General features: G+C 50.8%; 58 protein-coding genes and 1 riboswitch (2 of these 59 only partly in view). Of the genes, 46 read left to right on the forward strand and 12 right to left on the reverse strand.

All coding sequences use genetic code 11. The features are described 5' to 3' along the window. From CPZ25_RS01410 to CPZ25_RS01420, 3 genes are all read left to right on the forward strand, one after another. Positions 1 to 664, forward strand: the 3' portion of a protein-coding gene (locus CPZ25_RS01410; protein ID WP_243129331.1) for a DUF512 domain-containing protein. 635 nt of this gene lie to the left of the window's left edge; only the last 664 of its 1299 coding nucleotides appear in the window; the start codon falls outside the window, past its left edge; it ends in the stop codon at positions 662 to 664. 11 nt (positions 665 to 675) lie between these two features. Further along, the gene (gene der / locus CPZ25_RS01415; RefSeq protein WP_058694958.1) at positions 676 to 1995 is read left to right on the forward strand and encodes a ribosome biogenesis GTPase Der; all 1320 of its coding nucleotides are present in this window, start codon (positions 676 to 678) and stop codon (positions 1993 to 1995) included. Between the two features lie 174 nt (positions 1996 to 2169). Continuing rightward, positions 2170 to 2982, forward strand: coding sequence for a hypothetical protein (locus tag CPZ25_RS01420; protein ID WP_096919441.1), 813 nt, complete (start codon positions 2170 to 2172; stop codon positions 2980 to 2982). A gap of 32 nt (positions 2983 to 3014) precedes the next feature. Here CPZ25_RS01420 and CPZ25_RS01425 read toward each other — a convergent pair whose 3' ends face one another. The 3 genes from CPZ25_RS01425 to CPZ25_RS01435 are packed head-to-tail and all read right to left on the reverse strand — an operon-like array spanning position 3015 to position 5397. Next, positions 3015 to 3224, reverse strand: a complete 210-nt coding sequence (locus CPZ25_RS01425) for a hypothetical protein (protein WP_096919442.1) — start codon at positions 3222 to 3224, stop codon at positions 3015 to 3017. A gap of 1 nt (position 3225) precedes the next feature. After that, positions 3226 to 4335: an anthranilate phosphoribosyltransferase gene (trpD, locus tag CPZ25_RS01430; RefSeq protein WP_096919443.1), complete on the reverse strand. Its 1110-nt coding sequence runs from the start codon at positions 4333 to 4335 to the stop codon at positions 3226 to 3228. 24 nt (positions 4336 to 4359) lie between these two features. After that, complete coding sequence (locus tag CPZ25_RS01435; protein ID WP_096919444.1) at positions 4360 to 5397, reverse strand: alcohol dehydrogenase catalytic domain-containing protein; 1038 nt, start codon at positions 5395 to 5397, stop codon at positions 4360 to 4362. A 97-nt stretch (positions 5398 to 5494) separates the two neighbouring features. Then, a riboswitch (cobalamin riboswitch) is annotated at positions 5495 to 5669 on the reverse strand. Between the two features lie 124 nt (positions 5670 to 5793). Here CPZ25_RS01435 and CPZ25_RS01440 point away from each other — a divergent pair. The 8 genes from CPZ25_RS01440 (at position 5794) to CPZ25_RS01475 (ending at position 17290) form a co-directional block, all read left to right on the forward strand. Beyond that, positions 5794 to 6264 (forward strand): hypothetical protein, encoded by a 471-nt coding sequence (locus CPZ25_RS01440; RefSeq protein ID WP_096919445.1) that lies wholly within the window; start codon positions 5794 to 5796, stop codon positions 6262 to 6264. A gap of 353 nt (positions 6265 to 6617) precedes the next feature. Next, positions 6618 to 7319 carry a response regulator transcription factor gene (locus CPZ25_RS01445; protein WP_058694952.1) on the forward strand — a complete coding sequence of 234 codons (702 nt, stop codon included), beginning with the start codon at positions 6618 to 6620 and terminating at the stop codon, positions 7317 to 7319. After that, positions 7316 to 9076, forward strand: coding sequence for a sensor histidine kinase (locus CPZ25_RS01450; protein WP_096919446.1), 1761 nt, complete (start codon positions 7316 to 7318; stop codon positions 9074 to 9076). The genes CPZ25_RS01445 and CPZ25_RS01450 overlap by 4 nt, the downstream gene beginning before the upstream one ends. Positions 9077 to 9598: 522 nt before the next feature. After that, complete coding sequence (locus tag CPZ25_RS01455; RefSeq protein ID WP_096919447.1) at positions 9599 to 10531, forward strand: radical SAM protein; 933 nt, start codon at positions 9599 to 9601, stop codon at positions 10529 to 10531. A gap of 45 nt (positions 10532 to 10576) precedes the next feature. Further along, a complete protein-coding gene (locus tag CPZ25_RS01460; RefSeq protein ID WP_096919448.1) occupies positions 10577 to 11422 on the forward strand; it encodes a 4Fe-4S binding protein in 846 nt (281 codons plus the stop codon). A 149-nt stretch (positions 11423 to 11571) separates the two neighbouring features. Beyond that, positions 11572 to 13383, forward strand: coding sequence for a YfjI family protein (locus tag CPZ25_RS01465; protein WP_096919449.1), 1812 nt, complete (start codon positions 11572 to 11574; stop codon positions 13381 to 13383). A 219-nt stretch (positions 13384 to 13602) separates the two neighbouring features. Next, entirely contained in the window at positions 13603 to 13914 is a 312-nt protein-coding gene (locus CPZ25_RS01470; RefSeq protein WP_074616084.1) for a hypothetical protein, read from the forward strand. 226 nt (positions 13915 to 14140) lie between these two features. Beyond that, positions 14141 to 17290 carry a response regulator gene (locus tag CPZ25_RS01475; RefSeq protein ID WP_096919450.1) on the forward strand — a complete coding sequence of 1050 codons (3150 nt, stop codon included), beginning with the start codon at positions 14141 to 14143 and terminating at the stop codon, positions 17288 to 17290. Between the two features lie 294 nt (positions 17291 to 17584). Here CPZ25_RS01475 and CPZ25_RS01480 read toward each other — a convergent pair whose 3' ends face one another. Further along, on the reverse strand, positions 17585 to 18733 hold the full coding sequence (locus CPZ25_RS01480; RefSeq protein WP_096919721.1) for a 1-deoxy-D-xylulose-5-phosphate reductoisomerase: 1149 nt from the start codon (positions 18731 to 18733) through the stop codon (positions 17585 to 17587). Between the two features lie 478 nt (positions 18734 to 19211). Here CPZ25_RS01480 and CPZ25_RS01485 point away from each other — a divergent pair, with 478 nt between their 5' ends. Further along, on the forward strand, positions 19212 to 20636 hold the full coding sequence (locus CPZ25_RS01485) for an ATP-binding protein (protein ID WP_058694944.1): 1425 nt from the start codon (positions 19212 to 19214) through the stop codon (positions 20634 to 20636). Between the two features lie 185 nt (positions 20637 to 20821). Here CPZ25_RS01485 and CPZ25_RS01490 read toward each other — a convergent pair whose 3' ends face one another. Further along, positions 20822 to 21277, reverse strand: coding sequence for a DUF3021 domain-containing protein (locus CPZ25_RS01490; protein ID WP_096919451.1), 456 nt, complete (start codon positions 21275 to 21277; stop codon positions 20822 to 20824). A gap of 10 nt (positions 21278 to 21287) precedes the next feature. Then, positions 21288 to 21728, reverse strand: a complete 441-nt coding sequence (locus CPZ25_RS01495; RefSeq protein WP_074616076.1) for a LytTR family DNA-binding domain-containing protein — start codon at positions 21726 to 21728, stop codon at positions 21288 to 21290. 263 nt (positions 21729 to 21991) lie between these two features. Between CPZ25_RS01495 and CPZ25_RS01500 the strand changes: the two genes are divergently transcribed. Further along, entirely contained in the window at positions 21992 to 22513 is a 522-nt protein-coding gene (locus CPZ25_RS01500; protein ID WP_096919452.1) for a GDSL-type esterase/lipase family protein, read from the forward strand. Here the strand turns inward: CPZ25_RS01500 and CPZ25_RS01505 are convergent. After that, on the reverse strand, positions 22497 to 23042 hold the full coding sequence (locus CPZ25_RS01505; protein WP_096919453.1) for a phosphatase PAP2 family protein: 546 nt from the start codon (positions 23040 to 23042) through the stop codon (positions 22497 to 22499). The genes CPZ25_RS01500 and CPZ25_RS01505 overlap by 17 nt on opposite strands. Positions 23043 to 23167: 125 nt before the next feature. On the opposite strand from CPZ25_RS01505, the gene CPZ25_RS01510 reads away from it, so the two are divergent. From CPZ25_RS01510 to CPZ25_RS01555, 12 genes are all read left to right on the forward strand, one after another. Continuing rightward, positions 23168 to 23674 carry an LptM family lipoprotein gene (locus tag CPZ25_RS01510; RefSeq protein ID WP_133067072.1) on the forward strand — a complete coding sequence of 169 codons (507 nt, stop codon included), beginning with the start codon at positions 23168 to 23170 and terminating at the stop codon, positions 23672 to 23674. Positions 23675 to 23704: 30 nt separating this feature from the next. After that, positions 23705 to 24214, forward strand: coding sequence for a hypothetical protein (locus CPZ25_RS01515; RefSeq protein ID WP_096919455.1), 510 nt, complete (start codon positions 23705 to 23707; stop codon positions 24212 to 24214). A 565-nt stretch (positions 24215 to 24779) separates the two neighbouring features. After that, complete coding sequence (trpE, locus tag CPZ25_RS01520) at positions 24780 to 26246, forward strand: anthranilate synthase component I (protein ID WP_096919456.1); 1467 nt, start codon at positions 24780 to 24782, stop codon at positions 26244 to 26246. Further along, positions 26246 to 26827 (forward strand): anthranilate synthase component II, encoded by a 582-nt coding sequence (locus CPZ25_RS01525; RefSeq protein WP_096919457.1) that lies wholly within the window; start codon positions 26246 to 26248, stop codon positions 26825 to 26827. Before trpE ends, CPZ25_RS01525 begins: the two co-directional genes overlap by 1 nt. Further along, positions 26824 to 27834 (forward strand): anthranilate phosphoribosyltransferase, encoded by a 1011-nt coding sequence (trpD, locus tag CPZ25_RS01530; protein WP_096919458.1) that lies wholly within the window; start codon positions 26824 to 26826, stop codon positions 27832 to 27834. Before CPZ25_RS01525 ends, trpD (CPZ25_RS01530) begins: the two co-directional genes overlap by 4 nt. Before the next feature lie 2 nt (positions 27835 to 27836). Continuing rightward, positions 27837 to 28622: an indole-3-glycerol phosphate synthase TrpC gene (gene trpC / locus CPZ25_RS01535; RefSeq protein WP_096919459.1), complete on the forward strand. Its 786-nt coding sequence runs from the start codon at positions 27837 to 27839 to the stop codon at positions 28620 to 28622. Position 28623: 1 nt separating this feature from the next. Next, positions 28624 to 29253: a phosphoribosylanthranilate isomerase gene (locus tag CPZ25_RS01540; RefSeq protein ID WP_096919460.1), complete on the forward strand. Its 630-nt coding sequence runs from the start codon at positions 28624 to 28626 to the stop codon at positions 29251 to 29253. Continuing rightward, entirely contained in the window at positions 29250 to 30434 is a 1185-nt protein-coding gene (trpB, locus tag CPZ25_RS01545) for a tryptophan synthase subunit beta (protein ID WP_096919461.1), read from the forward strand. Before CPZ25_RS01540 ends, trpB begins: the two co-directional genes overlap by 4 nt. Beyond that, positions 30427 to 31212 (forward strand): tryptophan synthase subunit alpha, encoded by a 786-nt coding sequence (trpA, locus tag CPZ25_RS01550; protein WP_096919462.1) that lies wholly within the window; start codon positions 30427 to 30429, stop codon positions 31210 to 31212. The genes trpB and trpA overlap by 8 nt, the downstream gene beginning before the upstream one ends. A gap of 102 nt (positions 31213 to 31314) precedes the next feature. Continuing rightward, positions 31315 to 31479 (forward strand): hypothetical protein, encoded by a 165-nt coding sequence (locus tag CPZ25_RS20305; RefSeq protein ID WP_013379977.1) that lies wholly within the window; start codon positions 31315 to 31317, stop codon positions 31477 to 31479. Positions 31480 to 31490: 11 nt separating this feature from the next. Then, positions 31491 to 31622 (forward strand): hypothetical protein, encoded by a 132-nt coding sequence (locus CPZ25_RS20930; RefSeq protein WP_263422115.1) that lies wholly within the window; start codon positions 31491 to 31493, stop codon positions 31620 to 31622. Positions 31623 to 31712: 90 nt separating this feature from the next. Further along, a complete protein-coding gene (locus tag CPZ25_RS01555; protein ID WP_058694930.1) occupies positions 31713 to 32456 on the forward strand; it encodes a GH25 family lysozyme in 744 nt (247 codons plus the stop codon). 95 nt (positions 32457 to 32551) lie between these two features. On the opposite strand, the gene CPZ25_RS01560 is transcribed toward CPZ25_RS01555, so the two are convergent. Further along, positions 32552 to 32977 (reverse strand): hypothetical protein, encoded by a 426-nt coding sequence (locus tag CPZ25_RS01560; RefSeq protein ID WP_096919463.1) that lies wholly within the window; start codon positions 32975 to 32977, stop codon positions 32552 to 32554. A gap of 411 nt (positions 32978 to 33388) precedes the next feature. Between CPZ25_RS01560 and CPZ25_RS01565 the strand changes: the two genes are divergently transcribed. Further along, positions 33389 to 34552 (forward strand): NAD(P)-dependent malic enzyme, encoded by a 1164-nt coding sequence (locus CPZ25_RS01565; protein WP_096919464.1) that lies wholly within the window; start codon positions 33389 to 33391, stop codon positions 34550 to 34552. Positions 34553 to 34588: 36 nt separating this feature from the next. On the opposite strand, the gene CPZ25_RS01570 is transcribed toward CPZ25_RS01565, so the two are convergent. Next, a complete protein-coding gene (locus CPZ25_RS01570; protein WP_167495134.1) occupies positions 34589 to 35590 on the reverse strand; it encodes a DUF3089 domain-containing protein in 1002 nt (333 codons plus the stop codon). 135 nt (positions 35591 to 35725) lie between these two features. Here CPZ25_RS01570 and CPZ25_RS01575 point away from each other — a divergent pair, with 135 nt between their 5' ends. From CPZ25_RS01575 to CPZ25_RS01585, 3 genes are all read left to right on the forward strand, one after another. Next, entirely contained in the window at positions 35726 to 36484 is a 759-nt protein-coding gene (locus tag CPZ25_RS01575; RefSeq protein ID WP_096919466.1) for a MerR family transcriptional regulator, read from the forward strand. Between the two features lie 176 nt (positions 36485 to 36660). Beyond that, a complete protein-coding gene (locus CPZ25_RS01580; protein WP_096919467.1) occupies positions 36661 to 37914 on the forward strand; it encodes a tyrosine-type recombinase/integrase in 1254 nt (417 codons plus the stop codon). 114 nt (positions 37915 to 38028) lie between these two features. Next, the gene (locus CPZ25_RS01585) at positions 38029 to 39462 is read left to right on the forward strand and encodes an alanine/glycine:cation symporter family protein (RefSeq protein ID WP_207670839.1); all 1434 of its coding nucleotides are present in this window, start codon (positions 38029 to 38031) and stop codon (positions 39460 to 39462) included. Positions 39463 to 39502: 40 nt separating this feature from the next. Here CPZ25_RS01585 and srtB read toward each other — a convergent pair whose 3' ends face one another. Next, positions 39503 to 40246, reverse strand: coding sequence for a class B sortase (gene srtB, locus CPZ25_RS01590; RefSeq protein ID WP_058694923.1), 744 nt, complete (start codon positions 40244 to 40246; stop codon positions 39503 to 39505). A gap of 216 nt (positions 40247 to 40462) precedes the next feature. On the opposite strand from srtB, the gene rplU reads away from it, so the two are divergent. The 10 genes from rplU (at position 40463) to CPZ25_RS01640 (ending at position 47757) form a co-directional block, all read left to right on the forward strand. Further along, positions 40463 to 40777 (forward strand): 50S ribosomal protein L21, encoded by a 315-nt coding sequence (gene rplU / locus CPZ25_RS01595; protein WP_058694922.1) that lies wholly within the window; start codon positions 40463 to 40465, stop codon positions 40775 to 40777. Further along, positions 40777 to 41103 (forward strand): ribosomal-processing cysteine protease Prp, encoded by a 327-nt coding sequence (locus CPZ25_RS01600; RefSeq protein ID WP_058694921.1) that lies wholly within the window; start codon positions 40777 to 40779, stop codon positions 41101 to 41103. Before rplU ends, CPZ25_RS01600 begins: the two co-directional genes overlap by 1 nt. A 15-nt stretch (positions 41104 to 41118) precedes the next feature. Next, positions 41119 to 41406: a 50S ribosomal protein L27 gene (gene rpmA / locus CPZ25_RS01605; RefSeq protein ID WP_013379990.1), complete on the forward strand. Its 288-nt coding sequence runs from the start codon at positions 41119 to 41121 to the stop codon at positions 41404 to 41406. A 108-nt stretch (positions 41407 to 41514) separates the two neighbouring features. Further along, complete coding sequence (gene obgE, locus CPZ25_RS01610) at positions 41515 to 42795, forward strand: GTPase ObgE (protein WP_058694920.1); 1281 nt, start codon at positions 41515 to 41517, stop codon at positions 42793 to 42795. 37 nt (positions 42796 to 42832) lie between these two features. Continuing rightward, positions 42833 to 43162: a YhbY family RNA-binding protein gene (locus CPZ25_RS01615; RefSeq protein ID WP_058694919.1), complete on the forward strand. Its 330-nt coding sequence runs from the start codon at positions 42833 to 42835 to the stop codon at positions 43160 to 43162. A 17-nt stretch (positions 43163 to 43179) separates the two neighbouring features. Further along, positions 43180 to 43809, forward strand: coding sequence for a nicotinate-nucleotide adenylyltransferase (nadD, locus tag CPZ25_RS01620; RefSeq protein WP_058694918.1), 630 nt, complete (start codon positions 43180 to 43182; stop codon positions 43807 to 43809). Continuing rightward, positions 43806 to 44396, forward strand: coding sequence for a bis(5'-nucleosyl)-tetraphosphatase (symmetrical) YqeK (gene yqeK / locus CPZ25_RS01625; protein WP_058694917.1), 591 nt, complete (start codon positions 43806 to 43808; stop codon positions 44394 to 44396). Before nadD ends, yqeK begins: the two co-directional genes overlap by 4 nt. After that, a complete protein-coding gene (gene rsfS / locus CPZ25_RS01630; protein WP_207670840.1) occupies positions 44393 to 44746 on the forward strand; it encodes a ribosome silencing factor in 354 nt (117 codons plus the stop codon). Before yqeK ends, rsfS begins: the two co-directional genes overlap by 4 nt. Before the next feature lie 128 nt (positions 44747 to 44874). After that, the gene (ychF, locus tag CPZ25_RS01635; RefSeq protein ID WP_096919468.1) at positions 44875 to 45960 is read left to right on the forward strand and encodes a redox-regulated ATPase YchF; all 1086 of its coding nucleotides are present in this window, start codon (positions 44875 to 44877) and stop codon (positions 45958 to 45960) included. Between the two features lie 60 nt (positions 45961 to 46020). Continuing rightward, positions 46021 to 47757: a B12-binding domain-containing radical SAM protein gene (locus CPZ25_RS01640; RefSeq protein WP_096919469.1), complete on the forward strand. Its 1737-nt coding sequence runs from the start codon at positions 46021 to 46023 to the stop codon at positions 47755 to 47757. A gap of 168 nt (positions 47758 to 47925) precedes the next feature. On the opposite strand, the gene CPZ25_RS01645 is transcribed toward CPZ25_RS01640, so the two are convergent. Continuing rightward, the gene (locus CPZ25_RS01645) at positions 47926 to 49398 is read right to left on the reverse strand and encodes a sensor histidine kinase (protein ID WP_096919470.1); all 1473 of its coding nucleotides are present in this window, start codon (positions 49396 to 49398) and stop codon (positions 47926 to 47928) included. Then, positions 49385 to 50059, reverse strand: coding sequence for a response regulator transcription factor (locus CPZ25_RS01650; RefSeq protein WP_074616061.1), 675 nt, complete (start codon positions 50057 to 50059; stop codon positions 49385 to 49387). The genes CPZ25_RS01645 and CPZ25_RS01650 overlap by 14 nt, the downstream gene beginning before the upstream one ends. A 160-nt stretch (positions 50060 to 50219) precedes the next feature. Between CPZ25_RS01650 and CPZ25_RS01655 the strand changes: the two genes are divergently transcribed. The 7 genes from CPZ25_RS01655 to CPZ25_RS01685 form a co-directional block, all read left to right on the forward strand. Continuing rightward, on the forward strand, positions 50220 to 50888 hold the full coding sequence (locus CPZ25_RS01655; protein WP_013380000.1) for a response regulator transcription factor: 669 nt from the start codon (positions 50220 to 50222) through the stop codon (positions 50886 to 50888). After that, positions 50888 to 52144: a sensor histidine kinase gene (locus CPZ25_RS01660; protein WP_074616060.1), complete on the forward strand. Its 1257-nt coding sequence runs from the start codon at positions 50888 to 50890 to the stop codon at positions 52142 to 52144. Before CPZ25_RS01655 ends, CPZ25_RS01660 begins: the two co-directional genes overlap by 1 nt. A gap of 112 nt (positions 52145 to 52256) precedes the next feature. Further along, positions 52257 to 52721: a tRNA (cytidine(34)-2'-O)-methyltransferase gene (locus tag CPZ25_RS01665; protein ID WP_058694912.1), complete on the forward strand. Its 465-nt coding sequence runs from the start codon at positions 52257 to 52259 to the stop codon at positions 52719 to 52721. Between the two features lie 151 nt (positions 52722 to 52872). Then, on the forward strand, positions 52873 to 54051 hold the full coding sequence (locus tag CPZ25_RS01670; RefSeq protein ID WP_074616059.1) for a lysylphosphatidylglycerol synthase transmembrane domain-containing protein: 1179 nt from the start codon (positions 52873 to 52875) through the stop codon (positions 54049 to 54051). Beyond that, the gene (locus tag CPZ25_RS01675; protein ID WP_082669312.1) at positions 54038 to 54880 is read left to right on the forward strand and encodes a fumarate hydratase; all 843 of its coding nucleotides are present in this window, start codon (positions 54038 to 54040) and stop codon (positions 54878 to 54880) included. The genes CPZ25_RS01670 and CPZ25_RS01675 overlap by 14 nt, the downstream gene beginning before the upstream one ends. 9 nt (positions 54881 to 54889) lie before the next feature. Beyond that, the gene (locus tag CPZ25_RS01680; RefSeq protein ID WP_058694910.1) at positions 54890 to 55453 is read left to right on the forward strand and encodes a Fe-S-containing hydro-lyase; all 564 of its coding nucleotides are present in this window, start codon (positions 54890 to 54892) and stop codon (positions 55451 to 55453) included. Between the two features lie 12 nt (positions 55454 to 55465). Beyond that, positions 55466 to 56251, forward strand: partial view of a pyridoxal phosphate-dependent aminotransferase gene (locus CPZ25_RS01685; RefSeq protein ID WP_096919471.1) — the 5' portion only. It continues 465 nt past the right edge of the window; 786 of the gene's 1251 nt are visible here — the first part of the coding sequence; the start codon lies at positions 55466 to 55468; the stop codon falls past the right edge of the window.

Below are 56251 nucleotides of genomic sequence, written 5' to 3' on the forward strand. Positions count from 1 at the left end.
GATGGCCTCTGTGTCCGTAGTGCCTGTGGGCCTGTCCAAATACCGTGAGGGGCTGGCAAAGCTCCATAAATTTGACGCGGAGGGCGCCAGACAGACCCTGGACATCATCAGGGATATTCAGGCTCAGATGCGGAGCCGGTATGGTACAAATTTTGTCTACGCCAGCGATGAGTTTTTCCTGCTGGCCGGTGAGACGCTGCCGGATTCCGTCTACTACGACGGTTTCCCGCAGATCGAAAACGGTGTGGGTATGATGACAGATTTTAAGGAAAGCCTGGAGGCTGCCCTGAGCGAAGCCCGCGCGATACGGCGAAACGACGTACCCCAAAAGGTCGGCATTATCACCGGGCGGCTGGCCGCAGATTTTATGCGGGACTGCGCCTGCAAGGTGCGCCCTGTCTGCGGAGCGGAGCCTGCTGTCTACCCAGTAGTCAACGATTTTTTCGGCGAGGACATCACCGTGTCCGGGCTGGTCACAGGACAGGACATTATCCGGCAGGTCCCTAAGGGGGCAGACCGTTATCTGATCCCGGAAAACATGGTCCGCAGCCATACCCATGACCTGCTGGACGATTTGACAACAGAAGAGATTGAAAAGGCGCTTCAGGCAGAGGTGCGCATTGTCCCAGTGGACGGTGCGGCCTTTCTGGAAGCGATGAATTAAGGAGGAATACTATGGCAAAACCGATTGTCGCAGTGGTGGGACGCCCGAACGTGGGCAAATCCACCCTGTTCAACAAGCTGGTGGGCGAGCGCATCGCCATTGTGGAGGACACGCCCGGCGTTACCAGAGACCGTATCATTGCGGATGCGGAGTGGCAGAACCATCATTTTACACTCATCGATACCGGTGGGATCGAGCCCCACACCAAGGATGATATTTTATTGCAAATGCGTGTCCAGGCCGAGCTGGCCATTGACATGGCAGATTTGATCGTGCTGCTGGTGGACGGGCGCGAGGGCATGACCGCCTCTGATCTGGAGGTGGCCAACATGATCCGTAAGCACAGCAAAAACGTTCTGCTGGCCGTTAACAAGGTGGACAGCCAGCAGCTGGAAAACAATATTTTTGAATTTTATAATCTGGGCATTGGCGAGCCCATGGCGATCTCTGCCGAGCAGGGCCTTGGTCTTGGCGACTTTCTGGACGCGGTGATCGAGCGGGTTAAGAAAGTCTATGATGAGGACGAGCAGGAGGATGATAACCTGAAAATCGCGGTGATCGGAAAGCCAAACGCGGGCAAATCCACCCTGATCAACAAAATGCTGGGCCATGACCGGCTCATCGTCAGCGACGTACCCGGCACTACCCGTGACGCCATCGACACCGAAGTGCGCTTTAACGGCCGGGATTACACCCTCATTGACACCGCGGGGCTGCGGAAGAAAAAGAAGATCTATGAGGATATTGAGCGCTACAGCATTGTGCGCGCCATTGCCGCTGTTGACCGGAGCGATGTGGTGCTGGTGCTGATCGACGGGGAAAAGGGTGTGACGGAACAGGACGCCAAAATTGCCGGCATTGCCCACAACCGCGCCAAGCCGTCCATTATCATTGTCAACAAATGGGACATTGTGGAAAAGGACACCAAGACCATGGATAAGATGAAGCGGGAAATCCGGGATACGCTGTCTTTTATCGACTATGCGCCTATTCTGTTTATCTCGGCCAAAACCGGGCAGCGGGTCAGCAAAATTTATGAAACCATTGATTTTGTCAAGAGTCAGACGGAAAAACGCATTACCACCGGTAAGCTCAACGAAGCCATGACAGAATTTATTATGATGAAGCAGCCGCCAACCAAGAGCGGCCGCCGACTGAAAATTTTCTACGCCTCACAGACTGGCGTCAATCCGCCGACCTTTGTGGTCTTTGTCAACGACGCGACGCTGATGCACTTTTCCTATCAGCGCTATCTGGAAAACAAAATCCGGGAGACCTTTGATTTTGATGGCACACCCATCCGGTTCTTTGTGCGGGAACGAAACGACTGACAGCGCTGCCGGCCCCCTTCACCTTAGGGTGAGGCGGGTCTTTTTTGATTTTGCATATAGAAAGCGAGGAAAAGTAAGCTACATTGCCGTAACTGTTTTTATCCGTAAAAATATGATATAATAAAGATAAACTTCTGTGGACATTTGATTTGGGTTCTTTGTGTGAGGAAAGCCATGAAAAAAGAAGGAAAATCAACGGTGCTGCTGATGCTGGGCGGGATTGTATTCATGATTTTGATGGACGCGGCGGGGCGTTATCTGGTGGGTGCTGGAAATGCCAACCTGTTTTTAAGGGTGCTAAAGAAGGTGCTCATTGTCATTCAGTGGGGGGGCCTTGGTTTTGGGCTGGGGCTTTTGGCGCGGGGCGTGGGTGTGAGAAGTATTGGGCTGTCCAAAGCCTACCTCCTTGGCGCGCTGACGGCCTTTTTGATGAGTGTCTTTTTCACAAAGCTTGTGGGCATGATGCCACAGAACACCGGGGACTGGTTTGTGGAAATGAATCGGTGGGCTGCGAGCGGCCTTACGAGCTGGTTCCTGGCAATTGGGGGGCTGTTGCTGTTTCTCGGCCTGACGGCCGGCCGTGAAGGGCATAATGAAGAGGAAAAGATAATGAAGCTGGCAGTCTGTGCCCTCTTTTTCGTACTAATGTTTCTCATTGGGCTGCTGGAATATAAGCTGTTCAGAATAAAAATAAATTATTCTGTTTATACAATGCTCAATGTGGTTCAGTTTTGCCTGTTTGGCAGCGCGGTGGAGTTAATCGCTGGATCAGACGCGGTTTTAATACCTCAAAAACCAATCAGCCTCAAGACCGGACTTATCTGCCTGGGCCTCTCGCTGGGGTGTTTTTTCCTGCCAAACGTGTTCCTGTTCTTTTTCAGATACATGGGTGTTCTGAGATTGAGCGCCAATTACATGCCATTTATGCTTACCGTATACGCCGGACTCTTTCTTACAAAAGGGATTCAGGGGAATCGCACAGGATAAAAGCTAAAAGGACCGCTTATGCGGTCCTTTTTTTACGCCCAAAAATAATCCTCTTCCTCAAGCACCAGTTTAACGATCCTCAGGTTTTTGAGCTCGGGCTTCAGGGCGGTCAGCTGGTCCTTCAGGCTGTCCAGCCGGCTGTCGTCATAGACACTGGCTTTATTGATGCCGACCAGGGTGTAGGAGCCGTCTTGGGCTATTTTCAGGTAGCCATTGTCGGATTTAAAGGCGTAAAGGTTCATTTTACACCTCGGCAGCCTGGGCAACGGCTTTCAGTTTTGCAAGGCCGGCCTGGGGATTGCGGTTCTGGGTGGCAACCCATTTTTCCAGGGCCTTGTAGGCTTTGCCGCTTGCGATGAGCTCGTGACTGCGCATATAGCCCTCCTGAATGCTGTCGGCCTTTCCGGCAACGTAGAGGATCAGCGCGCTGTTCAGACAGACGATGTTGGCGCGGGTGGGGGTGGAGGCGCCCTTCAGGATACGGACAATGCCCTGGGCAGCCGCGTCCACAGAGTCCCAGGGGGCCAGCTCATCCAGACAGCCGGGCTCGATCCCCAGGCTTTCCGGCGTCAGGGTGCTGCGCTTTACAGTGCCGTCGGGCATCAGCTCAGCCACATGGGTGGGGCCGACGGTGGATGCCTCGTCGATACAGCCGCTGCCGGCTTCGCCATAGACGACCAGAGCGTGCTCATAGCCGATTTCGTGCATGATGTCTGGGACAAATTCCAGCATGTCCAGAGAGTAGACGCCGCGGACTGCATATTTTGGCAGGGCAGGGTTTGCCAGGGAGGCGGAGATGTTTAAAACGCTGCCAAAGGAAATCTGTGACAGTACCCGTCCGAGAGCTGTGGGGTGAACCTCTGGGCTCATGCCGTTAAAGATGCCGATGCCCGCAGTTTCGATGCTGGCCTTTACCACGTCCACACTGCAGTCCACATCCACGCCCAGGGCTTCCACCGCGTCGATGGTGCCGCAGACAGAGGTCAGCGCCCGGGAGCCGTGCTTGGCCATGGGGACGCCGTCCGCGGCGGCGATGATGCCGGCGACGGTGCTGATGTTAAAGGTCTTGAAGGTATCCATGCCAGTGCCGCAGTTTTCCACCACGGGCACAGCGGTCTGGGGCGTGACCTTGCAGGTGTCGATTTCGTAGATGGCCTCAAAGCTGCCGGCCACCTCGGCGGCAGTCGGGCCCTTGGCGCTGAGGGCGGCCAGAAAAGCGCCCTGCTGCATGGGCGTCTGGCGGTCGCCCAGGATTTCCATAAACATTTCCTTAGATTCTTCCTTGGTCAGATTTTCACGGTTGATGAGGCCGGTGATCACCTGGCCGTATTCTTTCATTGTAACTGCTTCCATTATTCGATTCCTCCATAGGGTGTGTTAATCAAAAACAACGATGGTTGAAAGGGTTTCGAGCTGCCGCACACGCTCAAGGCCGTGCGCCAGCTCCTCGAGCGGAATGCGCTCTGTAATCAGGTCTTTTACGACCAGGCTGCCGCTCTCCAGCAGCGCCTTGGCCCGGCGGCTGTGCGCGATGCCGCACCCGTAGGCGCCGGCCATGATCTGCTCCTTGTAATGAAGGGTATTGATCTCCGGCTGGGTGGCGCCGTCTGGGATAATGCCGCTGAAATGGCCGAAGCGTCCTCGCTTTTTCAGCGCACGCAGGGCCAGATTCATGGCCTCCGGGGCCGCGCAGCAGGGGATGGCCGCGTCCACGCCCTTGCCGTCTGTCAGGGCCGGCAGGGCCTGACAGACGGCCTCATAGCTTTCAAAAACGGCGTCAAAGCCCAGCTTTAACGCCCGCGCTGCCCGTTCGGGGTTGGTCTCGACCAGGAAGACCTTCTGTACCCCAAGGGCCTTTGCCACACGCAGGTTGAGGATGCCCATCCGTCCTGCGCCGATGATCAGCAGGGTATCCGAGGGCGCGAGCTTCAGTTTTTCCTGGACGTTGACGCAGCAGGAGAGGGGCTCGATAAAGGAAATTTCCTCAAAGCTCAGGGTGTCATTTTCAATGATGTTGATAATCTGGCCGCGGACGCCCTCCTCGGGGACGATCAGGTATTCCTGGAAGCCGCCGTCATAGTTAAAGCCCATGATGCGCATATGGTCGCAGAGGTTGTCATCGCCTTCTTCGCAGTAGGCGCACCCGCCGCAGGCAATGCCCGGATGCACGTGCACCCGCTGCCCTTTCTGGTAGCCTGTGACCGCAGCGCCCACCTCGGCGATAACGCCGGAGATTTCGTGGCCCAGCACACGCGGGTACACCAGGTCGCGCTGGCCCATGGTCAGGCATTTGAGATCGGTTTTACATAAATTGCAGGCCTTGACCTGGACGAGGACTTCGTGGTCACCGCAGGACGGAATGGCGCGTTCGGTCATTTCCAGCTCGCCGGGGCCTGTTAAAACAACTGCTTTCATTCGGTATCTCCTTATTTTTTCAAACAAAAAAAGCCCGACCTTAATCTAAGGTGCGAACTTTCCATCATTCCCACAGGCCTTTATCGCTCAGATGAAGACCGTCGACACACTTCAGGCAGGTTTTCTGACTGAGGATTCACGCCTGGCTCCCTTCCCATCCTTTCGGACAGTGGTGATGAGCCGGGCAATCCACTTACAGCGGCGGGCCCGTCTAAGAATCTCACTTAGTTCCCTATTATCTGCCATGCAGCACCTGAAATGTTTTATGCTTTTTTATTATCATATCACATTTGCTCCGGGTGTCAAGATAAAATGTAAAAGTTTTAATCCAAAGGTGATATAATGATAGTGTTAACTGTGCGGTGACGCTATTCATAAAAACGAAGGAGGCAAAAAATGGGCCATTTTGGATTTTCATACATCGGCGCGCTGTATCTGCTGATGCTGTTTATCCCCAACCTGATCTGGACACGAAATCAGCCCGAGGGCTATGATTTTGGAAATGAGAATAAGCTGCTGCTGTGGTGCGAGCGCATCGGGCAGGTGGGGGTGAGCTGTTGTGCCCTGATCTTTACAGACTTTAACCTCCGCCCACTGACGCCCTGGAGCCTGTGGCTGGCGCTGTCCTTTGCGCTGATGCTGCTGTATGAGGGCTACTGGGTCCGGTATTTTAGGAGCGGGCGGAAGCTTAAGGATTTTTATTCGGGGTTTTGCGGTGTGCCCTTGGCGGGGGCAACGCTGCCGGTGTTTTCGTTTTTGCTTTTGGGGATCTACGGAAGGGTTTTCTGGATGGTCTTGTTTGTGGTGATTTTGGGCATTGGGCATATCGGGATTCACGGACAGCATTTCCGGGAGCTTGGGGAGTGACGGGTAAGCTGGGGGAAGGTCAAGGATTGCGAAAGCTGGATGCAGCTTGGCGCTGTCCGCGGATTAAAAACGGTCTCTCTTATGCACAAACGACAACTTTCAGAAGTCGTTTGTGAAATCGACCCGACCGTTGTTTTAATCCTCGGACAGCTTTTTTGTACAATCCATTGACTTAAAAGCGGCATCGCGCCTTTGGTATTTGCGGGCGGCGGTCTGCCTCTTTTTAGTGCGGCATCCTCTCTTTTTTTAATAAACTAAATTTAATCCAGATTTTACATGCCTTTAACACAACATATGCTATAATCATATTATGTTACGGATTATGTTAAAAGCGAGTGAAGATTGGAGCGAAAATGAAAAAAATCCTGATTATAGAAGATGAACTTAATATATATGAGCTGATTAAATTCAATTTGGAAGCCCAGGGCTTTGAGGTGGCAGGGGTCCATGAGGGGGCTGGTGCGGTTGAGAAAATCGTGGATATCCGGCCAGATCTGATCATTCTGGATTTAATGCTGCCGGGCAAGGACGGGCTCACCATCTGCCGCGAGGTGCGGGCGGACAAGAACCTGTCTTATATTCCGGTCATTATGCTCACCGCCAAGAGCGAGGAGTTCGACAAAGTCCTTGGTCTGGAGATGGGCGCGGACGATTATATGACCAAGCCCTTCAGCGTGAAGGAGCTCTATGCCCGGGTGAAGGCTGTGCTGCGGCGGACAGAGATGATCAAAAGCTCGGACGCGGAGGAGATCGCAGTGGGCAGCCTGCGCATTCTGCCAGGCTCTTTCGAGGTGTATAAAAACGGTAAGAAACTGTCGCTGACCCTGAAGGAGTACGAGCTGCTTCTGTATCTGGCCAACAATAAGAACAAGGTGCTGACCCGGGATCAGCTGCTGGATGAAATCTGGGGCTATGAGTATTATGGCGAGACCCGGACAGTGGATGTCCACATCCGCTACCTGCGGAAAAAGATTGAGGACGACCAGGAAAAATACATTGAGACTGTGCGCGGCGTGGGCTACCGCCTGGTGGAAAATCTGGAAAGCGGTCAATGAAAAAGCGCATCACCATTGTCTTTTCCATCCTGATCGTGCTGGTCACAGCCTTTTCGGGCGTTTTCTCCTATGTGATTTTTAAAAACGCCTACTATGAATCCACTGAGAGAAACCTGAAAAGCAACAGCGAGTATATTGTTGAGGATTTGATGCCCGGCTACATCCGGACCGGCGACGTCGCCGGGCTGGAGCATTACGCCACCAGCACCAACCAGCGCATCAACATCATCGATGTGGAGGGGAACGTCCTGTTTGAGTCCCTGAGCGGCATTGGCTCCCTGGATAACCACCTGAGCCGGCCCGAGGTTCAGGGCGCCATGAAGGGGACGCCCACCACCTCGGTGCGCTATTCCGACACCATCATGAAGAACATGCTCTACCTGGCAGCGCCATACTATCAGGATGGGCAGATAACCCATATTGTCAGGATCGCGGTACCCCTCGACGTCATGGAGGATGTGAGCTACAGCATTATCAACAACCTGATCTTTGTGGCCCTGGCCAGTATCCTCATCGCCATTGTGATTTTTGCGTTCCTTTTAAGCAACGAGACAAGACCCCTGGACGAGGTGACCATTTTCGCCAGAAAGATTGCCCGGGGCGATTATAAGACAAAGCTCACCATGCTGCGGGACGATAAAATCGGCGATCTGGTCGACTCCCTGAACACCATGGCCGAGCAGCTGGACGCCTCCTTCAGCAAGATCAACCGCAAGAATATTGAGCTTTCCTCAGTGCTGTCCAGCATGAACCAGGGCATCATCGCCGTGGACCGGGACAACAAGATCATCCTGATCAACGATACGGCCCGGGGGATTTTTAAGATCGATCTGAAAAAGGAGATAAAAGGGAAGAGCATTCTGGAGGTTTACCGGGACCCCTTTGTGTATGAGCTTCAGGACAAGCTGGCAGAGACCGAGGACGGGCGGCTGGATTACGAAACCCGCATCGAGGACCGCGTCTACAAGGTCACAAGCTCCCAGATGCTGGACAAGGGCGACCAGACCTACAACGGTAATATCATTATTTTAGAGGATATTACCATGATTAAGGGGCTGGAAAATATCCGCCGCGACTTTGTGGCCAATGTATCCCACGAGCTCAAAACCCCCATCACTACTATCCGGGGCTTCATCGAGACCATTCAGGAAAACCACATCACCGACGAGGCCACCCTGAGCCGCTTTTACAGCATCATCGCCGATGAGAGTGAGCGGCTGACCCGCCTGGTTAATGATATTCTGATTCTCTCCCACCTGGAAAACAACCAGCGCAGCGGGGAGGACAAGCGTGAGGTCATCGGCGTGAACCAGGAAATTCTGCGCATCTTTGATATGCTCAAGATGACTGCCGAGTCCAAGCGCATTGATCTGCGCTATCAGAAGGAGGGCGACATCAGCGTTATTATCAATCCCGACGATTTCAGGCAGATGATGATCAACCTGGTGGACAATGCCATCAAATACACCGACGAGGGCGGCAGGGTGGACGTGTCGGTCTACGAAAACGGCGCGCATTTCTGCATCCTGGTAGAGGATACGGGCTGCGGCATTCCCGAGGAGGATATTCCGAGAATCTTCGAGCGCTTTTACCGCGTGGATAAGAGCCGCTCCAAGGAAAACGGCGGCACCGGCCTGGGCCTGGCCATTGTCAAACACATTGTCCAGAATAACCGGGGCGCCATCGAGGTGACCAGCTCGGTGGGGATTGGCACCACCTTTAAGGTGACCCTGCCCAAAAACTGCGAAGCCCTTTAGAAAGAGCCTACGGGCTGTTTCAGGCTGTTGGCAAAGTCGGCAAAGCTTTGAGCTTTGAGTCGAAAGTTGAAAGTGGAAAGTTGAAAGTGGAAAGTTGAAAGTGGAAAGTTGAAAGTTCAGGTGCAAATCAGCCTTTGGCCGATTTGATTGAATACGGCCTGCGGCCGCTGCTCTAGTCGTTTTTGCGTCAGCAAAAACGTTCCATAACTATCAACTATTCACTATCAACTATTCACTATCAACTATCCAGCTCTTTACCCCTTAGCATTAAAGTTTGTTGACACGATCTGATGACGCGCTGTTTTGGCACGTCATCTTTTTTATTGCCTCTGGGTGGCTTGGGGCAGGGTGGAAAGTTAAAAAAATATCAATTCAAATAAAGCTTTACCAGAGCAGGATTGGGTGCTATAATGAATATAATAAATTATTAGATTGGATAAAAATTCTTATACTTTTATGGCCGCGGAAGCCCGGGAAAAGCCATGATGAGGGCCTGAGGAACAGGTGTGGGAGGAGGCTAACATGAATCCCTATTTAAAAAATGTAAAGCGGATCGAATTCAGCGTGACGCACCGCTGCCGGAGCCAGTGTGCCCACTGCTCCCTGGGGGCGGACCGGGTGGCCGGGGAACTGCCGCCCGGGGCAGCCGTCGCGGCCCTGGAGGCCGCGGCCAGCCTCAGCGCTCTGGAATCAGTGCTGACCATTGGCGGCGAGCCCCTGCTGTGCGTGCCCACTGTCTGCGCTGTACACCAGCGGGCAGAGGCGCTCGGCATCCCCAGGCGCCAGCTGGTCACCAGCGGCTGCTTTACCCACGACAAGGCACTTCGGGAACACACTGCAGACCAGCTGGAAGTCAGCGGCGTCAATGAAATCCTTTTATCCGTGGACGCCTTCCACACCGAGTATCTGCCCCTGGCAGAGCAGTACAGCTTTGCCCGCGCCCTGTGCCAGGCCGGGCTGGGCAGCGTTACCGCGCTGCACCCCGCGTGGATCAAAGGCCCCGGGAGCGGCGATCCCTATGATGTGAAGACCAGCGCCTGCCTCAGCCGGTTCGAGCCCCTGCACCTGCCTGTGGGGGAGGGAAACCGCGTTTTCCCGGGCGGAAACGCCAGGATTTACCTCTCCGATTATTTTCAGAGGACGCCGCTGGATACCGGCTTTCAGTGCGGTACCGCCCCGTGCACCGGGCGCCTCGACGCCCCCACAGCCCTGGCGGTGGACCCGGACGGCAGCGTGCGGGTGTGCGGCTTTACCATCGGGAATCTGCACCAAAAGCCCATGGCAGAAATACTAAAAGGCTATAATCCCATGGGCCGGCCCCTCATGCGCGCCCTGCTTGAGCGGGGCCTCAGCGGCCTGACCGCCGCCGCCAGAGAGGCTGGGATCGAGGTGAGCGCCGGGGATTATTTTTCACCCTGCGAGCTCTGCCGCGCAGTGGCCCACCAGCTTAAGTAAAGAAGAAAGCCCTGCTGAAAAACATAACCCAAGGAGGAATAGAAAATGGAAGCCAAGGAAATCAAAGCTTTGATAGACGATTTACTGCAGAACAGCGGTCTCAATGAGCGGAGCTGTGAGACCGGGGCGCCCCATGCCGGGCCAGAGGGGCTCAGGCTCTATGATCAGGCCCTGGTTGGCGTGGCCGCGGCGGATGATCCGCTGTTCAGGCGTTTCAGGGAGCCCGGCGTGGTGGGGCCCCACTACCTGCTGCCAGAGGACTGGCTGCCCGGCGCCCAGAGCGTTGTGTCCGTCTTTCTGGCCTATACGGAGGCTGTGCGGGCCTCCAACCGCGCGGATAAGCGTCTGCCGAGTCCGGAGTGGCTCATCGGCCGTATCGAGGGTCAGCAGCTGATTCAGGGCCTCCTCTGCGAAGCCCTGATGGACGCGCTCAGGAGCAGCGGCAGCGCCGTGAACGCCCCCATGCTGGACCCGCGCTTTCAGTCCTGGTCCGACGCGGACGGCCCAGAGGTGCCCGGCGGCCCGGCCTTTACCAGCAACTGGTCCGAGCGGCACACCGCCTACGCCTGTGGGCTGGGCAGCTTTGGCCTCTCCAGGGGGATTATCACCGAAAAGGGCATGGCCGGCCGTTTTTTCAGCGTCGTCACGACTTTGGCGGCCGCGCCTACCCCAAGGCCCTACACAGAAGTGTACGAACACTGTACCCAGTGCGGCGCCTGCGTCAAACGCTGTCCGGCAGGGGCCATCACACAGGAGGGCGGCAAGGTGCATCCGCCCTGCGCCGCCTTTTTAGACCACACGCGTGAGCTGTTTTCACCACGATACGGCTGCGGCAAATGCCAGACCGCAGTGCCCTGTGAGGCCAGCCGGCCGTCCGGGCCAAAAAGATAGCCCCTTTTTCATAACGCAATTTTCAAAAAAAGGCGCCTGCGTTATGAAAAAGAGCTGAAATCCGCATGAACAGGCGGTTTTCGGCCTGCCAAAACACATATCGCATATAACGCACATACCCTGGCGCGTTTGAGAGAGAGGAAATAAAGATGAACATGGATGAAAAAGACACGAACCTGGAAACAACGCAGATGCCGCCAGCCGGGCAGCCGCCCGAGGCGCTGGAAGTGGTGATGATCGACGATGATGAGGAAGAACGCCAGCGGTGGCAAAATAAGAGCGGCATCACCCTGAGGCCGCCCAGAAGAGTTGTCAGCACGCCCATCATTGAGGAAGTGGACGAGAACGGCGAAACCCACTACTGCTACGGAGAGGCCGCCACCGAGGATTTTCCGGCGGAAATCTGCTATGAGGGAGAACGACGTGAGTTAAAAAATGAAGAATACGAGCAAATACTCGCAGCCTTTAAACAGGCCCAGGCCAAAGAGGACGGCTATAAGCCTTTGCGCCCTCTGGAGGAAAACACCACCCTTCCCAGATTCCCCATGGAGAACCTGCCCATCGCGCTTTTTGAGTATTGCAAGAACCTGTCCGAAGCCATGGAGATGTCCGCCGATCTGGCCGGTACCGCCATGCTGGGTACTCTGGCCGCCCTTTTGCAGGGGCGCTACGGCATCAGCCCTGAGCCGGGATGGGAGGAGCCCCTGTGCCTTTTTGTCCTGGGAGTAGCCCGCCCAGGAGAGGGAAAGAGCCACCTCATGAAGGCCGTAACCAATCCCCTGTTTAAACACCAGACCAAGCTTTTCAGCGACTATGCCGACAAAGCCATTGAGATAGAAGTGCGCCTCGACATGGCCCGCAGCGCCTACGAGGCCATGCGCAGGGAGTGCAGCAGCCTTAAGGGCGGGCCGCGGGAGATCAAGCTCGTCGAAATGGAGGATAAGCTGCGTGAGATCAAGGCACTGGAGAAATCCGCGCCGCCCAGGCTGGTGGCCAACGACGTTACCGCCCAGAAGCTGGCAGGCCTGCTCCAGGAGAATAAGGGACGGATCAGCATTATTTCCGCCGAGGGTGCAGTGTTTTCCAACATTGCGGGCCTTTACGACAGCCAGCCCAATTTTACCAACTACCTTCAGGCCTATTCGGGAGAGACCATCATCGTAGACCGGGTCGGCCGCCCCGGAGAGTATATCAATGATCCCCGCCTCACCATGAACCTTATGGTTCAGCCCGATGTGCTGGACCAGGTCGTCAAAAACAGAACCCTGCTGGAAAGGGGCCTGCCCGCCCGCTTCCTGTTCAGCCTGCCCGAGAGCAAGCTGGGCAGACGCAAAATTGAGGGCGCGCCAAAGCTCGATCCAGAAATAAAAAAACGCTATGAAGACCTGCTGGAGGAGCTGATTGCGCTGGCAGAGGAGGATACCTACGAAATACTGACCCTGAGCGAAGACGCCGCCGACCTGTTCACAGGCTTTAGAAAAGCAGCGGATGAACGGAACAACGGCGATCTCGCCAACCTGAAGGAGTGGACATCCAAGCTGCCCGGCCAGGTGCTGCGCCTGGCCGGACTCATGCATGTGGCCACCTACCGGGAGGAGGCAGGAAAAATGCCCGTAGACTATTTTGTGATGAAGGAAGCCTGCGAGCTGGCCTGGAGTTACTACATCGACCACGCCCGCCACGCCCACCAGATCATGGGCTCGGATAAAAACATGAAGAGAGCCGTAGCGCTGCTTAAAGCCCTTGATCAACAAGACTGGAAAGCCTTTACCGCCTACGAGGTCGCCCGGAGTTTAAAAAACCAGAGCTTTAAAAAAGGCGCGGACGCAGAAGTCTTTCTGAATATCCTGGTGGATTATGGTTATCTGAAAATCGAGAGGGAGCAGAGCGGCAAGCGTGTTTTCTACAAATACATCGTCAATCCCAGATGGATCGCCCAGTCAAAGGACCGCCTCGCCTGAAAACAGCCCCGGCCATGCGCTTTATATGCGTTATGAGATGGGATGCCCCGCAAACCGCCTGTCCTTGCGGGTTCCCGCGCTTTTTCATAACGCATGGGCGCATTTTGGGATTTTGCGTTATGAAGTTTTGAGCGTCCTGTTAAGCTTTTGGCGCCCGCCCGGTTAAAGCCGCCCCTTTCGGGTAAATAGAGAAATAACAGACCGAAAGGAGAATTTACCATGAAAAATCAGAACAGCACACCGGAAAAGGACGCGCGCGAACGCGACGATGAAATATTTTTTGGCGCAAAGGTCAACCAGGACCAGCGCGATGCTGATGTCAATACCGAGGAGGACGACGCCTTCCGCTTTGGAGCGCCCGTCGGTGCCACCGAGGAGAAAAAAGCAGAGCAGCGCGAGGAAAAATCCGAGGACGAGCGTGAACGTGAGGACGAAGTTTTCTTCGGCGCAAAGCTCGACCCAGAGCCCGGCGACGATGTGAACGCCGAAAAGGACGACCGCTTCCGCTTCGACGCCCCGGACGAAAAATAAAAAAGGCGCGGAGATGATGCGCCGAAACGACACATCATGACAAAACAACACAACACCCAGACAGGTACGCTGAAACGGCGCACCTGTTTTTTTATGTCAAGATGGCCACGCCGGTTTGGCCATAGAAAAAAGTAGTCATGCCGCGCTTCATATGTTAAAATATAAATGTTAACGTTATGCCAAACATAGAAAGCCGATTCTTTGATAATAGGACGAGGGGGAAGCGATGAGAAGAAAATGGAAAAAGTTACTGGCAGCATGCCTCACCGCAGTGCTGCTGATGTCGGGTCTCTGCCCGGCCGTAAGCGCCGCCGGGGAAGAGCAGCGGGTCCTGCGGGTCGCCTTTCCTGAGAGCAAGGGGATCAACGAGGTATATGAGGACGGCACCTACGGGGGCTGCGTGTACGACTGGCTTCAGGAAATTGCCAAATATACCGGCTGGAAGTATGAGTTTGTCACCGGCAATGCCGACAGCCTGTATGACGAATTTGTCGAGGGGAAATACGATCTCATGGGCGGCATGTACAAGGTAGAGGGCTACACCGAAGCTTACAATTTTCCCAAGTATATCATGGGTTCCAACAACTCCCTGCTGATCTACCGCAACAACGACGAGTCCATCCGGAGCTTTGACAGCAGCACCCTCAACGGAAAGCGCATCGGCGTGTATAAAATGGCCACCGCCAAAATTGAGCGGCTTCAAAAATATCTGGATTTCAACAGTCTGAGCTGTGAGCTGGTGTCCTATGACAACGTGAGGGAATACGAGAAGTGCCTTGAAACCGACCGGGTCGATCTGATGCTGGGCAGCGAGGTCTACATGAAGGACGGGTACAACGTGGCCGCCAAGTTCGACACCGAGCCCTACTACATTGTGACGGCCAAAAACGAGCCCGGGCTGTGCGACGAGCTCTCAGCAGCCATGGAGGCCATCTACGCCGCCAATCCGAACTTTGCGAAAGAAGTTTACGAGAAATACTTTCCCGATTCCTACGTGAACGCCATCACCTTTACCGAGGGAGAGCGGCGCTTTATCGAGCAGAGCGGCCCCATCCGGGTGTCCGTGATCCGGGACAAGTATCCCCTGCACTATGAGGAGAACGGCGCGTATGTCGGCATTATTCCCAGCTGCCTGGAGCTGATCACCAAACGCACTGGCCTCACCTTTGAGTATGTATACGGCGACAGCTACAAGGAGCTTTTAGAGCTGGTGCAGACCGGTAAGGCCGATATTGCCAGCTGGTTCACCAACGGCGACTACTCCGCCGCCAGCATGGGGCTTGTGCGGACAGCCCGCTTCGCGACCCTGGATACCGTCATGCTCCGGAACAAGCAGTCCGCCGAGACAGGGACCAGCCAGGTTATGGCGCTGCCAGAGCGTATGGACAACAAGCCAGCCAGCGAAAAGGACAGCGTCCGCTACTATCAAAATTATGAAGCGTGCATGGAGGCAGTGGACCACGGCGAGGCAGACTACACCACCATTCCCGCCGCCTTTATGGAAGACCTGTACGCCCAGAACTATTACCCCAACATCTATCTGGTAGCAGATATGAACGCGCCCGAGGAGCTGACTCTGGCCCTGTCAGACCCCGTCAACGTGCCCTTATACTCCGTACTCAGCAAAGCCATCAACAACCTGTCCGATGAGGAGCGGGAGACCATCCGGCTGCAGAACAGCCTGTCCATCCGGGAGGGAAGCGTAAGCCTTAAATCCCTGCTCTACGGCAATCCTGTGCTGTTTATCAGCATTTGTGTGGGCATTATCGCCCTGGCAGCGGCCGTACTGCTGCTGTTCAATTTTTACCATACCAAGGAAAAAGTCATGCGGATCGAGCTGGAAAAGGCTGTGGAAACCAGTAAAGCCAAGTCCGATTTCCTTTCCCGCATGAGCCACGAAATCCGGACCCCCATGAACGGCATCATGGGCATGACCGCCATCGCGCAGCAGAATGTGGATGACCGGGAAAAGACCGCCGAGTGTCTCGAGAAGGTCGAGGCCTCCTCAAAACACCTGCTGTCCCTGATCAACGATATCCTGGACATGTCCAAGATCGAGAGTGGAAAGGTCGAGTTCCGCCACGTCCTCTTCGACTTCAGAGAGGTTCTCGGTGAAATCTGCGATACATACTACGGGCAGGCCGAGGAAAAAAACATACAGTTCGAAACCCTGCTGGTGGGCAGTGTGCCCGAGAAACTGACCGGCGACCCGCTGCGCCTCCGGCAGATCGTGGGCAACCTGCTCTCCAACGCCTGCAAATTTACGCCGGAGGGCGGCAGGGTCGAGCTCCGGGTAAGCGAGCTTTCCAAAGGCGACGAGGCCATCTGGCTCAGCTTCGAGGTTACCGACACCGGCTGTGGCATTGCCAGAGAGAATGTCGACCATATTTTTGAGTCCTTCGAGCAGGCAGACGCAGATATCACCGCCAACTACGGCGGCACCGGTCTCGGCCTCTCCATTGTCCGCAATTTTACCGAGGCCATGGGCGGCACCGTGGATGTGGCCAGCGAGGAGGGGCTGGGGAGTACCTTTTGCATCGAGCTGCCCTTTGGCAATCCCGGCCAGCCCCAGCCCGCCTTTGACAGCCAGGGCATGAGCGCCCTGGTCCTGGCCAGAGAATCAGAAGTGGGCAGGCATATTGCCCTGGTCCTGGAAAGTCTCGGGATTCAGACTGACACTGTGAGCAGTCTGGAAAAAGCCAGAGCGCTGGCCCTCCAGGGGAAAGCCTATCCGCTGTATTTTGTGGACGGACGGCTTCAAAACGCAGAGGCCCTTGAGACCGTGAGACGCATAAGAGCCCTGATAGGAGACGAAGCCGGCCTTTATCTCCTGACCACCAGCCGGATGACCGGGCTGAAAAAAGAAGCCGCCGCCGCAGGCGCGACAGGTGTGATCCTGAGGCCGCTGTTCCCGTCCAACATCGCAGAGGCCCTTGCCGCCGGCGAACCGGAACGTGGAGGGCAGGAAGCCGAAAAAAGCTGGGATTTCAGCGGATACCGCATCCTGCTGGCAGAGGATAATGAAATCAACCGTGAGATCGCCTGTGAGCTGCTCAGCGTGACCGGGGCCACTGTGGATACCGCCGTCGACGGTCAGGAAGCATTAAACAAATTTGCAGCCGCGGCTGTCGGCTGCTACGATCTTATCCTGATGGATATCCAGATGCCGGTAATGGACGGTCATGAGGCCACCCGCCGCATCCGCGCGCTGGGCCGGCCCGACAGCGCCACGGTTCCCATTTTTGCAATGACCGCCAACGCCTTTACCGACGACGTAAACAAAAGCCTGGAGAGCGGCATGAACGGCCATATCTCCAAGCCCCTGGACGTAAGCGTCCTCTATGAGAAAATCCGGGCCGCCATTCAGCCCGATTAGGCAGAAGGCGGCAAGGCGGACGGTCAGGGAAGTGGCCAAGCCCGGCCTTTTTGACAATCTAAACAGGTACGCCGTTTCGACGTATCTGTTTTTGTTTTTATGAAAAGCATTGGTAACAAAGGGTTCAGAATAAAATGTATTAAAATGACGCAAATGTCGCTTTTGAACCAAGCCGCTGGCCAGCGGCTGTCCTTTATCCAGGGCGAGGGCCTGCTCTAGCGTCATCCGTCCGGTAAAAACAAAAGCCCTGTCTCACAGCATCATCTGGCTGCGGGACAGGGCTTTTTACAAAGTTTACAGGCTTTTGGCGACGGTTCTGGCCCATTCGTCCACATCCAGGATATCCTCGAGGGTCGGGGCTTTAACTGGCACATGCTGGTGCATGACCGCCTCGTTGATTCTCGGAATATCCAGGAAGGCGATTTCCTCCCTCAGGAAACGGGCGACCGCGATCTCGTTGGCGGCGTTGAGGGCGGCGGGCATGGAACCGCCGGCCGCCAGCGCTTCGTAGGCCAGCGCCAGACAGCGGAAGGTGTCCTTATCGGGTTTCTCAAAGGTGAGGGTGCCCGCCTCAGCGAGGTCCAGAGAAGGCTTGGTGTTCTCGACACGGCCAGGGTAGAAGAAAGCGATCTGGATGGGCAGGGCCATATCCGGCAGGCCAAGCTGAGCCATGACCGCGCGGTCCTTGTACTCAACCATGGAGTGGATAATGCTCTGGGGATGAACCACCACGTCGATCTGGTCAAGCTCCAGGTCAAAGAGCCATTTGGCCTCGATCACCTCCAGCCCTTTGTTCATCAGGGTGGCGGAGTCGATGGTGATCTTCGGTCCCATGGACCAGCTGGGATGCTTCAGCGCCTGGGCAAGGGTCACCTGCTCCAGATAAGCGCGGTCCTTACCGCGGAAAGGGCCGCCGGAGGCTGTGATGATGACCTTTTTCAGCTCCTCGTGTTTGTTGCCCATAAGGCACTGGAAAATGGCGGAGTGCTCGCTGTCCACTGGCAGCAGGGCCACGCCCTTTTTCGCCACCGCGTCCATGACAATGGAGCCGCCTGCCACCAGGGTTTCCTTGTTGGCCAGGGCGATATCGATCCCGGCCTCGATGGCGGCCAGTGTTGGCCGCAGGCCGACCATGCCGGAGACGGCAGTCAGCAGCATTTTCGTCGAATCGCAGGTCGCCACAGCAATAAGCCCCTCCATGCCGGAGAGCACCTCGATATCCGGGAACTCGGCCTGGATGCGCTTTCTCAGGTTAAAAGCAGCGTCCGGGTCCATAACGCCCACCAGCTCAGGCTGGTATTTGCGAATCTGTTCCTCCATGGCGTCAATCTCATTAAAACAGGAAATACTGACAACGTTCAGCGCTTCGGGAAATTCGTCCACCACCGACAGGGCCTGTGTGCCAATGGACCCCGTAGAGCCTATGATACTGATATTTTTCATCGTGTCACCTCGAATAATCATTATTTACCTCTTTATTATATCATAATGCGGCCCCGCTTAGTAAAAAAGATGTAAATTTCATCCTGCTAAGTAAGTCTGAATTGCTTGTGTTTCGCTTAAAATGTCGCCAGAGTCCATAAAAATCTTGAACCTCCGCAGGTTTAAGCGTATAATTATCATAGGATAATTTTTTGTTGCAAAAAGCCGAAAGCCTGAGGATAAGTTAAAGCGAGAAGTGATTTCAGGTGGAAAGTGGAAGGTTAAAGAACGCTTTTGCCAAAGCAAAAACGGTTAAAACAGCGACCGCAGGCCGCATCCAATCAAATCTGCCTGTGGCAGATTTGTACCTGAACTTTCCACTATCCACTATCCACTTTCAACTGAACCGTCCTCTTTTTAACGCTTTATATCTTCATGATAAAGTTTTTTGACAGCCTGAAATTATCATAGGATAATTTTTTGTTAGGAGGCATCGAATATGAGACCTTTTATAGGCAGAAAGCAGGAGCTTCAGCTTCTTGAAAACGCGTATACCAGTAAAAATGCCTTTGTCATGGTGAACGGACGGCGCCGTGTGGGAAAAACCGCCCTTATCCGTCATTTTCTGAAAGGCAAGCGGGCGTTTTACTTTACCGCGAAAGAAGAGGTTGATGTTTTAAGCCGACGGCGCTTCCTTAAAACTTTTGCAGAATATTGCGGAGAAACCCTCAGCTCATCGGCGAAGCTGCCAGGCTGGAAGGAAATTTTCAAGGCCTTTGCCGAGCGGGTAGAGACCTCCAGAAAGGTACTGGTCATCGACAATGTCGCTTATCTGATGCTGGCGGACCCTTCCTTTGCCAGAGATTTAAAATACGCCTGGGAGCGGTACTTCAAACAGGCGTCTGTGATGCTGATCGTGGTAATGCCCAACAACAGCCTCTTAGTCAATCTGGAGAGTAAGAGCAACACCCTCATCAGCTGCGTGACCACCCAGCTTAAGCTTAAGCCCATCAGCTTTGTGGAGATGATCAAGGACTACCCCCATCAGGATTTTAACCAGCTGATGACCCTGTACGCCATCGCGGGGGGCGTCCCCAAATACTGGGAATTTTTTGCCGCCTGTGAGAAGACCATCGATTACATGGGCGTGGTCCGAGAGGATATGCTGGGCCAAAACAGCTTTTTATATGAGGAGCCCATGAACCTGATCGAGCGGGATGTCTGGGAACCAGCTTACTACAACGCGGTCTTAAAGGCCGTTGCCGACAATTACCACCGCCCGGCCGATATCGCCAGGTATCTGGAGATGAAGCCAGGCGCAGTGAACCACTGCCTGAGCAACCTGGCGGCCCTGGGCTACCTGGAGGCCAGAGTGCCCATTACGGAGAAAAAGGCCGGCCCATCCAACCGTAAGGTTCAGTACTATTTTTCCGATCCCTTTATGGACTTCTGGTACACCTTCATTTTTGAGAATAAAGAACACCTGGAAGCAGGCCAGGAGCTTCAGATCTTTGAAGCTATCAAGCGCGCTTTTCCAGGCTATATACAATTCTGGTTTAAAACAGCCTGTAAGGAGATTTTTGCCGCGGCCTGCAAGCAGGGAGGAATCCCCTTTAAAATAGACCGCATCGGCACATTTTGGAACAAAAACGAGGAAACTGTTGATATTGTAGCAGTGGACGAACAGCGCAAGCGCATCTTTTTAGGCGACTGTCTGTATAGCAACAAGCCCTATACCATGGAAGCCTATGATGATTTTGTGGAAAACTGCAGCGATATCAGAGAGTTCAAGGTCTTTAAGGACTACGACTGGACACACGGCGTCTTTACCGCCAACCCCTTTGACCCCGCCCTTATGGATTACGCCATGATCACCTCGGATGTCTATCTGTTTAACGGGATTACGGTTTATTCCAGAAAATAAAAAAACACGCAGACAGCCTCAGGGCCAGCCTGCGTGTTTTTTGTTATTTAGATTTTCCAAGGGCCACACAGCTGAGAACCAGGCCGGTAGTGCCCGCCGCCAGTGCCACAATGCTGAGCACAAAGGATGCCACTTTCATTTCAACACCTCATTTCGATAAAGTAGATGCCTCTATTATAACACGTTTAGGGCCTTTTTTCATAAAGGCGGTCGTTCATTTTAGAAATTTTGTGCCGAATAATCAGGTATTGGACAATCCAGATGATCAGGTAAAGCGCCGCGAAAATCCCAAAATAGATCAGAATGCTGATGAAATGGGGGCTTACCCAGCGGCAGGCAATGGAGACAGGCAGCAGTGTGAAACTCAACAGCAGAAAATGAATCACCGTTTTCCGCAGAAGGCTCCAGCGCTCCACTGCCCAGATGGCAGACCCGAACCCGCAGATAAAACCAAGGGCCGCGCTGGCCAGGTATTGGAACAGAACCGCGTTCATCAGGCCGCCCATCCGGTCGATGAGCGGGAGGGATACCGGCGAGTAGCTGCCAAAGACCAGAGAAATGGCCAGTGCGATGGTTGTGGAGATGGCAATGCCGATGGGGATGCCCAGAAGTCCGAAGCCCAGTGCTTTTCTTACAGTCATTTTAAGTACCTCACAATCCTAAGTATTTTTTGATTTTGGAGACATAGCGCCTTGACACATAGGTTTTGTCCCCGTTGGTCATCCGCAGGCTGATGGTGCCGCTGATACTGGTGTCCAGGTTTTTGACATGGCTGAAATTGACAATTTCAGAGTTGGAAATCCGGACAAAGCTGCCGCCCGAAAGCATTTCCTCCAGCACGTAAAGCCTTAGCTTTACCCGGTAAGTCTGCTGTGCGCACCGGACAAAGGTTTTCTGATCCTCCGTATAAAAACGGAAAATCTCCTTTTTGTCCAGCAGATAAATCCGGTCGCCGGAGATCGCGGTGATCATGCTGGGGTGGTCGGCCGAAAGGCGCTCAGCCAGGTCAGTGATTTCAGCGGTCAGGGCGTTTGTGCAGATAATTACCCGGGTTTTTTGCAGTCCGGGGTCTATTTTTATTTCAACATCCATTTTGAGAAGCCTCCTTGGTGTTTCCGTTAACGGTTGATTTAATTATACGCGAAACCAGGCCGGACGCAAGGCTTTTTCGCTAAGTGGTCGTAAACAGAAGCTAAGTGGCAGGTTGACGGCAGGCAGAGGGTGGGGTAAACTTTTAACAGCGGCGGTGCTGCGCAGACTGCTTTTTTCTTCCTTAGGCAAAAGGCTTCGTCTGCTGGGTTTTTTGTCATACTGTATAGCGGCAGCGCCGCGGATAATGGATTCTGAGGTGAAAAATGAAAAGGGATGAAATATTAATGATCGGCGACAGCCTGATCGAATACGGTGACTGGGACGCCCTGTTTGGAAAAGCGGTCATCAACCGGGGCATGGGCGGCGACACCACAGAGGGCGTGCTCATGCGCATTGGCAGAAGCCTGGAGAAAAAACCAGGAAAAATCTTTTTAATGGTCGGGGTGAACGACATCATCACCGGGGAGAGCACGGACTTTATCGCCCGTAACTACGATGCTGTGCTTGAGAAAATCAGGACGCTCTCGCCTGAAAGCGCCGTCTATGTGCACAAGGCGCTGCCCTGTAACCCCGAGAAGCTTTTTTTTGTTTTTGACAACAGCCGGGTGGCAGCCCTTAACCAGGAGATTGAAAAGCTTTCAAAAAAATACGATGCCAAATGCGTCGATCTGTGGGATGTCCTGACAGAAAACGGCGAGCTGCTGCCAGAGTACACCATCGACGGCATACACCTGACAGAGCCGGCTTACGCGCTGTGGGCAGACAGGCTTAAGCCCCTTCTTTAGGGGCTGGCAGAGCTTTTTTCTCAAGGGCATAGGCCGCAGAGCCCAGCCCGATCCCCAGAGCGGCAGCCGCCGCAATATCAGAGGGATAGTGGACAAAAAGGTACATTCTGGAAAAGCTGATGAGCGCGGCCAGCGGAATGGCCCCAAGGCCAAAGGATTTTTTGTTCAGTGTCAGGACAGTAGCGGCAGTCACAGAGGTCAGCGTATGGCCAGAGGGAAAGGAAGCGCCGAAAGGACGCCGGATCTTCAGCAAAACGGTGTGGTCAACGTCACAGGGCCGCGCGCGGTGGAAAATGTTTTTAACCAGAATATTGTTGGCGGCAACATCAAAGGATACCGCTGCTGCGAGCGTAAAGCCGCAGCGGCGGTATTTTTTTGAGAGCATCATCAGCCCGCCAATGCCAATCCAGACAGCGCCGGCAGTCCCGAGCTTTGTCACCCCGATCATCACCTTGTCCAGCGCTGGCGAGCAGAGGTTTTTCTGTATTTTTTTTAGTATCTTAAGATCATATTTCGTGATGTTTTTCATAGAGTGGTGTCTTCTCCTTATATCGTAAAGCACATTATACCTGAAAATGGATTGATTTTCATTAAAAGCAGAATGCTATTCGTTTTCAAATGTGCTATAATGAAGAAAAGGAAGGGGTGAGCGGAATGAAAAAGTATTGGGCAGCGCTGATGGCGGTGCTGGCCTGCATCGCTTTGACAGGGTGCGGCCAGGACAGCAGCCTTGTGGGGGCATGGCAGGAAGAATATTTTGAGAAGACCTGCCCGGAAAGCAGAGATAAAACACAGTATCATCAGGTTGTTTTTTACGATGACGGATCCTATGATGAAACGCTTTTTTTCGTGGAAAACGGGCGCTTTGTCAGCGATTCAGTCAGCGGTGGCTATGGCGATTACGGCAGCCAGCTCCATACAGTGGTCAGGAGTGGTGGTGGAAGTATCCGGGAAGCAAGCATTAAAACACCTGTTTTGGACCCTTTGCCGGGAAAATTTGAAAGATATGGCGGATGGAATAAAACCTTTCGCCTTATGACAAGAGACGGAAGCTATGGTTACCGTATAAGCGGCGATACGCTCTTCATTACAGATTTAGAGGTGGAGCTGGAAAAAGGGATGGGCAGCACCTTAAGCGGCCGGTACCGCCGCGTCCGGTAGAAGTTTTTTATATTAGAGAGAGGTTACAGAATGAAACGTATCATCACCGCCGCGCTCTTAGGCCTGGTATTGCTATTGACCGGGTGCAGCGCCCAAAAGTCACCCCTTGAAAATGTATGGCATGAGGATTTCAGCGATACGCCAGAGGTCATCGAGCTTCAGAATACTGGAACCTTCAGGGCGCAGCAGATTCACAGAGCGGACAATGGTTCATACTATGCTTATGGACCGACCGGCACCTATGGCGACACAGCGGAACAGTTGATTTTTGCGTGCTCTGGCAGTAACTACAGCGCTGATGACGCTGAAGATCTGGACGCAGAATCCCTTGGGCAGAAATTAAAGGAGCAGTACCCCAGCCGAATGGAACGGTATTATACCCTAGAGGGCGACACACTCTGGCTTTACGATAATCCGGATAAAAGGGAAACGCCAGATGTGCCGCTGACTGGAAAATTCCACCGGGGAGCGCCAAAGGAATGCAGTGATTTTAAGGGAAAAGACTATTTTGGAAATTATTCAGAGTCAGTCAAAAATTAGATTGCTCTAAAAAAAGAACAAAAACTTTAACCCATAAAAGCTTGACAGCCTAAATCTTGAGTGCTAAAATAAAGCACAATTAAAACAACAACTGAATACTTGCCTTAAAAACCATTGACGTGAAGATAAAAACAGTTCGTGCACTTACAGAGAGTCGGGAATGCTGAGAGCCTGGCAGAACGCAGCCTGTTAAATGGATCACCGAGGGCGCAGTGAACAGAGCGAAAGCTCCCATTACTCTGCGACGCACCTTCTGCGTTATTGAAGAGGCGGTTGATGGACCGCTGCAAAGAGCATGGGATCTTTTTTGTGTCCCGTGAATAAAGGTGGCACCGCGGGTGTTTTCATAGAATTTACAGCACTCGTCCTTTAATAAACATATCAGCGTTTATTTCAGGGCGAGTGTTTTTTGACGTTTTGTCCAATTTTTAAAAAAATTGGCAGGGGTAAAGGAGCGTTAGCGGTTACCCCGGTAACAAAACGAACGCAAAACATTGCTGAAATTCACCATTCTGGATTGCTATTTCAGCAATGTTTTGTGATCATTACTTAAAAGGAGTATCCTATGAAAATACCATCATTAGAAACAGTACAGAGACAATCAGAGGGTTACGCGGCCTTTCCTGTCAGCTGCGAAATCTTTGCGGACATCAAGACACCGATTCAGGTGCTGAAAATATTAAAGAGTATCAGCGCGCGCTGCTATCTGCTGGAAAGCGTCGAGGGGGTTGAGAAGTGGGGGCGGTACTCCTTCCTCGGCTTCGACCCAGTGGTCGAGGTGAAGTGCAAGGACGGACTCATGGAAATCAAAAATGGCACTTCGATCAGGGTAGAGACCGATGATCCGGGACAGGAAATAAGGCGCATCCTGTCTGAGTACAGAAGCCCTAAGGTGGCCGGGCTGCCACCCTTTACCGGCGGCTTTGTCGGCTATTTTTCCTACGACTATCTGAAATACAGCGAGCCGGCCCTGCGCTTTGACGGTGACGACAGCGCAGGCTTTAACGATCTGGACCTTATGCTGTTTGAAAAGGTCATTGCCTTTGACCAGCTGCGGCAGAAAATTGTGATCATGGTCACCATCAAAACCGATCATCTGGCGGTGAACTACAATCACGCTGTCAGGGAGCTGAGTTACCTGGTAAGCCTGATTCGAAGCGATGTCCCGGAGAGCAGAGAGAAACCGAGGCTGCTCAGTGATTTCAAGCCCCATTTTGACCGGGAAGCCTACTGCGAGATCGTGGAGAAAACCAAAAGTTATATCCGCGAGGGTGATATTTTTCAGGCAGTGCCCTCCAACCGTCTGACCGCCGAGATGGAGGGAAGCCTGTTTAATACCTACCGCGTGCTGAGGACCATCAATCCCTCCCCCTATATGTACTATATCGCGTGTGACGACCTCGAAATCGCCGGTGCGTCCCCCGAGACACTGGTAAAGCTTCAGGACGGCGAGCTCTCGACCTTCCCCATAGCGGGCACCAGCCCGAGGGGCGTAACCAGCGGAGAGGATGCCGAGCTTGAGGAGCGCCTGCTCAAAGACCCGAAGGAGCTGGCAGAGCACAATATGCTGGTAGACCTTGGGCGGAACGATCTCGGCAGGGTAAGCCGGTACGGCAGCGTTAAGGTGCAGGAATATTTAAAAATCCAGAAGTATTCCCATGTTATGCACATCACTTCCGTTGTAACCGGGCAGCTGAGAGAAAATATGGACCAGCTTGACGCGGTAGCGGCAGTGCTCCCCGCGGGCACACTCTCAGGAGCGCCTAAGATAAGAGCCTGTGAGATCATCAATGAGATGGAGGGAATACGGCGCGGTATTTACGGCGGCGCCATCGGCTATATTGATTTTACTGGCAATATGGATGTCTGCATTGCTATCCGGACAGCCGTCAAGAAAAACGGTCTGGTCTATGTCCAGTCGGGCGGCGGTGTGGTCGCAGACAGTGACCCTGAGAAGGAATACCAGGAGAGCATCAACAAGGCCATGGCTGTGGTTGAAGCGGTAAAACAATCGGTGGAGGTAATGGACTGATGATATTAATCATTGATAACTACGACAGCTTTTCATACAATCTGGTGCAGCAGGTTGGCAGCGTAAATCCTGACTTGAAAGTCATCCGGAACGATGTCCTGAGTCTGGACGAAATCGAGGCGCTGGACCCATCCCATATCATTCTGTCGCCAGGCCCCGGACGGCCTGCCGACGCCGGCGTCTGCGAGGCGGTGGTCCGACGCTTTGCGGGTAAGCTTCCGGTTTTAGGCGTGTGCCTGGGGCATCAGGCCATCTGTGAGGCCTTTGGTGCAGAAATCACCTACGCCAGCGAGCTGATCCACGGGAAAAAGAGCAGTATCCACATTGCCAATGGCAGCCAGCTGTTTAAGGGCCTGCCGCCCATTATGGACGCGGCCCGCTATCATTCTCTGGCCGTAAACCGGAGCAGCCTGCCCGACGAGCTGCTCATCATCGCTGAGGATAATGCCGACGAAGTCATGGGCGTTAAGCACCGGGACTTTGATGTGTACGGGCTCCAGTTCCACCCCGAATCCATATTGACGCCAAAGGGAAACCGCATTATCGAGAATTTTTTAGCGCTGGGAGGTAAAGCACAATGATACAGGATGCAATCTATACGGTTTTAAACGGACAGGACCTTGATCTGGACGCTACCAGGGAGGCTTTTAACCAGATTATGGAGGGAAAAGCCACCAATGCCCAGATCGGTTCCTTCCTCACAGCGATGCGGATGAAAGGCGAGACCATTGAGGAGATCACAGCCTGCGCCACGGTGATGCGCGAAAAATGCACAAAGCTTGACCCAGGGATGGACGTTCTCGAAATCGTGGGCACCGGAGGCGATGAAGCCAACACCTTTAACATCTCTACGGTTTCTGGCATTGTCGTCTCAGCCGGTGGGGTGCCAGTCGCCAAGCACGGGAACCGGAGTGTTTCCAGCAAATGCGGCGCCGCGGACTGCCTGGAAGCTCTGGGCGTTAAAATTGATCTGAATGCAGCGCAGAACGCGCGGATGTTGAGGGAGGCAGGAATCTGCTTCATGTTTGCGCCGGTTTATCACGCTTCTATGAAATATGCAGGCCCAGTCCGCAGAGAAATCGCGGTGCGTACCATTTTTAATATACTGGGGCCTTTAGCGAATCCGGCCGGCGCGAATATGCAGCTGCTGGGCGTCTATGATGAGAATCTGGTAGAGCCCCTTGCCAGAGTGCTCTCAAATCTGGGCGTTAAGCGGGGAATGGTGGTCCACGGACACGACGGCCTGGACGAGATTACCCTGTGCGACACGACAACCATCTGCGAGATAAACGACGGCCAGCTTAACAGCTTTTTCCTTTCACCGGAGCAGCTGGGCCTGACACGCTGCACAAAGGAAGCGCTGGTCGGCGGAGACCCTCAGGAAAATGCTGAGATCGCCCGGGAGATCCTGAGCGGTGTTCACGGTCCCAAGCGCGATGTGGTGCTCTTAAACGCCGCGGTCTGCCTGTATATGACCTACAATCAGATGACCCTCCGGGAATGTGTGCGCTTTGCCCAAAATCTCATTGACAGCGGAAAAGCCATGGAACAGCTGAACCGGTTCGTCGCTTTGTCCCATGAGGTGTAAAGATGATATTAGATAAATTAGCGGCCAGTACCAGGGCGCGGGTTGACCGGTTAAAGGCAGAAAAGCCCCTGGAAGCGGTAAGAGAAGAAGCGCTGTCAATTGCGCCTGAGAAGCCCTTTTGCTTTGAGGCGGCCCTGAAAAAGGAAGATATCGCGTTTATCTGTGAGGTCAAGAAAGCATCGCCCTCAAAGGGGATTATCGCACCAGACTTTCCCTATGTGCACATTGCCAGAGATTATGAGGCCGCCGGCGCAGACGCCATCTCAGTCCTCACAGAGCCCGAATATTTTTTAGGCAGCGACGACTATCTGAGCGCTGTCAGGAGAGCGGTGAGCATCCCGGTTATCCGAAAGGATTTTACCATTGATGCCTACCAGATTTACGAGGCCAGAATTATCGGCGCAGACGCAGTCCTGCTGATCTGTGCACTTCTCGATACACAAACCTTAGAGGAATACCTCCGGATTGCCGACGCCCTGGGCCTCACAGCGCTGGTGGAGGCTCACGATGAGACAGAGCTTCGCTCAGCGCTGAAAGCCGGCGCCCGGGTGATCGGCGTCAACAACCGGAACCTTAAAACCTTTGAGGTTGATATCGAAAACAGCAAGCGGCTCAGGCAGCTGGCGCCAGAATCTGTTATCTTTGTCTCGGAAAGCGGCATCAAAACGTCTGAAGACATCGATGCACTCAGGAAAAACGGAACAGACGCAGTGCTTATCGGCGAAGCCCTGATGCGCAGCAGCCGCAAGGCAGAGGCGCTGGAAAGGCTTCGGGGAAAGCGTGTTTAGCATGGAGACCAAGATTAAGATATGTGGCCTGACAAGGCTGCAGGATATCGAAGCAGTCAATGCGGTCCGGCCAGATTATATTGGCTTTGTATTTGCCGAGAGCAGACGCCGCCTGACACCACAGCAGGCCCTTTCGCTGAAAAGACAGCTTGACCCAAAAATCCAGAGCGTGGGTGTTTTTGCCAATCCCAGTCTGGAGACTGTTCTGAAAATTGCCAGCCAGGGTATTCTGGATATCGTCCAGCTTCACGGCGATGAGCCCCCCGCCTTTGCCGAGAGGGTGCGCCGTGAGACCGGCTGTCCCGTGGTAAAGGCCTTTAGAATCAGGGGGGAAGAAAGCCTGGCGGCGCTTAAAGCCTACGGCCAGGCGAATTACCTGCTGCTGGACGCCTATAATAAGAATGCCTACGGCGGTACAGGCAGCGCTTTTAACTGGGAGCTGTTAGATAGAAATGTGAGCGAAAAGCCCTTTTTCCTGGCAGGCGGGCTGAAGCTTGAAAATATCGAAAAAGCTATCAGAACCTTTCGGCCATACGGCGTGGATATCAGCAGCGGCGTGGAGACAAATGGGTATAAAGACCCCAGTAAAATAGAGGAAATCATCAAAAAAATAAGGAGATTCGATCAATGACAAAAGGACGTTACGGACAGCACGGGGGCCAGTATATCCCTGAGACATTAATGAACGCGGTGATTGAGCTTGAGGAGGCCTACGAACACTATAAAAATGATCCGGCCTTTAATGCCGAGCTGAACAGCCTGCTGGAAAACTACGCAGGCCGCCCATCATTACTATATTATGCCGAAAAGATGACGAAGGATCTTGGCGGCGCGAAAATATACCTGAAGCGTGAGGATCTGAACCATACCGGCTCGCACAAAATCAACAATGTGCTGGGACAGGTGCTCCTGGCAAAGAAAATGGGCAAAACCCGCGTCATTGCGGAGACAGGCGCAGGGCAGCATGGTGTTGCCACCGCCACTGCGGCGGCGCTCATGAATATGGAATGCGAAATATTCATGGGAAAAGAGGACACCGACCGCCAGGCCTTGAATGTTTACCGGATGGAGCTGCTTGGCGCAAAGGTCCACTCTGTTACCAGCGGCACCATGACTTTAAAGGACGCGGTCAATGAGACCATGCGGGAATGGACCAGCCGGATTATAGACACCCACTATGTGCTGGGCTCAGTGATGGGGCCGCATCCATTTCCCATGATGGTGCGTGATTTTCAATCTGTGATCAGCAGAGAAGCCAGAGAGCAGATTCTGGAAAGAGAGGGAAAGCTCCCTGCGGCTGTGCTGGCCTGTGTCGGAGGCGGCAGCAATGCCATGGGAATGTTTTATCATTTTATAAAAGATCAGGGCGTCCGGCTCATTGGCTGCGAAGCGGCCGGAAAGGGCGTGGATACTGACAAGCACGCGGCCACCATCGCCAAGGGCACCCCCGGCATTTTTCATGGTATGAAATCCTATTTCTGCCAGGATGTCTACGGCCAGATCGCCCCGGTATACTCGATCTCCGCCGGACTGGATTACCCCGGCATCGGTCCGGAGCACGCCCATCTGCACGATCTTGGCAGGGCGGAGTATGTGCCTGTCACCGACGACGAGGCCATCGCAGCCTTTGAGTACCTCTCGCAGACAGAGGGGATTATCCCGGCAGTCGAAAGTGCTCACGCCGTTGCCTATGTTAGAAAGCTGGCGCCGTCCATGTCAGAGGATGAGAGCATCATCATTTGCTTATCGGGCCGCGGAGATAAGGATGTGGCAGCCATCGCGCGCTATAAGGGGGTGGATTTACATGAGTAACCATCGCATCGCAAAGGCCTTTGACCACGGCAAAGCCTTCATTAGTTTTATCACAGCGGGTGACCCGACCCTTGAAAAAACAGAGGCGTTCATCACGCTCATGGAGCGGGCAGGGGCAGACCTCATTGAGCTGGGGATTCCCTTTTCTGACCCCATCGCTGAGGGGCCGGTGATCCAGCGGGCAAATATCCGCGCGCTGAGCCAGGGCGCCACAACCGACAAAATTTTTGACATGGTGGCCCGGGTGCGTAAAAAGGTTCAGGTGCCCCTGGTGTTTTTGACCTATGTCAATCCCATCTTTACCTACGGCATTGACCGGTTCTGCGCCAAGTGCCAGGAGGCGGGAATCGACGGCCTCATCATTCCAGACCTGCCCTTTGAGGAAAATAAAGAGGATAAACCCATTGCCGGGAGATATGGTGTGGATGTCATCTCGCTGATCGCGCCGACCTCCGAGCAGCGCATTGGAGAAATCGCCAGGGAGGCTTCGGGTTTTATCTATACAGTATCCTCCCTTGGAGTTACCGGTGTCCGGTCTGAGATCACAACAGACCTTCAGTCGATGATCCGGGTCATACGGGAGAATACCAGCACACCGGCAGCTGTCGGCTTCGGGATCTCTACGCCGGAACAGGCAGAGAGCATCAGCGCGTACGCGGACGGTGTGATTGTGGGGTCGGCTATTGTAAAAATGATCGAGGCTAACGGCGAAGCCGCTGGCCCGGTTATCGAGGAATATGTCCGGAAAATGAAAGCGGCCTGTGTAAAAAATGGTTAATTACCTTAGAGGATGTCATCCAAGCTGTGACATCTTCTTTGTTTTTTGGGAAAACTTGTGTTACAATAGAGCCGAAAATAGAGAACAGGAGGAACCAGATCAGTGGAAGAATTCCCTAAGATACAAATGCAGTTTGACAAATTAGTGATGGTGGTCAACCACGCGGAGCGCAAGGAGACCGATCCTAATAAGGCAGAATATTTACATTGGCTGAGAACACAGCTGGAGGCCATCGCTATCGATGAGAGCCAGCACCGTGAGTTCTGAGGAGGTGGAAAATGCAGCTGCCGGCATGGATGTGGGGCGTTGTACTGTTATGCTTCTGTGTTGTGATTTTTTACCGCAATAAGCACAGGGATGATGACAACGATAATGAAAACAATGAAGACCGCAGGCACCGTCGCTGGTAAGGTGCGTCAGAGTGCTGAGAGACTTCTACCAGCTAATATTAAGAATGAATCGATATACTGTAAAGCAGAATTTAAAGGAGTAGCGGTTATATGGAAAAATTTAAACAAACATTTTTAAGTAAGAAAGGCCTGATCATCGTTGCCGGTGCGGCCGCGGCAATACTGGTGGCGGTGGTCCTTTTCTTTGCGATTAACAGCGTGCGAAACAGTGGAAACCATGTAAAAGGTGTCGACGTTTCGGCCTATCAGGGTGATATTAACTGGAAAAAGCTGGCTGACCAGGACATATACTTTGCCTTCATTAAAGCGACGGAGGGAAAAGACCATGTGGACAAAAATTTTGAGAAGAACTGGAAGGAAGCGCGCAAGACTCATCTGAAGGTCGGCGCTTACCATTTTGTGAATTTTGACCAGGATGGAAAAACCCAGGCCGACCATTTTATCAACACAGTTCCCAAGGAAAATGACAGTCTGCCGCCAGTTATTGACCTCGAGCTCTATGGAGACTATCTGGATAAGCCGATGGATAAGAACAAGGTACAGGCCATTGTCAATGATATGATCGTAAGGTTCAAAGATTATTATGAAAAGACACCGATCATCTATACCAATTACAATACCTATAACACCTATCTATCCGACGCCTTTGCTGAAATCCCGATCTGGATCTGTGATATTTCAGACCAGGAGCCTGAACTGAAGGGCGGTCACGAGTGGCTCTTCTGGCAGTATTCCCAGAGAGAAATCCTCAATGGTTACAGCGGTGAGGAACGGTTTATCGATATGGACCTTTACAATGGAGACCTTCGCCAATTTAAAAAACAGTTTGAATAAAAAAGAAAACAGGCGTCCAGGCGCCTGTTTTTTTGATATAAATCAGGATAAAATCGTTATATAAATCCCCGGATGCTTTTCGCCGGAGGGATTTTTCAGTTCAGGTCATAAGTGTCAGAGTCAGGATGATAGGTGATTTTCTGAGCTTTTTTATCCTTCTTCACGGTATAGTCAATTTGAGAAATATAGAGCTTTCCTTCATCCAGTGAATGTGCATAGCTCTGCGTGACCTTTGAGAGATCGCGGCTGGACTTGGAATTAACACTGTCGGCGCTCTCCTCAATGGTGTGGGAAGAATCCTTAATGCCGTATGTAACCTTCAGGTCAGTAATCTCATAATCCGAATTGTTGACCGCTGTACTGATGATCTGTGTGTTTTTATCATCGACGGGAACAAATCCGTAGGTGATAAAAAGCCCGCTGCCTTCGTCGAACCTTACCAGTGGTTCGGATTGGCCGCAGCTGCTTACTGTAAACAGGGTGGTGACAATCAATAACAATATAAATAATCGCTTTTTCATGTGTCCTCTCATCAAAAGTGTTTTATTTGTTTCTGTCAATTATACCAGAAGTTTATTAAAAGAAAAAGAAAAAACCTGGCAGTATTCGTGGTTTTGGTAAGAACCTGAAGATTAAATTAAGAAATTTCAAAATAGGGTTGACAAAGCAGGCTGAAGGCTCTATAATAGACTTAAAGTTAGATAAACATAACAAATTATTTTTTCTAACTCCAACGATACTCCTTGATTTTATGAATTTTTACCACATTCATAACTTGTTCTAACCCGGAAAAGGCTCGCATCCCCAAGCGAGCCTTTTCTTTTGCCGTCACAATATTGAAAGTTTCTTGTAAACCGTCTTTAAACCCACACGGGGTTGTGTTATAATAAGGCCGTTATTTCATTACATAAATGTAGAAACCGGAGGAAAGTATGGATTACAATAAAGAAGCGCTGAAAGCCCATGAAGCGTGCAAAGGTAAAGTAGAAGTCGTTTCTAAGATGAAACTTGAAAATAAAGATGATCTGAGCATCGCCTACACACCGGGTGTTGCCGAACCCTGCCGTAAAATCGCGGAGAATAAAGAGGATGTCTATAAATATACCGCCAAGGGAAACCTGGTCGCGGTTTTATCAGACGGCTCAGCTGTTTTGGGTCTTGGCAATATCGGCGGTGAGGCCGCTATGCCGGTTATGGAGGGCAAGGCTGTCCTGTTTAAATCCTTTGGCAATGTCGACGCATTTCCGATCTGCGTCAGCACACAGGACGCTGACGAGATCATCCAGACAGGCATTAACATCGCTCCGACCTTTGGAGGGATTAATCTGGAGGATATCTCTGCGCCAAAGTGCTTTGAGATTGAGGAAAAGCTTCAGGAAGCCCTCGATATTCCGGTTTTTCATGATGACCAGCACGGGACGGCCATTGTCGTTTCTTCTGCCCTCATCAACGCCTTGAAAATAGTTGAGAAGGATATTTCTGAGATTAAGGTAGCCATCAGCGGTCCGGGGGCTGCCGGGACGGCCATTGCGAAAATGCTGATGTCCCTAAATGTAAAAAACATCGTCATGTGTGACCGTACCGGCATCATTGATATCAGCCGTGACGGCCTGACAGGCCATAAGCTCTGGCTGGCTGAGCATACAAATCAGGAACACATTACCGGAAGCCTGGAGGATGCCATCAAGGGCGCCGATGTCTTAGTCGGTGTGTCTGGCCCTGGCATTGTGACAGAGGAGATGGTAGCGTCAATGAATAAAGACGCCATTCTTTTCGCCATGGCGAACCCTATCCCTGAAATTATGCCGGATCTGGCTAAAAAAGCAGGTGCGCGTGTCATTGGAACGGGCCGGTCTGATTTTCCAAACCAGATCAACAACGTTTTGGCCTTCCCTGGGATTTTCAGAGGCGCGCTGGACGCAAGAGCGTCGCGTATCACTGAAGTTATGAAGGTAGCGGCAGCCTATGCCATCGCTGGCCTTGTAAGTGCAGAGGAACTGAATGAGGACTATGTTATGCCAAGTCCCTTTGATAAACGCGTCGCTCCGGCGGTTGCCAGGGCGGTTTATGACGCCTGGATGAAGGAAGTAAAATAAGAAAAAAGCTCTCTCAATCTGAGGGAGCTTTTTCTTTTAAAGAGCGTATTTTCCATCTGTTTGAGGATGGCTTGAAAAATAGGATTTTATGCGTGTTTTAACGTTGTTTTGAAGGTCATAGTAATAAAGCGGGTAATCGCCGGTGTGTAAAACACCGGAGGGGAAAGCGCTCTCCTGGCCGATGACCTTAAAGGCATCCGGGTCTGCAGTACTGCAGATCACAGTGCCGCGGTCCAGATCAAGGGCGGCGTCGGCATAGTGCGGAAGATCCTGCATGCCGACAAGTTTACCTGCGCTGTCACGTATGACCAGGCGCGAACCAAGGCTCTGCGACGCTTCGGCTTTTTTGTCGGTGAGGGTCCAGGTGATGGGGTTGATGGATACTGCGTCTGGGAGCAGGGTGATGTTGTCACCCGTGACACCCGGAGATTCTGTGTTATATGAAATGATAACGCCTGTGTCTTTTGCCCCCCGCGCAAAGGTTAAATGAGGATTGTCCTTTAAATATCCCCGGGTGATAGAGTAGCCGATCACATAGGCGGCGATCATCCGGTCCTGAACCTCCGGATGCTCTTTTAAATAGAGGCTGAGAATAAACTGGAGCAAAAGCGAGCCCTGGGAGTGGCCAGCCAGGATAAAGGGACGGCTGTTATTATGGTGTTTAATGTAATAGTCAAAGGCAGACAGTACGCAGGTGACAGGCCCCCTTGTGAAAAGCAGATTGTTTTCCGGCGTATTGTCGAGAAGGCATTCGAGGGCGGCCTGGCGGTACGCAGGCGCGTAAAAATTGCCGTAGGGCGAAAAGACGGACGCCTTTGTCTGGAGGTGCTCTGCGGCCCGGATACGCATGGCTTCATTGGTTACCTCGCAGATATTAGGACCATGCGGTGTTTTATAGTAGGCGGTGGGGTAGAGGTAAAAAATATCGATGGGCTTGTTATCAGGCCTGGCTATTTTTTTAGGCAGACACAGCCAGTTTTGATTGAGGCTGTAGTCGACTGGTGTATCTAAATCAGGAAGATAAGGATGCTCTTTCATACGGACTCCTTTGATTTTATGGAATTGTCTTATTATCATCTATTATAGCTTAAATATTTTTTTACAGCAAATCAAAAAAGGCCTTGACCTTTACGCGGCGTCAACGTCTATAATGTGTGACAGGAGGAGTAGAATATGGAATATACGGTTAAAAAGCTGGCGGCTATGGCAAAGGTCTCGCCGAGAACACTGCGTTATTACGATGAGATTGGGCTGTTGAAGCCGGCGCGTATCAACAGCTCGGGTTACCGGATTTATGGGGAGCGTGAGGTCGACCGCCTCCAGCAGATTTTATTTTACCGCGCGCTGGGAATTGAGCTGGCAGAAATCATACAGATTTTGGATGCTCCGGGCTTTGACAGCCTGACTGCTCTGAAATCCCACAGAGAGCAGCTCCTTCTTAAAAAGAAGCAGATTGACGATTTAATCAATACTGTGACCAGAACGATCGAGAGCAAGGAAGGGAAAAAGACAATGGAAGATCACGAAAAATTCAAAGGCTTTATTCAAAACAAGATTGATGAAAACGAGGACCTTTATGGTGAGGAAATCCGTGAAAAATATGGCGCCGAAGCGGTTGATAAAAGTAATGCCCAGTTTAAGAACATGTCACCGGAAAAATATAATGAATTTGTCGGGCTGGAAGAAAGCATCCTCACGCTTTTAACAGAAGTAACCCGGCTGGGAAGCATCGACAGCCCGGAAGGGGAGGAGCTTGCCCGGCTTCATAAACAGTGGATCACGCTGGCGTGGGGAAGCACTAACCCGGACGCACACCGCGGACTGGTTCGGATGTACACAGAAGACCAACGCTTTAAAGAATATTATGAAAGTAAAGCGGGAAAGAACAGTGCAGAGCTGCTTAAGCAGAGTGTGCTGAAGTTTATCCGGTAAACCCTTAAGTCTATGATCAACAGGGGCCTGCAGAGAAGGTAAGTCTGCAGGTTCTTTTTATTTTTGTGTAAAAAAGGGTTTAAAACAAATAAACATAGTTTATTACAAAAAATCTCAGCCGATTTTTATCTCCGAATATAAAATGATATAGAAATTTTATTTATCAGGAGGAAATCATGAAAGAACAGAGAAGAAACATCTACAAGCGGAAAGACAACCGTTATGAAGGTCGTTACATTGTGGGGTATGAAGGGGTGTACGGAAAGGCCCTATACCGGTCGGTCTATGCCCATACCTATGAGGAAGCAGTAGAAGTTTTGGAAGAGGCGGAGGAAAGAGTTCGCGAGGAGGTTGAGCTTCAGCGCTTGCTGCGCCGGCAGAAAACACAGCAGCAGACAACCGGGATTTTACAGAGAGCCTTCAGCCATGATGAAATGCTGAAAGTGGTCCGGACACTGACACTTCAGGAATGGATGATTGAGTGGCTGGAAGGGCATAAGAAAAATACAATTCGGGCAACCTCCTATATGCGGTATTATAATGTGATCTACAAGCATATCATCCCTCAGATCGGCAGCTATAATCTGCTGGAGCTGACACCGGATATTATTCAGAAATTTGTTAAATATTTATGTGAAAACGCGAAGAATGACGATACAGGCCTGTCGCCTGCGACGGTAAGGAGTTATATGATGATTTTAAAAAGCGCGCTGGAGCTGGCGGTGGACCAGGAGCTGATGATTAAAAATCCCTGCAGAAAGGTGTCGCTGCCGCCCAAAAGATTCCATAAGCCGGTCTATCTGGAGCCGGATGAGTGTAAACGGTTGGAGTATGTGCTGCTTCACACGGATGATAATCCCAAATCCGTCGCGATTCTGATGGCGTTAAAAACCGGGATGCGTCTTGGCGAGCTGGCGGCCCTCAAGTGGGGCGACGTCGATTTCTCTAACCGGGTGATACACGTCAGACATTCGGTTCAGCGGGTTAAGACCTTTGACCCGGCCGGGCCAAAAACAAAGCTGGTTGTCTCAGAAACAAAAACGACCAACTCTGTGCGGGATATTCCCATGAACAACGGACAATACCAGTATTTGAAGGCCTATCACCGCATGGTCGTAACCGAGTCGTGGGGAAACATCAATGAAAATACTTTTGTTTTTCAAAATCAGTCAGGGACCTTTATTGATCCGAGGGTGTATCAGCAGTATTTTAAAGTCGTCTTAAAAAAGGCGAAGGTCAAGGAAGTCAATTTTCACGCGCTCCGCCACACCTTTGCCACCATCGCAGCCAGTAAAAACATGCAGATATCTGTTTTGAGCAGGATATTGGGACATTCGAACGCAGCATTGACATTACAGTTATATATCCATTCCATCACAAATCAGGACAGGGCAGAAATGTCTAAAGTAGATTGGGAATATTCAGCCTGATCTTTTTTTACAGGCCAAAAAGACCGTAAAATGAGGACACTTGTACCCGCAACTTGTGCACTAACGTGAAATGTGGTAAAATGAACAGGTATATTTAGAAAAGGGAGGGAGAAAATGAGTTTTTCTGAAATTATTGCCGCGGTCAATAACTTCGTATGGGGACCGATTATGCTTGTGCTGTTGGTGGGTACAGGTGTCTTTTTGACCATACGGCTGAAGTTTTTGCCGTGGAGGAATCTGGGGTATGCCCTGAGATCGGTGTTTACCCGTCCGCCCAAAGATGAAAATGCCAAGGAGCACAGCGGGGATATCTCGCCTTTTCAGTCTTTAATGACAGCTCTGGCTGCGACCATTGGGACCGGCAATATTGTCGGCGTTGCCACAGCCATGGTATTGGGAGGCCCGGGGGCACTGGTATGGATGTGGATCAGCGCGCTGTTTGGCCTTTCTACCAAATACGGCGAGAGTGTTCTGGCGGTCAAATACCGTGAGACAAACTCGTCGGGTGAGATGGCTGGCGGGCCCATGTACGCCATGAAAAAGGGCTTTAAAGTTAAATGGCTGGGAAGCCTGCTGGCGTTTTTGTTTTCACTTTTTGCCGTCATCGCATCCTTTGGTATTGGTAACCTGACACAGGCGAACTCCATCTCTGATGCGGTTCAGAATACTTTTGGGGTACCGACCTGGATAACCGGTGTTGTTCTGACTGTTTTGGCATTGATCGTCCTTTTGGGCGGTATCAAGAGCATTGGCCGTGTCTGCGGCTTTATTGTTCCGATCATGGCTGTTTTCTATTTTGTAGCCGGAATCCTTGTTATTATCATTAATTTTCATAACGTACCGGCGGGAATCGTCGAGATATTCCGCATGGCCTTTTCACCTGAAGCGGTTGCCGGCGGTGTAGGGGGATCCATCATTGCAAATATGCTCTCAGCCATGCGCTGGGGCGTTGCCCGTGGGGTATTCTCCAATGAAGCGGGGCTCGGTTCTGCCCCGATTGCGGCAGCAGCGGCCAAAACTGACCACCCCTCAAGACAGGGGTATATCAATATGACCGGTACTTTCTTTGACACGCTAGTGGTCTGCAGCATCACCGGCCTTGTCATCGCCTCCTCGGGCGTGCTGGGCACAACTAACGCGGCAGGCGAGATCTATACCGGGGCAAACCTGACCATCAGGGCCTTCGAGTCTGCCATTGGCCCGGTAGGCGCTATGATCGTCACCATTGGTATTATGCTGTTTGCCTTTTCGACCATACTGGGCTGGGAGTATTATGGTGAAAAGTCACTGGAATATCTGATCCCGTCAACTGTGGCGGTTAAAATTTACCGGTTTGTCTTTTCGGTCGTCACGTTTTTGGGCGCGACCACGGCATTGCAGATCGTTTGGGATTTTTCCGATACCATGAACGGCCTGATGGCGATTCCGAATCTTATCTGTCTGTTGGTGCTCAACAAGGTGATCGCCCAGGAATGCTTTGATTATCAGGAAAATATCCTGATTCCTGAAAGGGAAATGAGAAAGCTTAAAAAGAAGCAGATGAACTGAAAAAATCCCGCCTGTGCGTAAGTGCAGACGGGATTTTTGTTTATGAAATTTTCCTGGCTGTGACAACCAGCCGGCCATCGTCCATGTCAAAAACACAGGTAGAAAGGGTCAGGATTTCATCGTCTGGCTCAAGAACTACGTCCGTTTTATAGAGACTGCGGTTCTGGATGCGCTGGAAATAAGAGAGGAAGTCCTCGTCACCCGCAAAATCGGGGCGCCGGTAGTCATAGTCGGCTTCGGTTTTGTAGACAGAGAAGATCTCCCATTTCCCCGGATCACCGACTCGGTCGTACTCGATGGTCTGATGCGCCCTGAAGAAGCTCTCATCCAGATAGTTGTGAAGATCTCCGAAAGTGGAGGATTTCTGGATATTGTGGCTGTGCCCATACAGAACGCTGTTCTGGGCCTTTGGCACACGGTTAAAATTGTAGGTATAATCGAGAAAGACTGCGCCCCATTGGGATTCCTCGCCCTCAAAGGTGGTGTATAGATACTTTTCGTTATTGTCGGTCTGGACAACTGGATAATCGATGGAGGTGCCCTCTATTTTTATCCAGCCGACAGTGTCCGGGTTAACGGCCTTGAGGGCATCGAAGTCAACGCCTGTATCCTCCGCGGTTGGCTGGGCAATGCTGGCGACCGCTTCTTTTTTAAAATACTGGCGGATATAAGGCAGGCTGTAGTAAATCAGGCCAGCAAGTGAGGCGATAATGACGATAATACAAATGCTGTTTATGATCCGGTTGCTTGTCTTTTTATTTTCAGTCTTTGGGTTTTGGCTCATTTTGGCTTCCTTTATCAAAAATAGTAACGGATTTATTTTAGCATAATTACCTTAAAAAGAAAGCACCTGCGTTTTAAAAAGAAAAAAATTTTATTTGTGATTGACAAAGACTTTGGGCATGTGTTATGATTAACGAGTTATGAAGCCGCACATGTAAGGTTATAAGTCAGAAATGCACCTTTCGTGGCGAGACTGGTATGAGGAGGTGTTTTTATTATGTACGCAATCATTAAAACAGGTGGTAAGCAGTACCGTGTTCAGCAGGACGATGTGATCGAAATTGAAAAACTCAATCTCGAAGACGGCGCGAAGGAAGTTTCTTTCAGCGATGTTTTAGCTGTGAACAAAGACGGTGAATTAACTGTTGGTACTCCGGTTGTTGAAAATGCAGTGGTTAAAGGCGAAGTTTTAGAAGTAGCTAAGGCTTCAAAGGTAATTGTTTATAAATATAAATCTAAAAAAGATTACCGTAAAAAACAGGGCCACAGACAGCCGTTCATGAAAGTTAAAATTACAGCAATCGAAGCGTAATGATTACAGTAACTTTTGAGAGAGACCGCGATACGATACGAAAAGTAGAGGTATCCGGACATGGAGAATATGCGGATTCAGGCGAAGATATCGTATGCGCAGGAGTCTCGATCTTAACCATCAGTATATTGAATGGCTTGAGTGAGATCGTTGGTCTGACCGATTTAAACCGTCGGGTAGATGAGGGCTATACGTCCTTTGAAATTCCCGAAATCAAAGACCCGGTGCAGAAAATTCAGGCGGACGCCTTGATGGATACTTTCCATTTAGGGCTGTGCGCTACAGAAGCCGCTTATAGAGATTATGTTAAAATAATTGATAATTAACAGGAGGTGAAAATAATGATTAAAATGAACCTTCAACTGTTTGCCCACAAAAAAGGGGTAGGTAGTTCTAGAAACGGTCGTGACAGTGAATCCAAACGTCTTGGCGTTAAAAGAGGAGACGGTCAGTTCGTATTGGCTGGTAACATTTTAGTAAGACAGAGAGGAACTCATATTCATCCCGGCAAGAACGTAGGCCGCGGTGGCGATGATACTTTATTTGCGATGTGTGACGGTGTCGTAACTTTCGAACGTAAAGGCAAAGACAAGAAACAGGTCAGCATTTATCCTCGAGAAGCAATGTAGTTCTTTCAGGACGACAGTCGAATAATATCAAAAACCTCTTATTGTATTATTATGATAAGAGGTTTTTCTTATATATGGGTATATAAACATTGGAAATGAGGTGTTATAATGTTTGTTGATCAAGCGCAGATATATGTAACTGCTGGTAACGGCGGTCATGGCGGAATGAGCTTCCGCCGGGAAAAATACGTCCCGAACGGCGGGCCGGACGGTGGAAACGGGGGCCGGGGCGGCAATGTCATTGTCGAGGCGGATAATGGCCTGAGAACGCTGCTGGCTTTTAAATACCGCAAAAAATATAAAGCGGAAAGCGGCGGAAATGGAACAGGGGGACGCTCGACTGGTAAATCCGGTGAGGACCTGCTCATAAAGGTGCCGGTGGGCACAGTGGTCAAGGATAAGACAACAGGCCGGATTCTCTGCGATTTAAGCGAGGACGGCGAATCCTGTATTGTGGCCCAGGGCGGCCGGGGAGGACTCGGAAATATGAATTTCTCGACCTCCACCAGACAGGCCCCGAGATTTGCCCAGGGCGGCGTAAAGGGGCAGGAGAGAACCCTGGTGCTGGAATTAAAGCTTTTGGCTGACGTCGGGCTGCTGGGGTTCCCAAACGTTGGAAAGTCAACCTTTCTCTCCATGGTAACAGCCGCTAAGCCCAAAATTGCGAATTATCATTTCACAACCATCGTGCCAAACCTTGGTGTGGTGGAATGGAAGGATTACGATCCCTTTGTCATCGCGGATATTCCTGGAATTATCGAGGGAGCTCATGAAGGCACCGGTCTGGGAATCCAGTTTTTGCGCCATGTTGAGCGGACAAAGCTTTTAATCCACATGCTGGATGCCTCTGGCAGTGAAGGCCGGGACCCTCTGGCAGATTTTAAGGCCATCAATGAGGAATTAAAAGAATATAACGAGCGTCTGGCCCAGAGAATGCAGGTAGTAGCCTTGAATAAGGTAGACCTGATCTCTGATCCTGAGGAGCTGGAGCTCTTGGTTTCTGAATTTGAAGCGATGGGCTATGAGGTATTCCCCATATCTGCCGCTACCGGAAAGGGTATTGATGCCCTGCTCAGCCGTGTGATTCAACTGCTCGATGAAATCGGCGAGGTTGAACCAATCTTTGAGGTGGAAGCCGATGAGGATGTGGTATACAAGGCCGATTTTGATGAAGAACCCTTCACGGTCCACAAAGAAGGCGATGTCTACGTGGTGGAAGGTGATTTTGAACGGCTGATCAATTCCGTCAACTTTGAGGACTTTGACTCCATCGGATATTTCCAGAGAGTGCTCAAGGACAAGGGCATATTCAAAAAGCTCGAGGAAATGGGGATTCAGGACGAAGACGTCGTCCGGCTTCAGGATATCGAATTTGAATATTTTAAATAAAATTGAGCGAGATATGCTATAATAGAAAGAGAGAAAAATGCTAACAAGTAAACAGAGAAGCTATTTGAGAAAGCTTGCCATGGATATTCCCGATATTATTTTTATCGGAAAGGACGGGATCACCCCTGAGGTTATTCAGCAGACAAGAGACGCCATTGTAGCCAGAGAGCTGATAAAGGGAAAAATCCAGCAGAATTCCATGGAAGAGGTGGAAGACGCCGCCCGGACGCTGGCCGCTGCCACAAAGGCAGAGGTGGTCTGTACCATTGGCAATAAATTCATATTGTATAAAAAGAATCTTTTGAAAACAAAGATAGAAGTGCCGTCCAAAAATTCAAAGACGCTGAAAAAGAAAAACAAACGGTAGCTTTTAAAGAGGTAAGTATGGAAAAAATAGGCTTATTAGGCGGGAGCTTTAATCCGGTCCATAACGGGCACCTTCTGCTGGCAGAATCGGCCAGAGACCAGTATGGTCTGGATAAGGTGCTGTTTATACCTGCCGGCAACAATCCCTTTAAAGAGATGGATAAGGAGATCGACCGCAGGCACCGCCTGAAAATGGTGGAGCTCGCGACCAAGTCCAATCCTTATTTTGAGGTGCTGTCCATCGAGATCGACCGGCCGGGGATGACCTACACCGTCGATACCATCGAGCAGATCAAGCAGACCTATCCGGAGAGTAATTTTTATTTTATCACCGGCGCGGACATCATGTTTGAGATCACGCTTTGGAAAGGGGCGCCGGAGCTGCTGGCGTCTGTTAATTTCATCACGACCTTCAGGCCGGGCTATTCACATAATAAGCTGGACGCGCGGATCGAGGAGCTCCAGGAAATTTACGGCGCCAGGATCTATAAACTATTTACCTCGGAAATGGACATTGCCTCCTCGGATATTCGGGGAAGGGTAAAGAATGGCTATTCCATAAAATACCTTCTGCCGGAGGCGGTTGAGCAGTATATTTTTGAAAATCAGCTTTATTTGGCGAAGCAGCCCATGGGAGATGCAGAATGAACTATGCGGAAATTCAAAAGAAACTAAAAAAAGAGCTGAAGCCCAAGCGCTACGAGCATACCCTAAACGTGGTGGAATCTGCCCTGAAGCTGGCGGAAATCTACCCCTGCGATGCAAACAAGGTGAAGTATGCCGCCCTGCTGCACGACTGCGCCAAAAACTACAGCGACGCCCAGCTTCTGGAAACAGCCGAGAAGCATTATCTCAATGTCGATGAGATTACCCGTCGTGAGCCGCAGCTTTTGCACGGCCCGGTGGGGGCGGTGGTGGCCCGTACAGAATACGGCATTGAGAACAAGGAAATACTCGGCGCCATCAAATACCACACAACCGGGCGGAAAAACATGAGCGTTCTCGAAAAAATTATCTACCTTGCTGATTTTATCGAGCCTGGGCGCAGCTACCCGGGAGTTGATAAGCTCAGGAAGATGGCTTTTGAAGATCTGGACGACGCGATGATCCAGGCGCTGACCAATACAATCCGCTATATCAGCGGAATCGGCGGCCTGATTCACGAAAGAACCGTATCGGCACGTAATTATTTGATCCTTGAAAAAATGGATCGCGAAAAAAATAAAAAGGAGTGATTGATATCGAACCAAAAGAATTTGCAGAAAAAGTAAAAGAGTGGATTGACGCTAAAAATGGAACTGACGTTGAAATCATTGATATTTCGGAGGTTTCAACCTTGGGCGATTACTTTGTCATCGCCAGCGGTAATTCGGAACGCCAGGTTAAGGCCATTGCCGACAATGTCGAGTATGAAGCCGAAAAGCTTGGTATTATCCCGAAAAGCATCGAGGGCGAACGAGAAGCCCGCTGGATTTTGCTGGACTACTATGACGTGATCGTTCATATTTTCCACGCAGAGGAACGCCAGTTTTATAATCTGGAACGCCTCTGGAAAGACGGCACAAGACCTTCTACCTTTGAATAAGCAAAGGGCCGGATATTTATTCGGTCCTTTTTCTTTGTTTATGCGTACTGTCTGCTTGCGATTATGCGTTTCCTATTGTATAATTATAAAGTTAACGAACACCGAATTGTAAAAAGAGAGGTATACAGATGAAAATTGGAATTGTCGGATTACCCAACGTAGGTAAAAGTACAATTTTTAATGCGATAACAAAGGCCGGCGCAGAGTCCGCCAACTATCCTTTTTGCACCATCGACCCAAATGTGGGCGTGGTAACCGTACCGGACGAACGGCTGGAAGTGCTTGAGAAAATGTATCAGTCCAAAAGAGTGGTGCCCACCACCATTGAATTTGTGGACATTGCGGGTCTGGTCAAGGGCGCCAGCAAGGGCGAGGGCCTGGGCAATAAGTTTTTGTCCCATATTCGTGAGGTCGACGCCATTGCCCATGTGGTCCGCTGCTTTGAGGACGAGAATGTCATCCATGTCGAGGGGAAGATCGATCCTCTGGACGACCTGGAAACCATCAACCTCGAGCTGATTTTGGCCGATTTGGAAATGGTGGACCGCCGGGTTGAAAAGACGCGTAAAGCCGCCAAGGGCGATAAAGCAGAAAGAGCGAACCTCGAAATTCTGGAAAAGCTGAAGACCATTCTGGAAGCGGGAAAAATGCCGCTGAACACAGATTTTTCTGAGGACGAATGGCAGTATGTCTCTGGACTCCAGCTCATTTCCACAAAGCCGGTTTTGTACATTGCCAATGTGGCTGAGGATGATCTAATCTCGGATAACGACATGGTCAAAGCCTTAAAAGAAAAGGTATCCGGCGATAACCGTGAGGTCATTAAAATTTCCGCTAAGATCGAGGAAGAAATTGCAGAGCTGGACGATGAAGAAAAAGCTCTGTTCCTGACAGATCTCGGCCTTGAGGCTTCTGGATTAGACCAGGTTATCCGGGCCGGCTATAAACTGCTGGGCCTGATCACCTTCCTGACCGCAGGGCCCGAGGAAACGCGCGCCTGGACCATCCGAAAAGGCACAAAGGCACCCCAGGCTGCCGGAAAGATACACTCCGACATAGAGCGCGGCTTTATCCGGGCTGAGATTACCACCTATGAACAGCTGGTGAAAGCCGGCTCAGACGTAAAGGCCAAAGAACTTGGCGTTACCCGTATCGAGGGTAAGGACTACGTCATGCAGGATGGCGACGTCACATTTTTCCGGTTTAATGTATAATAAAATGTCCCGAAACGTGGTACCGCATGTTTCGGGATTTTTCTGTAAAAGAGGAAACAAATGAGTAAATGTGTATTAGTGGGTGTCAACGCAAAATATGTGCACACCAATCTTGCCATAAGAGCCCTGAAAGCAGCTGCCCCAGAGGCGGATGTGGCGCTCTGTGAGGTAACCATCAATGACCAGATTAACGTGGTGGCCGGCAAACTTTTGAGGATGCAGGCAAGCTGCTATGGTTTTTCCTGTTATATCTGGAACATGGCGTTCATTTCAAAAATCAGTGAGGTTCTGAAAAAGAGCCGTCCCAACTGTGTTGTGTTCTGGGGCGGGCCCGAGGTTTCCTACGACAGCGGACGCCTTCTGGAAGAACATCCCTTTGTGGATTATATTATTTCCGGCGAGGGGGAAACCGTTTTTCCCGAATTCATAGAGACCCTGCAGGGCAGAGATAAAACGCCGCTTCTGAAAATGGAGAATGTCAACTGGTTTGGGCGCAATGTGTCCCACTCGCATATCGGCGGTGAAAAGATCGGGATTGTCGAGGAACTCGGCGCGCTGCCTTTTCCCTATGATGATGATAATATCAAGCCAATCTCAGACAAGATCATCTATTATGAGAGCATGCGCGGCTGTCCTTTCCAATGTTCCTACTGCCTTTCATCGACCCTGCAAAAGGTGCGGTTTCTGCCCCTTGAGCGTGTCTTCAGGGAGCTGGATTTTTTCATCAGCCACCGGGTAAAACAGGTGAAATTTGTAGATCGTACCTTTAACGTTGATATCCGGCGAACCAAGGCCATTATTGCCTATCTGGCCGAAAAGAAATGCACCACGAATTTTCATTTTGAAATCGCCGGCGATCTGCTGGACGATGAGCTTCTGGAAATGATCGCGAAAGCGCCAAAGGGCCTGATGCAGTTTGAGATCGGTGTCCAGAGCACCAATGATGCGACCCTGGAGGCCATCACTCGAAAGACGGATCTGGAGAAAATCCGGAAATACGTGAGCCGCCTCATCGGGTTTAAAAACTGCCATGTGCACGTGGACCTGATCGCCGGGCTGCCAAAGGAAACCTACGCGGTTTTCAAAAAATCCTTTGACGAGACCATTGCCATTGAGCCGGATATGCTGCAGCTGGGCTTTTTGAAACTGTTGAAAGGAACAAAGATCCGGAAAGAAGCCGATAAATTTTATTACCGTTACGCGAGCTTTCCGCCCTATGAGGTAATCAGCAATGATTTTATCTCCGCGGATGAGCTCATGCGCTTAAAGGACATTGAGGATTTGGTGGACCGCTATTATAATTCCGGCGTCTTTTATCTGAGTCTGAAATATATTTTTGAGACTCGGTGCTGGGGCTCTCCCTTTGAGTTTTTTGAGGCTTTTTCGGACCATTGGCGGGAGGAAGGGTTTTATGAGCTGGGAAAATCAAAGGAGCAGCTCTATGGAATTTTGCAGGCATTTGCGGCCTCAGGCGCCGAGGCGCCCCACAGAGAAATGCTCGGGGAGCTGATCAAAATGGATTATCTCAGGCAGGGGCACCGGTCCCTCCCGGGCTTTTTCGAAAACCGGACGCTCTCAAAAACAGCGGCCTTTGAACAGCTAAAGGAGGAAGCCTTTGTGGACAGCTTTCTGCCCGCGCTTTCAGGACAGCCTGCCAAGCAGGTGATCAAGCGCGTCTTTTTCCAGTATTTTGAGGAAAACGCCCTTGACCTCGCCCAGAGGTATCTGGGGACAGAGCCGGGCAGGGGAAGCCTATGCGTCTTTTATAAGGGTGCGATGATCCGGGTGGCCGGGTAATCACACACGCCATTTTACGGCATAAAAGCATGCGTGTCTGGACAGCAAACCGGATAGCAAACCGGACATGGTTCCGGACACATTATATAAACCAAACCAAACCAGACCAAACCAAAGAGAGAGGGTGACCCTGTCACCCCCCCTCAAGCTTTTGGTGTCTCTTTTATTTTACTTGTTTAGAAAGATTTTCATGGTGGTGCCCTGCCCCAGGGTACTCTCAATCACAAGCTCTCCGCGGTGCAGCTTTACAATGCTCTCGATGATGGAGAGGCCAAGGCCTGTGCCGCCGGTTTCCCTTGAGCGGTCGCTGTCGACCCGGAAAAAACGCCGGCGCACATTTTCGAGTTCGCTCTCAGGAATGCCGATGCCGGTATCGGTAACGGACAGAACACACCTGTTTGCGGCCTCAGTGCAGCTGAAACGGATTTTTCCCTGTGGTGGGGTATACTTCATGCTGTTGTCGGCAAGTGCTCTTAAAGCCTGCAATATGAGCGATTCATTGCATTTCACCAGACAGTGGTCGGCCCGGGTCAGCTCAAAGGAATGGGTGGAGTCGATCATTTCACATTCGTGGTACACCTTTGTGACAAGCTCGCCCAGATCAGCCGGCTCAAATTTCTGTGTGAAATAGTTGTTTTCAAGGCGGGTGATCAGGAGCAGCTCCTCGACCAGCTTTTTCATATTCTGTATCTCTTCGTTAATAGAATCCACAGATTCTTCCAGGAGCTGCGGGTTTTCCTTGCCCCAGGAGGAGAGGATGTCTGAATAGCCCTGGATGACAGTCAGAGGAATCCGAAGCTCGTGCGACGCGTCTGAGACAAACTGCTTCTGAGCGTCAAAGGCTGATTCGAGCTGGCCGATCATCTGGTTGAGAGATTTGATGAGCTGATCCAGCTCATCGTCGTTTCCGGTTTCTTTGATACGGGTGTTCAGATTGTTCTCCGTGACGTTCTTGGCGGTTTCGGCAATCTCGATCAGCGGCTTAAGAGACCGCTTGGTGCCATAAATCCCGATAAAGATAATGATCGCGAGGCAGACGATGCTGATGGCGATCTGGATACTGAACAGGGCGGTCATGTAGACAAAGCTGTCATTCAGGTTTTTTACAACTTGGATGTAGATGGTGTAGTCGTCGCTGACAAGATAGCTCGAGCCGAGATAGTAATACTCGGTTTTGTTGTAGCGGAAAGAGTCAACAGCCACGTTGTCCTCGGTCTGGTCGGCCGGATTGTCAATATGCAGCTTGAAGAGGTCAATGTTGTATTCTGAGAAGTTATCTTGGTTCAAAAGATCCTCCACCCCTTCGGAGGACAGGTACACATCCCCGTAGTTATCCGAAATTTTATAAGAAATCAAGGTATTATCCTTAACATTCGGGTATATTTTTTCAGAGATAAAGTCCAGACGGCTGTTGGTGGGAAGCGACAGAAGCGCCTCCTCGTTTTCCTTAATCACGTTGATGATATAGCTGTTGAATTTTATGAGATTACTCCGGTTTTCGTTTAAAACGATTTGCTGGGAAAAATAAAACACCATCACAAAGGAAATGATCAGCAGAATCGAGAACGCCAGCACAAAAAACAGAACGATGCGCGTGTAAAGCTTCATCGGCTTTGGTTCCTGAACCTTATTTGACGACATAACCGCGCCCTCTCACTGTCTGGATCAGCTTTCTTTCAAAGGGCTTGTCAATTTTATCCCTCAGGTATTTTATATAAACATCTACGATATTATCGTTTCCAAAATAGTCAAAGCCCCACACCTGGTTCAGAATCTGCTCTCTGGACTGGACCAGACCGTGGTTGAGCACCAGGTAGTGCAGGAGGTCAAACTCGGTTTTTGAAAGCTCAATACTCTCGCCGCCGCGCGTGACCATAAAGGTATCAAGGTCGATGGCCAGATCCTCAAAGCTTACACTGTTTTTGGGTGAGGCGGCGGCTTTTTTTCTTAGATTTGCCTTAATGCGCGCCAGGAGCTCATCAAAAATAAAGGGCTTGGTAATATAGTCGTCAGCGCCCAGATTTAGGCCGTTTACCACATCTCCAGTATCGTCCTTGGCCGTGAGAAAGATCACAGGCAGCTCGGGAGAATGCTCGCGTATGTATTTTAAAACCTCGTAGCCGTTAAGCTGCGGCAGCATGATGTCTAGCAAGACCAGGCCAATGTCCGGGGTGTTGTTGAAAACATCAATGGCCTCCCGTCCGTTAAACGCCTTGACAGTCTCATAGCCTGCGTGGTTCAGCTGAAGCTCGATGATACGGGAAATTTTTTTATCGTCCTCGACAATAAGTATGCAATCCATGGGGTTCCTCCTTCTGTTATCTTTCTTTATTATAAGGATTCCGGGGACGGGATGCAATGAATTTCGCTTGTTCAGGCGCTTTAGCCGTCGAATTTATCCAAATTTAAGGATTGGACTATATACTTAATAATAATAAAATTCCAGAAAATAGGAGAATAAAATGCGCATATTATTTATAGAAGATGAAGTGAAAATTACAGATGCTCTCCAGGAGCTGTGTAAAATCCAAAATATAGATTGTGATGTGGCTAACGATGGTGAGGAGGGGCTTCTTTTTGCCCTCAACCCAATTTATGACGTCATTGTACTGGACATTATGCTGCCCATGAAAAGCGGCCTTGAGATTCTTAAGGAGGTCCGGGACAGGGACATCACGACCCCTGTTTTAATGCTGACCGCCAAGGGGACGGTTGACGATAAGGTCAAGGGTCTTGACCTCGGCGCAGACGACTACCTGATCAAGCCGTTCTCCGCCAAGGAGCTCTTTGCCAGAATCCGCGCGCTGAGCAGACGTCCCGACCATGAAATAAAAGGGGAAATCATTTCCTTTGAGGACGTCAGCTTTAACACCAAGAAGAACATGATGCAGACGCCGGAAAATGAATACAAGCTTTCTGTGAAGGAAGCGAAGATTCTTGAAATGCTGCTGAAGCGTCCAAACCAGGTATTTACCAGAGAACAGATTTTAGACCGGGTGTGGGGCTTTGACAAGGAAGTCAATGAAAATAACATTGAAATATATGTCCATAATCTCCGTAAAAAACTCGCCAATACGAACGTTAAGATTGACACAATCCGTGGTGTAGGTTACACTTTGAGTAAAAAATAATGTTTAAAGAGATCAAGAGGCAAATTACGCTGTTCAACACTTTGATTCTCATTGCTTTTCTTTTTTTATTTATCCTGCTGCTGGGTTTTCTCGTTCAGTGGAGCCTGGGGCTCACCGGCGAGGTTTATCTGATGGATACTGCCAAGGGCATCATCAATAATTCCTCGGAGTCTGAAAAGGGCGACGGTATTTTCAACAATAATTCCATGCATGACAAAATGGGCTATGAATATATTGAATGGGATGAAAATAACCAGACCGTCAGCATGAAGGTCGAAGACAACGATTTGATTATGCATGGCTATGAACTGGCAATGGATCAAAGCTTCAACAATGATTTTAAGGTTTTTAATCTTAACGGGGCAGATTACAGAGTTTATGTGACGCGTTTCAGCCGTGGGGATGAATCCCACACACTCGAGGTTTTTCAGCAGATCACGACTGAGCGCTCAATGATTACTTATGTCATTTCCTTTTTGCTGTTTATTGGCAGCGGGGGGATCCTTTTACTGATCCCGATCAGCTATTTTCTGGCCGGGAAATCCTTACAGCCAATCAAGGAGACATTTGAGAATCAGAAGAAATTTATCGCGGATGCTTCCCATGAGCTCAGGACACCGCTGACAGTGATCCAGACCAATGTGGAGGTTTTAAAGCTGAAGGAGGATGAGGTGCTGAAGGATAATATCCGGTGGCTTAACAACATCAGCCTTGAGAGTGAAACCATGGCCCATCTGGTATCAGAATTGCTGCTGATTGCCCAGGCGGACAACAAAAAGGTCATCATGAAAAAAGAAGTGTTTGATCTCAGCGCGCTTTGCGCCGAGATTATCGACCTGATGTTTGATGTTGCCAGGGAAAATGAGATTGCGCTGAAGGGCAGTATCGCAGAGGGCATTGACTACAAAGGTGATGAGGAGCGGATAAAGCAGGCGATCCGTATTCTGGTCGACAATGCCATTAAATATACGCCTGGAGAAGGAACGGTGACACTCTCTCTGACAATGACAAAGCGGAATGTCTGTATCGCGGTTAAAGACACCGGCGTCGGACTGACAGAGGAAGCGAAAAAGAAAATATTCAGCCGTTTTTACCGTGTTGATGATGCGCGGAACCGTGAGAAAGGCGGCGTAGGTCTGGGTTTAAGCATTGCGGATATGATAGTAAAGCAACATAACGGTAAAATTAAAATCGACAGTGTGCCTGATCAGGGAAGCACCTTTACGATTGTGCTGCCAAAGACCATTTTAAAATAGCAATAAAGATAAATTTCATGACGTTCTGAGTGTTCGGAATGAGATTTATCTTTTTTTATGGTTTTAACATCAATAAATGAATAATAAAAAGGAAAGAGGATAAAAATTAGAAATGAATGTCGTACTGTATCAACCGGAAATACCACAAAACACTGGAAATATCGCGAGGACCTGTGCGCTGACAAACACGAAGCTGCATCTGATAAAGCCGCTGGGCTTTTCGCTGGATGAGAAACACCTGAAGCGTGCAGGGCTGGACTATTGGGATCTCTTGGATTTGGCGGTCTACGACGATTTTGAGGATTTTCTGGCTAAGAATCCGGACCCCGAAATCTATGTGCTCACCACCCACGCCAAGGCGTTCTATTCGGATATCGAGTATGCCGAGGACGCTTACCTGCTGTTTGGGCGTGAGACTGCCGGCCTGCCGGATGAGATCCACAGCGCCTACCCGGATCACCGCTTCCGCATTCCCATGAAAAACCACGAGCGGGCACGCTCCCTTAATCTGTCCAATTCAGTCAATATTGTTTTGTACGAAGCGCTCAGACAACAGGGGTTTCCTGACTTGATTTAAGCTTTATGCGGCGAATCATGAAAAAACAATGAAAAAAACTGAAAAAATTTTCAAAAAGTGTTCTAAATTCCATTAATTCTGTGTTATAATATTTGAATGAAAAAGTAAACGATTCGTCATTAGCGTGAGAAACGTTTACGGGTAGGTGACTATGAATGACAGCAACAGTGGAAAAGCGAAAAGCCGTTTTTCTGAGTTTTGGAAAAAGTATTCGAACTATATCTTTTTTGTTTTCTTAATTGGCGCGACCGTTATTGTAATCCTGACGCAGGTCGATCTCAAGGAGTTCGCTGACACCTTGCGCCGCGCGAATATCGGTTTTCTTTTGTTGGGAATCGTTTGCGTTTTTCTTTACTGGCTCCTGGAGGGGTATATGCTCCTGAAGCTGATGCAGCGCGATTATCCCGGGGAGAAACTGTCCTTTGCGATGGTTGTAACCATTATAGGACAATATTATAATCTGATCACACCAGGATCTTCCGGCGGCCAGCCGCTTCAGCTCTACGAGATGTCCCGACGGGGCTACAGTATGGGCACAGGAACCGCAGTGCTGGTGCAGAAATACGCGCTGTACCAGGTTACGGTTACACTTCTTGCCATTCTGGCCACGCTTTTTAATCTTTCCGAGATCAACAGCGGCCTGATTGCGGCGAGATGGCTGATCGCCTTTGGCCTGATTATCAATATCGCGGGGGTTATCCTTGTCTTTATTCTGGCTTTAAGCCCGAGGATGGCCAGGGGGATCATGAATGGCGTCGTCCGTTTTTTGCTGTTTATCCGTGTCTTTAAGGACCCGGATAAATATTATGCCAAGGTCGACCATTTTATCGGGGAATACTCAGAAGCCATCACTGCGCTCAAGGAGCACAAGCTGGAAACCTTTAAGCTTTTCATGGTCTCCATTGTGCAGATTCTGATTTTTTACAGCATTAACTACTGGGTCTACTGTTCGCTGGGGTTAAGCGGATCCAGCGCGTTCCTGGTCATATCCATGCAGGCGATCCTGTATGTAGCGGTTGCCTTTATCCCGACACCGGGGGCCGCTGGCGGTGCTGAAGCGGGCTTTGCCCTGCTGTTCGGGCCGATTTACGGAGCTGTTAATATGTCGGTGGCCCTGATTCTGTGGCGGATTATCACCTTTTATTTTATTATTTTGTTTGGTGGTGTCTTCCTTTCCCTGAGGTCTGTTATCATGGGTAAAAAGGAGTACAAAAAAATCACGCGGACTGAGGCTCATAACATTGAGCATGTAATCAAACAGGAAGAATTAGAAGAATCTTTTAAAGAGAAAGAACAGCCGAAAGAAGGAGATAAATTTGAAGAAAATTGATGTTAAGTACATAAGAGACACTGTTGCAGAGATGTGTATTGAAGCAAACACTGTACTTACCGATGATATTCTCAAGGAAATGGAGGTAGCTCTGGCGAGGGAAAAATCGCCGAGCGCCATCGCCATTTTGGAAACAATGATCGAAAACTTTGAGGTAGCAGAGAAGAAGGAAATTCCCATCTGTCAGGATACGGGTATGGCGGTTGTCTTTGTTACCATGGGACAGGATCTGCAGATTACCGGCGGGTCCCTGGAGGATGCCATTCAGGACGGCGTTGAAAAGGGCTACCGTGAGGGGTACCTGAGAAAATCGGTTGTGGATGATCCCTTTATCAGAAACAATACCAACACGAATACCCCCGCCATTATCCATTATAAGGTGGTCCCGGGGGACGACCTTCATATTAAGGTCATGCCAAAAGGTTTTGGCTCAGAAAACACCAGCGCCATGAAAATGCTTAAGCCATCGGACGGCATCAAGGGCGTTGAGGAGTTTGTACTGGAAACCGTTGAGAAGGGCGCGCCAAATGCCTGTGCACCGATCATTGTGGGCGTGGGTGTGGGCGGCACCTTTGAAAAAGCCGCTCTGTTGGCCAAGGAGGCCCTTAGCCGGCCCATCGGGGTGCGAAATGCCAAGCAGCACATTCAAGGTCTTGAGGAAATACTGATCGAGCGGTGTAATAATCTGGGAATCGGGCCCATGGGGCTCGGCGGCGTCAACACGGTTCTGAGTGTCAATGTCGACGTTTTCCCAACGCATATCGCCGGTTTGCCGGTTGCTGTCAACATCTGCTGTTATGTCAACCGTCATGTGGAACGGACATTATAGGAGGTTTACATGAGTGTGATACGATTAACGACACCGCTTTCAAAGGAAGACGCCGTAAAATTAAAGGCTGGAGATCAGGTTCTGATTTCCGGAGTCATTTATACGGCGAGGGACGCAGCCCACAAAAGAATGGTTGAAACGCTTGAAACCGGTGGCGCATTACCTGTCGATTTTACCGATCAGATCATCTACTATGTAGGGCCTTGCCCTGCCAAGCCAGGCGAGATCATCGGTTCTGCCGGGCCCACCACAAGCCACCGTATGGACGCTTACGCGCCCACGCTGATGGAAAATGGTCTGCGCGGCATGATCGGCAAGGGAAACCGCGGGGAGCTGGTCATCAACAGTATGATGATCAACCAGTGTGTTTATTTTGGATGTGTTGGCGGCGCTGGCGCATTGCTGCAGGACTGTATAAAATCCGTCGAGGTTCTGGCATATGAGGAACTGGGTACAGAGGCGCTGCGCAGGCTGGTGGTAGAGGATTTTCCGGCGCTGGTCGTCATTGATTCAAAGGGAAACAACCTGTACGAAACTGAACGTCAAAAATACGCTAATAAATTTATTGATTAGGAGGAATACGAAATGTCACGTATGGTTATTGAAAGTTCTGTCCGGGAGGCCGGAACAGATCCGATTTTTAGAGTTGCAGGCGAAGCTGCACAGAGAACAAAGGAATTGGGAACCGAGGCAGTCATCAATTCAACGATTGGGGCATTGATGGATGATCACGGTGATCTGGTTGCCTTCAAATCCGTATTTGATGTTCTAAAAGGGCTTCCGGATGAGCAGATCTGTGATTATGCGGGGATTCCGGGGATTCCTGAGTTTCTGGATAAGGTGGTAGACGCCTGCTTTAAGTCTTACAGACCGGAAGGCCATATCCGAGCAGTGGCAACGCCTGGCGGAACCGGCGCGGTGCGCCACGCGGTGTGTAATTACACCGAATTTGGCGATCAAATTCTGATTCCAGACTGGTACTGGGCGCCCTACAGCACCATTGCCGATGAAAACAGACGTAAGACCACAACCTTTGAGCTGTTTGATAAAACGGGCAATTTTAATATGGAAGCCTATAAAACGGCGTTTGCTGAGCTGCTTAAAAAGCAGAACAGAGTGCTGAGCATTCTGAATACACCGGCCCACAACCCAACCGGTTACAGTATATCGCTGGATGAATGGAAAGAATTGACAGCGTTTTATATTGAAATGGCAAAAGCCAATCCTGATGCGCGGATCATCATTCTCTGTGACATCGCCTATATTGATTTTGCAGGCAAGGGCGAGGACGCGCGGGCGTTTATGCCGCTGCTTTCTGGACTGCCGGAAAACGTTCTTCCGCTTTACGCCTACAGCGCTTCAAAGGGCTTT

Origin of the sequence: Eubacterium maltosivorans, from assembly GCF_002441855.2 — a bacterium.
In the GTDB taxonomy this organism is placed as follows: domain Bacteria; phylum Bacillota; class Clostridia; order Eubacteriales; family Eubacteriaceae; genus Eubacterium; species Eubacterium maltosivorans.

Excerpts from the sequence above, each read along its gene's own strand:
- CPZ25_RS01455 (WP_096919447.1), top strand. The coding sequence starts at position 9,599 with ATGAATCCCTATTTAAAAAATGTAAAGCGGATCGAATTCAGCGTGACG.
- rpmA (WP_013379990.1), top strand. The coding sequence starts at position 41,119 with ATGATTAAAATGAACCTTCAACTGTTTGCCCACAAAAAAGGGGTAGGT.
- CPZ25_RS01600 (WP_058694921.1), top strand. The coding sequence starts at position 40,777 with ATGATTACAGTAACTTTTGAGAGAGACCGCGATACGATACGAAAAGTA.
- CPZ25_RS01435 (WP_096919444.1), bottom strand. The coding sequence starts at position 5,397 with ATGAAAGCAGTTGTTTTAACAGGCCCCGGCGAGCTGGAAATGACCGAA.
- CPZ25_RS01665 (WP_058694912.1), top strand. The coding sequence starts at position 52,257 with ATGAATGTCGTACTGTATCAACCGGAAATACCACAAAACACTGGAAAT.
- CPZ25_RS01480 (WP_096919721.1), bottom strand. The coding sequence starts at position 18,733 with ATGAAAAATATCAGTATCATAGGCTCTACGGGGTCCATTGGCACACAG.
- nadD (WP_058694918.1), top strand. The coding sequence starts at position 43,180 with ATGGAAAAAATAGGCTTATTAGGCGGGAGCTTTAATCCGGTCCATAAC.
- CPZ25_RS01680 (WP_058694910.1), top strand. The coding sequence starts at position 54,890 with ATGAGTGTGATACGATTAACGACACCGCTTTCAAAGGAAGACGCCGTA.
- trpB (WP_096919461.1), top strand. The coding sequence starts at position 29,250 with ATGACAAAAGGACGTTACGGACAGCACGGGGGCCAGTATATCCCTGAG.
- CPZ25_RS01510 (WP_133067072.1), top strand. The coding sequence starts at position 23,168 with ATGAAAAAGTATTGGGCAGCGCTGATGGCGGTGCTGGCCTGCATCGCT.
- CPZ25_RS01580 (WP_096919467.1), top strand. The coding sequence starts at position 36,661 with ATGAAAGAACAGAGAAGAAACATCTACAAGCGGAAAGACAACCGTTAT.
- CPZ25_RS01515 (WP_096919455.1), top strand. The coding sequence starts at position 23,705 with ATGAAACGTATCATCACCGCCGCGCTCTTAGGCCTGGTATTGCTATTG.
- yqeK (WP_058694917.1), top strand. The coding sequence starts at position 43,806 with ATGAACTATGCGGAAATTCAAAAGAAACTAAAAAAAGAGCTGAAGCCC.
- rplU (WP_058694922.1), top strand. The coding sequence starts at position 40,463 with ATGTACGCAATCATTAAAACAGGTGGTAAGCAGTACCGTGTTCAGCAG.
- CPZ25_RS01670 (WP_074616059.1), top strand. The coding sequence starts at position 52,873 with ATGAATGACAGCAACAGTGGAAAAGCGAAAAGCCGTTTTTCTGAGTTT.
- CPZ25_RS01585 (WP_207670839.1), top strand. The coding sequence starts at position 38,029 with ATGAGTTTTTCTGAAATTATTGCCGCGGTCAATAACTTCGTATGGGGA.
- ychF (WP_096919468.1), top strand. The coding sequence starts at position 44,875 with ATGAAAATTGGAATTGTCGGATTACCCAACGTAGGTAAAAGTACAATT.
- CPZ25_RS01470 (WP_074616084.1), top strand. The coding sequence starts at position 13,603 with ATGAAAAATCAGAACAGCACACCGGAAAAGGACGCGCGCGAACGCGAC.
- CPZ25_RS01570 (WP_167495134.1), bottom strand. The coding sequence starts at position 35,590 with ATGAAAGAGCATCCTTATCTTCCTGATTTAGATACACCAGTCGACTAC.
- CPZ25_RS01525 (WP_096919457.1), top strand. The coding sequence starts at position 26,246 with ATGATATTAATCATTGATAACTACGACAGCTTTTCATACAATCTGGTG.
- CPZ25_RS01460 (WP_096919448.1), top strand. The coding sequence starts at position 10,577 with ATGGAAGCCAAGGAAATCAAAGCTTTGATAGACGATTTACTGCAGAAC.
- CPZ25_RS01440 (WP_096919445.1), top strand. The coding sequence starts at position 5,794 with ATGGGCCATTTTGGATTTTCATACATCGGCGCGCTGTATCTGCTGATG.
- CPZ25_RS01425 (WP_096919442.1), bottom strand. The coding sequence starts at position 3,224 with ATGAACCTTTACGCCTTTAAATCCGACAATGGCTACCTGAAAATAGCC.
- srtB (WP_058694923.1), bottom strand. The coding sequence starts at position 40,246 with ATGAGCCAAAACCCAAAGACTGAAAATAAAAAGACAAGCAACCGGATC.
- CPZ25_RS01660 (WP_074616060.1), top strand. The coding sequence starts at position 50,888 with ATGTTTAAAGAGATCAAGAGGCAAATTACGCTGTTCAACACTTTGATT.
- CPZ25_RS01490 (WP_096919451.1), bottom strand. The coding sequence starts at position 21,277 with ATGACTGTAAGAAAAGCACTGGGCTTCGGACTTCTGGGCATCCCCATC.
- CPZ25_RS01650 (WP_074616061.1), bottom strand. The coding sequence starts at position 50,059 with ATGGATTGCATACTTATTGTCGAGGACGATAAAAAAATTTCCCGTATC.
- CPZ25_RS01645 (WP_096919470.1), bottom strand. The coding sequence starts at position 49,398 with ATGTCGTCAAATAAGGTTCAGGAACCAAAGCCGATGAAGCTTTACACG.
- trpA (WP_096919462.1), top strand. The coding sequence starts at position 30,427 with ATGAGTAACCATCGCATCGCAAAGGCCTTTGACCACGGCAAAGCCTTC.
- CPZ25_RS01495 (WP_074616076.1), bottom strand. The coding sequence starts at position 21,728 with ATGGATGTTGAAATAAAAATAGACCCCGGACTGCAAAAAACCCGGGTA.
- CPZ25_RS01450 (WP_096919446.1), top strand. The coding sequence starts at position 7,316 with ATGAAAAAGCGCATCACCATTGTCTTTTCCATCCTGATCGTGCTGGTC.
- CPZ25_RS01615 (WP_058694919.1), top strand. The coding sequence starts at position 42,833 with ATGCTAACAAGTAAACAGAGAAGCTATTTGAGAAAGCTTGCCATGGAT.
- trpE (WP_096919456.1), top strand. The coding sequence starts at position 24,780 with ATGAAAATACCATCATTAGAAACAGTACAGAGACAATCAGAGGGTTAC.
- CPZ25_RS01560 (WP_096919463.1), bottom strand. The coding sequence starts at position 32,977 with ATGAAAAAGCGATTATTTATATTGTTATTGATTGTCACCACCCTGTTT.
- CPZ25_RS01445 (WP_058694952.1), top strand. The coding sequence starts at position 6,618 with ATGAAAAAAATCCTGATTATAGAAGATGAACTTAATATATATGAGCTG.
- CPZ25_RS01655 (WP_013380000.1), top strand. The coding sequence starts at position 50,220 with ATGCGCATATTATTTATAGAAGATGAAGTGAAAATTACAGATGCTCTC.
- trpD (WP_096919443.1), bottom strand. The coding sequence starts at position 4,335 with ATGGAAGCAGTTACAATGAAAGAATACGGCCAGGTGATCACCGGCCTC.
- trpD (WP_096919458.1), top strand. The coding sequence starts at position 26,824 with ATGATACAGGATGCAATCTATACGGTTTTAAACGGACAGGACCTTGAT.
- CPZ25_RS01475 (WP_096919450.1), top strand. The coding sequence starts at position 14,141 with ATGAGAAGAAAATGGAAAAAGTTACTGGCAGCATGCCTCACCGCAGTG.
- CPZ25_RS01420 (WP_096919441.1), top strand. The coding sequence starts at position 2,170 with ATGAAAAAAGAAGGAAAATCAACGGTGCTGCTGATGCTGGGCGGGATT.
- CPZ25_RS20930 (WP_263422115.1), top strand. The coding sequence starts at position 31,491 with ATGCAGCTGCCGGCATGGATGTGGGGCGTTGTACTGTTATGCTTCTGT.
- obgE (WP_058694920.1), top strand. The coding sequence starts at position 41,515 with ATGTTTGTTGATCAAGCGCAGATATATGTAACTGCTGGTAACGGCGGT.
- CPZ25_RS01465 (WP_096919449.1), top strand. The coding sequence starts at position 11,572 with ATGAACATGGATGAAAAAGACACGAACCTGGAAACAACGCAGATGCCG.
- trpC (WP_096919459.1), top strand. The coding sequence starts at position 27,837 with ATGATATTAGATAAATTAGCGGCCAGTACCAGGGCGCGGGTTGACCGG.
- CPZ25_RS01485 (WP_058694944.1), top strand. The coding sequence starts at position 19,212 with ATGAGACCTTTTATAGGCAGAAAGCAGGAGCTTCAGCTTCTTGAAAAC.
- CPZ25_RS01640 (WP_096919469.1), top strand. The coding sequence starts at position 46,021 with ATGAGTAAATGTGTATTAGTGGGTGTCAACGCAAAATATGTGCACACC.
- der (WP_058694958.1), top strand. The coding sequence starts at position 676 with ATGGCAAAACCGATTGTCGCAGTGGTGGGACGCCCGAACGTGGGCAAA.
- CPZ25_RS01540 (WP_096919460.1), top strand. The coding sequence starts at position 28,624 with ATGGAGACCAAGATTAAGATATGTGGCCTGACAAGGCTGCAGGATATC.
- CPZ25_RS01575 (WP_096919466.1), top strand. The coding sequence starts at position 35,726 with ATGGAATATACGGTTAAAAAGCTGGCGGCTATGGCAAAGGTCTCGCCG.
- CPZ25_RS01555 (WP_058694930.1), top strand. The coding sequence starts at position 31,713 with ATGGAAAAATTTAAACAAACATTTTTAAGTAAGAAAGGCCTGATCATC.
- CPZ25_RS01500 (WP_096919452.1), top strand. The coding sequence starts at position 21,992 with ATGAAAAGGGATGAAATATTAATGATCGGCGACAGCCTGATCGAATAC.
- CPZ25_RS01505 (WP_096919453.1), bottom strand. The coding sequence starts at position 23,042 with ATGAAAAACATCACGAAATATGATCTTAAGATACTAAAAAAAATACAG.
- CPZ25_RS01565 (WP_096919464.1), top strand. The coding sequence starts at position 33,389 with ATGGATTACAATAAAGAAGCGCTGAAAGCCCATGAAGCGTGCAAAGGT.